Raw genomic sequence first — 56,995 nt, 5'->3', positions numbered from 1 at the left:
CGGCCCCGGACGATAGGGCCACGGCCGGCGGGCAGGGACAGCTCCAGCCGCCTGCCGAGCTCCGCGAAGTCGCTGTCGTCGAGGTCGACGTCGACGAAATCCGTCCAGCGCGGACCGTCGTCGGTCAGCAGCCGGCAGTCGTAGCGTCGGCGGACCGCGCCGGGCTGCCGGTACTCGGCCAGGTGGAACGCCGAACAGGCCTCGAACCCGACGCCCAGCAGCAGGACGTACGCCCCCTCGTCGTACAGCCGGCCGAGGGGGGACCGCTCGCCCAGCAGGCAGTCCAGGGCGTGCCCGGCGGTGATCCGGCGGGCCCGGGGTCCGAGCGCGGCGAAGGACGTCTGCGGGTGCGTGCTGCGCACGGCTCCCGGGGTGGTCCGCACCTCCTCCGCCAGCCGTCCCATGCCGTCGGAGGGGGTGGAAGCCGCGCTGAAGGGCTCCATGTTCCTACGGTAGGACAGGAGTTGACTCCATGTCAGGCCTCGCGTCATGCGGACATACGTCCGTGATGTCAGCGAATTCCCCTCGGTGAACGTGGGCACCACCAGGGTGCCGTCGGGACCGAGCGCCGCCCGCAGCGCACGTAGTACCGCGCGGCCGCCGCCGGGTACGGGGCCGACGGACCGCAAGGACGCGTGCACCAGCAGTGTCATGGCCTTCTCGACGCCGAGTGCCCGCAGGTCCGCGGTGAGGCAGGCCTCCGTGGGCATCCTCCGTCAGCCTCGTAGCCTGGCGGCCATCCGGCGTCCGTACGCGGTGAGGCCGTCGTCGGGAATCGCTGTGGCCGGGACGCGGTCCAGGTACGCGGACCGGAGGCCTTCTCTGGACACGTCGCTGCCGGCGAGATCGAACAGGTCCAACAGGGCGTTGAACTTCACCTGTTGCACTCCTTCCACGATCAGCCCGGCCAGCGCCTGGGCGGTGTCCGGCAGGGCCAGCCCCAGGGCGCCGAAGGCGTGCGGATCGGCTGCCACGGCTCCTGGTCCAGCTGCCCCGCGCACCGGGGTGCACGCGGTGAGCAGGGCGCGGACTCCCGGCGCGCGGTGGGCGTGCCGGGCGCGCAGGTGCGCGGTGGCGTCGGTGAACAGCCGGACCCACCGGATGTGGGCCGCCTCGTCCAGCCGGGGTTCGGGCTCGGCCGGGAAGCCGTCGCGGTAGGGGTCGCCGTCCTCCAGCAGGATGGTGGTCCCCCAGGCGGGGACATGGCGTGCGGGCTCCCAGCCGATGCCGAGCGGCGCGCTCTCGCTGACGGGGAGGGGCTTCCCGCCCGGGACGGCGGTCAGCAGGCCGCCTTCGTGCGCGACCAGCGCGACGGGCCCGTGGCCGGGCGTCAGGGTCAGCCGCCCGAATCCCGGCAGGTGGGCCTGGAGCACCTGCTCCGGCAGCTCGAACCGGAACCCGGTGCCCGCCCGAAGCGCCACCGCCACGGCGATCTCGCCGAGTCGCTGCCGGACCGCATCCGGTGGCACCCGCTCTTCCAGGCTCCGCACCGCCCAGGTACCGAGGTGGGGATGGCGCAGGGTCTCGGCGGTCTCACGGGGCCGATGCCGGTCCAGCCGGGTCAGGGCAGTCGCCTCGGGGCCCGGGTGGCGGGCGCACACCGCGCCGAGCAGCATCCGGCGCACGCTGGCCTCGGCGGCGACGAGGGCGCGCAGCGCGTCGCCGCTCCCGTCGCCCGCGGCGAGGGAGTCGAAGCCGTGCGCGGTCAGCGTGTGCGGGCGGCGAACCGGCCGCGGGCGCGGGGACCGCAGCACGTGTCCGATCAGCCGGAAGAGGTCCTCGCAGTAGACCGAGGGGTTGTCGAAGCCGTTGTCCGACCGGTGGCGGTGGCCGTACAGGCCGCCCCCGCAGACCCGCACCACGGAACAGTCCCGGCACTTCCGGCTCAGGGCGTCCGCTCCCCCGCTCCGCGCCAGGAAGCCGGGGTGGGAGGCCGCCTCGTCGAACGTGTGCCGCAGGACGTGGAACCCGGTGCGAGGCGCGCCGGGTCCGGCCGTCTTGAGCCAGTCGGCCTGCTCGATCTCCCCGTCGGTCTCGACGACGACCAGGTCGGGGCTGCCGAGGCCGAGCGACTCGGTGAAGGACTCCTGCCCGTCCTGCCCGGCCTCGATCGAGTCGAAGAGGCGGACCGGGAACGGCCTGCCGGCGGCACTCCAGCGGTCGTGGACGGTGATCAGCCAGCGCGCGTGGGCGGCGGGCGCGGCGGCGTCCCGCGGGGGCGGCCGGTCCCACGTGGCGTGCGGCAGCAGGAAGTCCACCCGCGGCGGGTCGAGCCCGGCCAGGGCGTCATAGACGGCGGCCGGGTCGTTGCGCACGTCGACGGTGCACAGCAGGCCGGCGAAGGCGCTGCGGTAGGGAGGGGAGCCGATGAGCCGTACGGCTGTGACGACGGCGTCGTAGGAGCCGGTGCCGTTCGCCCGCTTACGGTGGCGGTCGTTGGCGGCCTGGTCGCCGTCGAGGGAGATGCCGGTGCTGATCCGTTCCTGGACCAGCATGCGGCACAGGTCCTCGTCCAGGCGCAGGCCGTTGGTCTGCATGCGCAGGTCGAGTTCGCACACGCCGGCCAGCGCGGAACGCAGCTCCCCGGCGATCCGGGCCAGTCGCTCGCGTCCGGCGAGCAGGGGCTCGCCGCCGTGCAGGATGACGTGCACGCGCCCGAGTTCGGGGTGGGCCCTGGCGTGTTCGGCGATCCGTGACACCACGGCCGTCGCCACCTCGTCCGAAATCACCTGCGGCCGGCGCCGCCAGCTCTGGTCGGCGTGCCGGTAGACGTAGCAGTGATCGCAGGCCAGGTCGCATCTGCTGTGCACCTTGAGGACGAACTGGCGGAACGCTCTTGTCCCGGCGGTCATCGGCGCATGGTGTCCGGTCGGTCAGATGCCGGAGTTGAAGCCGGGGCCCGGCTGCCGCCCCGAGGGCAGCAGTCTGCTCAGGGCCCGGTGGTCGATTTCGCCCAGGCCGTCCAGCGGGGTGACGCCACAGTCGGGGATGCGTGTGGTGCACTGCGGCGGCTGCGGGTGCCCTGCCGGTAACCCGTCCAGAACCGCATCCGAAACCTCTCCGGCGTTCGTCATCGCGGTCTCCTTCTCCGGTTCGTGGAATCGCGTGTCGAACGGATCCCCACCGAGTGGAATCGCACTGAGCGGTCGAGAGGGGCACGTCGTCACCGCTTCACCCATCATCGGGGCCGTTTCCGCTCAGTGACAAGGGCGGCAAAGGTAGCTTACGAGCCAGCTTTCGTACGGTGACGGTCAATTCCGGTCAGAGGGCGCGGGTGGCACGTGATCCGGCCCCGCAGGCGCCGCCGAGCGGGACCTACGGGGCCGGTGGGGCATCGCGGGCGACTACGCCGTGCCGTCGTGCGGCGGCTTGGCCGCCTGGCCGGCGGCGGTCTGCTGCTGCCGCCCGAGACGGCTGTGGGAGCGGCCGTAGACGAAGTACACGACGAAGCCGACCGCCATCCAGACGGCGAACCGCAGCCAGGTCTCGGCGGGCAGGTTGAGCATCAGCCACAGCGACGCGCACACCGACAGGATCGGGATGAACGGCACCCACGGGGTGCGGAAGGCCCGGTGCAGGTCGGGACGGGACCTGCGGAGGATGATCACGCCGATCGCGACGACCACGAAGGCGAACAGCGTGCCGATGTTCACCAGCTCGGCGAGTTCGCTCAGGGGCGTGAAGCCGGCGAGGATCGCGATGAGCACGCCCAGCAGGATGGTCGGCCGGTGCGGGGTCTTGAACCGCGGGTGGACCTGGGAGAAGAAGCGCGGCAGCAGCCCGTCGCGGCTCATCGCGAAGAAGACGCGGGTCTGGCCCAGCAGCAGGATCATGCAGACGGTCGTGAGGCCGACGGCGGCGCCGAAGCTGATGAAGCCCGCGAACCAGGGGTGTCCGGTGGCCTTGAAGGCGTCGGCGAGCGGGGCGGTCACGGACAGGTCGGTGTAGTGCTGCATGCCGGTCACCACGATCGACACCAGGACGTACAGCGTGGTGCAGATGATGAGGGAGCCCAGGATGCCGCGGGGCATGTCCCGCTGCGGGTTCCTGGTCTCCTCGGCGGCCGTGGCCACGACGTCGAAGCCGATGAAGGCGAAGAAGACGACCGACGCGGCCGTGAAGATGCCCATCACGCCGAAGTTGGACGGCGCCCAGCCGAACATCAGCTGGATGAGCGGGGACTGGAGACTGTCCCCCGCCGGCACCGCCTGCGCCTTCGGGATGAACGGGTCGTAGTTGTCGCCCTTGATGAAGAAGGCGCCGGCGACGATCACCGTCAGGACGACCGTCACCTTGATGGCGACGACCAGCGAGGTGACGCGCGCGGAGAGCTTGGTGCCGAGCACGAGGATGCCGGTGAGCACCAGGACGAGCGCGGCGGCGAGGATGTCGAAGCCGAAACCTTCGGCGCCGTCTCTGACGCCGAGCGCCTCGGGCAGGTGCCAGCCGGCGTTGTCCAGCAGCGAGGCGACGTAGCCGGACCAGCCGACGGCGACCACCGCGGTGCCGAGCGCGAACTCCAGGACCAGGTCCCAGCCGATGATCCAGGCGGGCAGTTCGCCGAGTGAGGCGTACGAGAAGGTGTACGCCGAGCCGGCCACCGGGACCGTCGAGGCGAACTCGGCGTAACACAGCGCGGCGAGCGCGCAGACGACCCCGGCCACCGCGAAGGCCAGGGCGACGGCGGGACCGGCGTTGTTCTTGGCGACGGTGCCGGTCAGGACGAAGATGCCGGTGCCGATGATGACGCCGACACCGAAGACGGTCAGGTCCAGCGCGGACAAGGACTTCTTGAGCGCGTGCTCTGGTTCCTCGGTATCGAGGATGGACTGCTCGACCTTCTTCGTCCGGAAGAGGGTGCTGCTCACGGGGTACCTCCCACGCTTGTCGTCCTCGACATGATCGAGAGGGGGCGTACTGCGTATGCCCCGGCGCGGGCGGATTCACGCCAATGGGCCGGTTCCACCACCCTTCACGGTGGCGGAACCGGCCCATCCGGCCTATCTGCTGCGGCAAGGGCCTGTCCGGCGGATCATGCCGCAGACGCCGGGCGTGGCACGCCGATCTGCGGCGTTGTCGTCGGTTGCCGACTCCCCCACTCCCGACTTCGCCCGAGCGGGGCCCCCATCGCGTCGACGCTCTCCTCCGCCGTGCAGCCCGACGCACCACGCCCCGCTCACCTGCGTCGAGGGGGCGCTGCGCATTTGCTGCGACCCGATCCGCCGAACAGGCCCTAGTCCCGCGCGGGTTCCACCGCGTCGACCTCGGCCGCCGTGCTGCCGTACCGGCCGTCCAGCTTGGACACCAGTCCGGTGACCTGGCGGGCGATGTCGGGGGCGGTGAGCCCGATCTCCGCCATCACCTCGGCGCGGGAGGCGTGGTCGAGGAAGCGCGGCGGGATGCCGAAGTCCCGCAGCGGGACGTCGACGCCCGCGTCCCGCAGGGCCTGCGCGATCGTCGAACCGACACCGCCGACGCGGGAGTTGTCCTCGACGGTGACGACCACGCGGTGCCGCTCGGCGAGCGGGGCCATGGCCTCGTCGACGGGCTTGACCCAGCGCGGGTCGACGACGGTGGTGGAGATGCCCTGCTTGTCGAGGAGGCTCGCGATCTCCAGGCACATGGGTGCCAGGGCGCCCACGGAGACGAGGAGCACGTCCGGCGTGTCGGTGCCGGGCTCGCGCAGCACGTCCATGCCGCCGACCCGTCCCACGGCGGGAACGGCGGGGCCGACGGCGCCCTTGGAGAAGCGGACCACGGTCGGCGCGTCGTCGACGGTGACGGCCTCGCGCAGCTGGGCGCGGACCTGGTCCGCGTCGCGCGGGGCGGCGAGCCTGAGGCCGGGGACGACCTGGAGGATCGACATGTCCCACATGCCGTTGTGGGAGGCGCCGTCGGTGCCGGTGACACCGGCCCGGTCCAGCACGAACGTCACCCCGCACTTGTGCAGGGCCACGTCCATGAGGACCTGGTCGAAGGCGCGGTTGAGGAAGGTGGCGTACACCGCGAAGACCGGGTGCACCCCGCCCGTCGCGAGGCCCGCCGCGGAGACGGCGCCATGCTGCTCGGCGATGCCGACGTCGTAGATCCGGTCGGGGAAGGCGTCCGCGAACTTCTTCAGGCCGACCGGCTGGAGCATCGCGGCCGTGATCGCCACGATGTCCTCGCGCTCCTTGCCGAGCTGCACCATCTCGTCGCCGAAGACGGAGGTCCAGTCGGCGCCCGACGCCTTGATCGGCAGGCCGGTGTCGGGGTGGATGGGGCCGATGCCGTGGAAGCGGTCCGCCTCGTCCTGGAGGGCGGGCTGGTAGCCGCGGCCCTTCTCGGTGAGGCAGTGCACGATGACGGGCCCGCCGAAGCGCTTGGCCCGCGCCAGCGCGGACTCCAGGGCCTCGATGTCGTGGCCGTCGATCGGACCGACGTACTTCAGGCCGAGGTCCTCGAACATGCCCTGCGGCGCGATGAAGTCCTTGAGGCCCTTCTTGGCCCCGTGGAGGGTCTCGTACAGCGGCCTGCCGACGACGGGCGTCCGCTCCAGCACCTCCTTGGTACGGGCGAGGAAACGCTCGTAGCCGTCGGTGGTGCGCAGCGTCGCGAGGTGGTTGGCGAGGCCGCCGATGGTCGGCGCGTACGACCGCTCGTTGTCGTTGACGACGATGACCAGCGGGCGGTCCCTGGCGTCGGCGATGTTGTTGAGCGCCTCCCAGGCCATACCGCCCGTCAGGGCACCGTCACCGATCACGGCGACCACGTGGTCGTCGCGTTTGAGGATCTGGTTGGCCTTGGCGATGCCGTCGGCCCAGCCGAGGACCGTGGAGGCGTGGCTGTTCTCGATGACGTCGTGCTCGGACTCGGCCTGCGACGGGTAGCCGGACAGGCCGCCCTTCATCTTCAGCTTCGAGAAGTCCTGACGGCCGGTGAGCAGCTTGTGCACGTAGGACTGGTGGCCGGTGTCCCAGAGCACCTTGTCCCTGGGAGAGTCGAACACCCGGTGCATGGCGATGGTGAGCTCGACCACACCGAGGTTGGGGCCGAGGTGGCCGCCGGTCTTGGAGACGGCGTCGACGAGGAAGGTCCGGATCTCCTCGGCCAGCTGGTCCAGCTGCTCCAGGCTGAGCCGGTCCAGATCGCGCGGTCCCCTGATGCGGGTCAGCAGCGGCACCCGTGCCTCCTTGCAGTAGAGCTGTTGCCGGGCTTGTCGAGTCTAATGTTCCGCCTTCGTGGCCCGCGCCCGGGCGGTGCGTGATACGTCACGCGATCGGCTGTACCCAGGTTGTGCCGGTCCTACGACAAGACTGTGCCCGGCACCGTCATCGGTGCCGGGCACAGGCTTCCCTCAAAGGGGCGGTACCGCAACTCCCCAGGGGCGCGGGGAACTGCGCGACCGGCCACACACGGCCGGCACCCGCAACCCGAACCGAGCCCCCACGGCGAAACCGCGCTACGCGCGGCCGGCGGCCTTCTGACTCCTGCGGGAGACGGAGTCGATGACCACCGCACCCAGCAGCACCGCACCGGTGATCATGTACTGGATCGAGGTGTTCATGTTCAGCAGGTCCAGACCGGTCTGGATGGACTGGATGACCAGCATGCCCAGCAGCGCGGACCACACGGTGCCCCGCCCGCCGAAGAGGCTGGTACCGCCGATGACCGCCGCCGCGATCGCGAGCATCAGCGTGTTGCCGCCACCGGCGTTCAGCGTGGCGCTCTGCGTCTGCCCGGCGAAGAACATGCCGCCGACCGCCGCGAAGCCACCGGCGATGGCGAACACGGTGATACGGATCATGGACACGTTGATACCGGCACGGCGGGCAGCCTCGATGCCGCCGCCGACCGCGAAGACCTTGCGGCCGTACGGGGTGCGCCGCAGCACGAAGTCCACGATCACCAGCGACGCGAGGAAGATCACCAGCGCGTTGGACACACCGGCGGCCTGGTTCAGGACGTAGGCGGAGACGAACGCGGCCACCGCGAGGGCACCGACCCGCAGCGCGATCTCGCTGGTGGGCCGGAAGGGGACCCCGGCGGCACGACGGCGGCGCTGGTCGACGAGCGAGCCGTAGAGCATGGAGGCGACACCGAGGCCGGCCAGCAGGTAGGCGCCGATGACGGCCTGGTCCATGAAGAACGAGCTCTGGCCGAACAGGTGGACCGGACCCTCGTCCGGGATGTTGATGGTGCCGCTCTCACCGAGCAGCCACAGCATCAGACCGTTCCAGCCGAGGAAGCCCGCCAGGGTCACCACGAAGGCCGGAACGCCGATCCTGGCGAAGAACCAGCCGTGCAGCGCGCCGATGCCGACGCCGGTGATCACGGTCAGCACCAGGGCCAGCCACGAGTCCACCCCGTGGTCGACCACGAAGACGGCGAACACCGTGGACGCCAGGCCGCTGACGGAGCCGACGGACAGGTCGATCTCGCCCAGCAGCAGCACGAACACCAGGCCGATGGCGAGCATGCCGGTGGCCGAGAGGTAGTAGCTGATGTTGGACAGGTTGTCGGCGCTGAGGAACCGGTCGTTCTGCAGCTGGAAGATCGTCCAGATGACGATCAGACCGATGACGACCGGCAGGGAGCCGAGCTCACCGCCCTTCATCTTCCGCTTGAACTCGGTCAGGTAGCCCTTGAGGCCCTCTTCGCGGATCAGCAGACGCGGGTCGACGACGGTGACCGGCGCGGCCGTGGGGTCGTCGGCCGGCGCGACGGTGGCCTGCGAGGCCTCCGGATCCTGCTTCACGGTCTTGGACGTGTCACTCACTTTGCCGCCTCCGTGGTGCGTCGCCCGGCACGACGGGTCACGGCGTTCTCCGTGGCACCGGTGATCGCGGCGATGATCTCTTCGTGGGTGGTGTCCTTCACCGGGAAGGACCCGTTGTTCCTGCCCAGGCGCAGCACGGCGACGGTGTCCGCGACCGCCTTGACGTCGGCCATGTTGTGGCTGATGAGGATGACGCCGAGGTCGCGCTCACGCAGCCGCTCGACCAGGTCGAGGACCTGCGCGGTCTGCTCGACGCCGAGTGCCGCGGTGGGCTCGTCGAGGATGACGATCTTCGGGTCGCCGATCAGCGCGCGGGCGATGGCGACGACCTGACGCTGGCCACCGGAGAGGCTGGCGATCGGGATGCGCACGCTCGGGATGCGGATGGAGAGGGTGCTCAGCAGCTCGCGGGCGTTCTTCTCCATCGTGACCTCGTCGATGACACCGCGGTGCAGCAGCTCACGGCCGAGGTAGAGGTTGCCGACGACGTCGAGGTTGTCGCACAGCGCGAGGTCCTGGTAGACGGTCGCGACGCCGAGGCCCTGGGCGTCGTGCGGCTTGTTGATGCTGACCGGCTTGCCGCCCCACTCGATGACGCCCTCATCGATGGGGTGCACACCGGCGATCGTCTTGACCAAGGTGGACTTACCTGCGCCGTTGTCGCCCACCAGGGCGACCACTTCTCCGGCGTGGACCTCCAGCTCGACATCGGTGAGGGCCTGCACCGCACCGAATCGCTTGGAGACTCCGCGCAACGCCAGCACGGGCGTAGCGGACACGTGAACCATCTCCTTCGCCGCCTGACCGGCGGGGATGCCGCGCTTGTCAAAAGGCGCGGAGTGTTGTGCTCGAGGCACTGGTTTACAAGATGAACATGCGCGGGCCGTCGCCTCTTGGCAACGGGCGAGCGACCCGGGGAAAGTGCGGGGACGTTTCCGCGCCCGCCGCGGTGGCGGCCTGCGCCGCTGTCCGGGCGTGCTCTCGGGAGCGTGCCCGCCGGGCGGCGTGGGGGTGTTCCTGGACTTTCCCGCGGCCGCTCACGTCATGCGTCCGTCCGGCGCCCGCCCCGCAGCGGGGTGAAGGTGGGGCGAGCGCCGGACAGGCTCTGCATGCCGCGGTGCGGCTTTACTCCAGACCGGCTGCCTTGCACTTGGCGGCGTAGTCCGCGGTGCAGATGTCGGCGACGGTGTAGAGCTTGTCCTTGATCACCGTGTCCTTGATGTTGTCGACGGTGACCGAGACCGGGGTCAGCAGCTGCGAGGGCACCTTGTCGCCGGAGCCGCTGGTCAGCGTCTCGGTGGCCAGGTCGTCGATGCTCTTGCCGTCGAGCAGGTTGACCGCGAGCTGGGCGGCCGCGTCGGCCTCCGGCTTGAAGGCCTTGTAGACGGTGCTGGACTGGGTGCCGGCGACGATGCGCTGGATACCGGCGAGCTCCGCGTCCTGACCGGTCAGCGGGATGCCGCTGATGCCGGCGCCCTTGAGGGCGGTCGCGATACCACCGGCCATGCCGTCGTTGGCGGAGTAGACGCCCGCGATGTTCTTGGCGCCGAGCTGGGTGATCGCGGCCGACATCTTCTGCGCGGCGACCGTGTCCTTCCACAGACCCGACTGCTCGTAGGCGATGTCCACCTTGCCGTCGAGGGCCTTGTGGGCGCCTTCCTTGAACTGCGCGGCGTTCGGGTCGGCGTCGTCACCGTTGATCATGACGACCTTGGACTTGGGGGTCGCCTTGGAGCCGAGGGCGTCGATCAGGGCCTGGCCCTGGAGCTCGCCGACCTTGACGTTGTCGAAGGAGACGTACGCGGAGACCGGGCCCTGGGCCAGACGGTCGTACGCGATGACCTTGACGCCCTTGTCGACCGCGCTCTGGATCGAGGACTTGATCGCGGCGGAGTCCTGGGCGCTGATCACGATGACCTTGACGCCCTTGGTGATCATGCTGCTGACCTGCTGCGCCTGCTTGGCCGAGTCGGCCGCGGCGTTCGCGTACTCGACCTTGCAGTCGGAGCAGAGCTCGGCGACCTTGTCCTCGAAGTACGGCTTGTCGAACTTCTCGTAACGAGCGGTCACGTTGTCGGGAAGAAGCAGGCCGATCGACTTGCCGCCCGAGCCGCTGCCGCTGCCGCTGTCCGAGTCGTCGTCGCCGGCCTTGCCACAGGCCGCCACCGAGACGGCGAGCGCCCCGATCGCTACAGCAACGGCGGTACGACGCATTCGCGTGTTCACTTTGTAACCTCCCTGACGAGGCCGCGTCGTTGCGGCCGAGGTGGCTGGAAGTCAACTCGGCCACGCGTGCGACGTCAAGAAGTAAATACTTAACGAGATGGCAACGGCGTCCTGCGTTCTCTAAGTGAAGGCAGGCGTCGCCGCATGCAGCGTACTGTCCAAAAGGGTCGAATCACCCATCTCGCTCAGTGCGAGGGCGAGTGCTCCGAGCACCTCCGCGCGGCCTCCAAGTGCCCCTGGAAGCACGGACAGTTGGCGCGCCGCACTGGGGATCGCATAGCGGCCGACGGACTCCCTGATGGGCCCGAGCACCAGCTCACCGGCCTCGGCGAGATCACCGCCCAGGACCACCCGGCTCGGGTTCAACAGATTGCAGAGATTGGCGACTCCACTTCCGATGTGTCGGCCGACGTCGGCGATCACCCGACGGCAGCCTGGGTCTCCGTCCCGCGCCAGCCGCACGACGCCTTCCATCGTCAGGCCGGTCCCGTGGCTGGACTGGAGCAGCGGCAGCACATAGCGCGCGGCCGCGAAGGTCTCCAGGCAGCCCCGGTTTCCACAGCGGCAGACGGGGCCGGACTCGTCAAGTGTAATATGTCCGATTTCGCCCGCTGTGCCACCGGGGCCGCGGTAGATGGTCCCGTTGATCACCAGGCCGGCTCCGACACCGCTGGCGACCTTGATGTACGCCAGGTCGCGCACCCCCCGCCCGCTGCCCCACACCAGCTCACCCAGGGCGCCGAGGTTGGCGTCGTTGTCCACGTGCACGGGCACGCCGAGGCGCCCGCGCAGCTCCTCGGCGGGCTTGGTGCCGATCCAGCCCGGCAGGATGGCGGACGAGCCGAGCGTGCCGGACTCCAGGTCGATGGGGCCGGGTACGCCGAGGCCCACGCCGGCGATCTTCGACCGGTCGACACCGGTTGCTGCAATCAGGCGATTGACCAGGTGTTCCGCACGGTCGAAGCCCTGCGTCGAGGAGGCGTCCACGTCGAGCGGCTCGGACTCCTCGGCCAGCACCTGGTGCGCAAGGTTCCCGACCGCGACGCGCAAATGCGTGTGCCCGAAGTCGACCCCGATGACGATTCCGGCGTCCCCGCTCAGGGAGACGCTGCGGGCCCGGCGGCCGCCCGCGGAGGTGGGCGTGACCTCGACGGTTCCGCCGTCCTTGAGCTCGCGCACGATGTTGGAGACCGTCGCCGCGGACAGGCCCGTCGACCGCGCGATCTCGGCTTGCGTGAGCGACCCGGCCAACCGTACGGCCCGTACGACCCGCTCCAGGTTGGCTCGGTGCAGTGATGACTGCGACCCCGGAGTCTCCACGACGACCTCCTGCGCGCGGGACCGCTTCAATGAGGCCCCGTCTATGTCCAACTAGTGAACTCTAAGCTGAGCTGTTCGGGTTGCCTCCCGTCAAGAGGTTGAACCGCATCGGCGTTCATGTACACAAACACGGCCGCCGCTTCCGGAAGATCCGGAAGCGGTCGCCGTACGGGTGAGGGGGCCGCTACTTCAGCGCCCCCGCGGTCAGTCCCTGCACCACCTGCCGCTGGAAGATGATGTACGCCGCGAGCACCGGCAGCATCGCCATGACCAGGCCCGCGAACAGTCCCGACCAGTCGCCCTTGTACCCCTGGCTGACCGCCAACTGCACCAGTCCCTGAGTGAGGACGCGCTTGTCCGGGTCGGTGTTCAGCACCGTGGGCAGCATGTACTGGTTCCACTGCCCGAGGAAGTTGAAGATCCCCACGCTGATCAGGCCGGGCTTGGCCATCGGCAGCATGATCTGGAAGAACGTCCGGGTGTGCGAGGCCCCGTCCACGAAGGCCGCCTCCGCCACCGAGGTGGGCAGGGTGCGGAAGAACGCGGTGAGGAAGAACACCGTGAACGGCAGCGAGTAGGCGATGTAGACCAGGATCAGGCCGTGGATCGTGTTCAGCAGGCCCATGTTGTTCACGACGTAGAACAGCGGGACCAGTGCCAGCATGATCGGGAAACTCATGCCGCCGATGAACAGGAAGTAGATGAACCGGTTGCCCGGGAAGTCGAAGCGGGCCAGGACGTAGGCCGCCATCGAGCCGAGCACCAGGGTGCCGATGAGCGAACCTCCCACCACCAGAATGGTGTTGAGGAAGTAGTCGCTCATGTTGGCTTCGGTCCAGGCCCGCGACCAGTTGTCGAAGTGCAGCGTGTCCGGCAGCGACCAGGGCGAGCCGAAGATGGAGCTGTCGTCCTTGAAGGACGTCATCACCGCCCACAGCAGTGGCAGTACGACCATGATCGCCCAGATGACCAGGATCCCGTGCGAGAAGACGTTGAGGGCGGTGCCCTGCTTCTTCTCCTTGCGGGGCGGGCCGGCCGGGACATCGGCCTTGGCGACGGGAATGCCGGGCTCTGCCGGCAGAGGGGCGGGGGTCTCGGTCGTCTTCATCTGTTCAGTACTCCAGCCGCTCGCGTCGGCCCAGCCGCATCACGAGGGCGGCGAAGGCCAGCGTGACGACGAGAAGGGCGACGCCGATGGTGGTGGCGTAGGCGGCCTGCCCGTCGCGGAACGCCTTCTGGTACACGTACAGCACCAGGACGGTGGTCGAGTAGTCGGGACCGCCCGGCCCGGTCGTCATGATCTGTACGACCGCGAACGACTCGGCGCCGAGGGCGAGGATGCCCATGTAGACCCAGCCGGACTGCACGGTGTCCCACAGCAGGGGCAGGGTGATCCGGAAGAACGTGGTGGCGCGGCCCGCACCGTCGAGCAGCGCCGCCTCGTACAGGTCGGCCGGGATGGAGGCCATGCCCGCGGAGAAGAGGACCACGAAGAAGCCGACCGTGGACCACACGAGCACCGCCAGCACGCACCACAGGGCCAGGCTCGGGTCGCCCAGCCACAGGGGCTGGACGCTGCCGAGCCCGATCCCGCGCAGCAGCGAGTTGATGGCGCCGCTGTCCGGGTTGTACGCGAAGGCGAACAGCAGGGCCACGATGGCGATCGAGAGCACCTGCGGGAAGAAGTAGACGATCTTGTAGAAGGAAGAGCCCCGGACTCCGGAGATCACCGGGCCGCCCTTCCTTCGCCGCCCGCCGACATTGATCATGAAGGCGAAGAACAGCGCCAGACTGATCGTCAACAGCGGCAGCACGACCGCGAACATCAAGCTGTGCTGCAAGGACTTCCAGAAGATCTCGTCGTCCAGCATCCTCCGGTAATTGTCCAGGCCGACCATCTTGAATTCGGGGCTCAGGCCGGTCCAGTCCGTGAACGAGTAGTAGATGGACTGGATGAACGGCCAGATCACGAATAGCGCGTACAGACCGAGGGGCACTGCCAGAAACCCCACGATGAACCGGTACTTGCCGTGCTGCATCGCTTCTCCGGTCCGTTACTGGTGCTTGTAGTGCTTGATCGACGTGTCCTTGGCGGTCTCGTCGGCGTAGGCCTGGATCTTCTTGATCGCCTCGGCCGGAGTGAGCCGGCCGGCCATCATCTCGCCGAGTCCGGAGACCCCGATCTTCTCCTTCTGCAACTGCACGTACCAGTCCTGCAGACGCGGGTTGACCACGTTGTCGCCGGCCTTCTCCAGCGCCGCGACACCGGACTTGAGGCCGGGGGTGAGGGTGATGCCGTCGGTGCCGCCGTTGTACGCCGTCAGCGACTTGACCTTGCTGGTGAAGTTCTTCGAGGACGCCTCGCTGAGCATGATGCGCAGCTGCTCCATGCCGCCCGTGCCGTTCTTCGCCTTGGCCGGGACGATGAAGGGCTCGCCGCCGGAGGCCCAGATGGTGCCGAAGGGCATCTTGTCGGAGGAGTCGATGCCGGTGGGCGCGGAGACGGCGAGGTCGAAGTCGGCCGGGATGACGTTCGCCGACTCGTTCTCCACCCAGGAGCCGTTCGGGATGAACAGCGCCTTGCCCTTGGCCCACGCGGTCTGCGACTGGATGTGGTCCAGACCGGGTGTGCCCTTGAGGATGTAGCCCTTCTTGAAGAGCTCGTAGTAGGCCTCGAAACACGCCTTGACCGCCGGGTGCTTCCAGGCGTTCGGCTCCAGGTTGTCGATCGCGTCGAGGACTTCGACGCCGCCGACCTTGCCGATCATCGGGTACAGCGAGAAGGGGAGGTAGTACGGGTATTTGCCCGCGTACGTCCAGCCCGCGATGCCCTGCTTCTTGGCCTTCTCGCAGACCGCGAGCATCTCGTCCCAGGTCTCGGGATAGGCGGAGTCGAGGGAGTCCAGGGCCTTCTGCGAATACCACACGCCGTACACCGTGTAGGCGTAGTACATGATCCAGACCGGGTCGCCGTCCAGCTGGCCCATCTCCACGATGCCGGGGCGCAGCGTGTCGCGGACCTTCTTGGCCGGGTCGTCGTAGGACGGGGCGTCGAGGAGCGGGGTGAGGTCGGTGAGCTGGTTCTTGCCGGCCAGGACGCCCATGTCCATCTGCTCGGCGCCGGAGTTGTCGATGAGGTCGGGCGGGGTGCCCTGGTTGAAGCGGGGCTGGAGGGTGGACTGGATCTTCTGGGTGGCGGAGAACTTCACCTTGGCCCCGGGGAAGTTCTTCTCGTAGATCTTCACGGCGTCCTCGGCGTACTCCTTGCCGAATCCGCCGTCGAACAGGACGAATTCCATCCCCGCGGTGTCGTTCACACCCAAGGGGTTCTTCTCGGTCTTCTTGCCGGCTTTGGCCTTGTCCCCGCTGTCGTCGCCGCCACTGCTGGCACACGCGGACAGGAAGCTCATCGTGGGGACGGAGATCAGGCCCAGCGCGGCGGACCGCTTGATCAGATCGCGGCGGCCGACGCCACCGGTGCCGTTGTTCTCGGCGGAAGTGGATCCCATGCTCAAGTCCTCGCCTTCTCCAGGACTCAGGCGGTGTACCGGATCCTCCCGGGCACCGCGGTCAGGTCAAGCAGGTTCGTGCGGATCATGACGTGCGGATCGTGACGTGCGGATCGTGTGAATCGTCGACAGGTATAGTCCACTTCAGGTCAATGGAGCAAGATCGAATGCAAGGTTGGCTGCGGGTCTTTCCCGAGTTGAGACCTCCCGGAAATATGAGTGGCCTGTGGGCGCCTTGCCGGAAAAATCCTTGACATAGGCCCCGAATGCCACAGTGAAGATCATTGACACCACCGTCCACTGGGGCCACGGCTGATCTCTGCAGGGAGATGATGACAACGTTGTCCAGATGCCAGGAGCGTGCTCGCGTATGCGGCAGCACAGGGTTCCGCGGGCGGCGGCGCGGGCATGGAGGCCCCGCCCCGGGGCACCCGCCGCCACCGACCGGGGGTCGAGCGCGATCGAGACAGACCAGACAAGCCGGTCAAGCCGGTCAAGCCGGTCAAGCCGGTGACGCACGCGCTCGCTTCCGCGAACGACGGCGCCCCGGGTCCGCCCCGGCTCGCCGACGTCCCGTTGTCCACCGGAAAGCGTGCACTGCGCTACGGCAGACGGGCGTACGCGTATCGCGAGATCGTCGACGTCGACGTGGCGGCGGGCCGGGACACCCGGCTCTCGTACCACGACCCCCCGAACGTCTCCGCCGACCTGGCCCGGCCTGGACCGACTGCGTCCCCGGGCCGGGGGCGTTCCGGCACCATCGGCTGCCTCGTCACGCTCAACATGCCCTGGGGCAGGCGGAGTTGCTGGCCGGAATCCACCACATCCCAGCAGTCGACAGGTACCTCACGAGCGGCCGGTGCACCACAATGGCCGGGCGTCGCCGGTGAGCACCGTGCGGCACGGCATCCGGAGGGGGAGGAAGCGCGGATGAGCATCAAGAGACGGCTTGGGGGACTGCTCGCGGGGACCGGTCTGATGGTGGGGGCGCTGTGCGCGACGGCCGCACCCGCCCAGGCCTACAGCCCCAATCCCGGTGTCGCCAAGTACTACTACGACACCGACAACTGCCCCTGTAGCGGCGGCAATCTGACGGACCCGTTCGACGGCACCCACTTCGCGAACGACGCCGGTGGCCTGGCCGTCAAGATGGAACTGAACGACGACGGCTGGTTCGTCGGCAAGGTGGAGTTCCATCCCCACGACGAGAAGCTCTGGGTCTACGACACCCGCAACGACGGGGACGGCTTCTTCGTCGCCGTCGGCTACTCGTCCGGCGGCAGCCATCACGACCTCGGCACCTTCTCCGCGCCGGGCACCTCCGAGGTCGTGGACCTCACGGTGAAGGACTTCGACATCCCGGACGGCGCCATGGTCGACATCTCGGTGTACGACGAGTCGGGCCGCACCGACCTGATCGGCGCGGCGCGCGGAACCGGCGCGGCCGTTGCCTAGCGTCGACCCCGCCTGGCTGCCGCCCGGCGCCTTCCGCGCGCTCGGCACCCGGCGCACGCTGATCCGCGGTTCGGGGCCGCTGGTGGAGACGGCCCACGGGGAAGTGGCCGAGGCCTGTGCGCGGTTCGGCGGCCGTGTCGTCCGCGGCTCCGGGCCGGCCGACACCGGGGACGACCTGGTACTGGAACTGACCGGCTCCGACGGCTCCGAGGCATTCACGTACGAGCGCGAAGGGGGCCGAACGACCGTCACCGCGTCAGGACAGGCCGGGCTGCTCCACGGCCTCTTCCACGTCGTGCGGCTCGGAGAGGACGCCTTCCGCGGTGAGCGGGTGCGGGAGGCGCACCGTCCCGCGGTGGCGCTGCGGATGGTGGACCACTGGGACAACGTGGCCGTGCACCCGGTCATGGGCCAGGTGGAGCGCGGCTACGCCGGCGGGTCGCTGTTCTGGGCGGACGGGCGGGCGCGGGGCGAGACGGAGCGGGTGCGGGCGTACGGCAGGCTGCTGGCCGCGTGCGGGATCAACGCCGTGGCGGTGAACAACGTCAACGTGCACGAGACCGAGGCTCACCTGCTGACCGACCGGATCGGTGAAGTGGCCGAGATCGCGGGCGCGTTGAGGACGTACGGCATCAGGACCCACCTGTCGGTCACCTTCGCCGCGCCGGTGCTGCTCGGCGGACTGGCCACGGCCGATCCGCTGGACGCCTCGGTGCGCGCGTGGTGGGCCGAGGCGTCGGCGCGGGTGTACGAGGTGATCGAGGACTTCGGCGGGTTCGTGGTGAAGGCCGACTCGGAGGGCCGGCCGGGGCCGTTCGCCTACGGCCGCAGTCACGCGGACGGCGCGAACATGCTGGCCGCCGCACTCGCTCCGCACGGCGGCACGGTGCACTGGCGGGCGTTCGTCTACGACCACCGCCAGGACTGGCGGGACCGGACGAGCGACCGGGCGCGTGCCGCGTACGACCACTTCACCCCGCTGGACGGGGAGTTCGCGGCGAACGCGGTGCTCCAGGTCAAGCACGGGCCGCTGGACTTCCAGGTGCGGGAGCCGGTCTCACCGCTGATCGGCGCGATGCCGGGGACCCGGCTCGCGGTGGAGGTGCAGGCCACGCAGGAGTACACCGGTCAGCAGCGGCATGTGTGCTGGCTCGGACCGATGTGGAGCGAGGTGCTGCGGTTCCGGCCGGAGGGTGAAGAGGGTGCGTGTGTCGGGGAGTTGGGACGCGGCGGACTGGTGGCGGTGTCCAACGCCGGCGACGACCCGTTCTGGACGGGGCACCCGCTGGCGCAGGCCAACCTGTACACCTTCGGGCGGCTGGCCTGGCAGCCTGACGTGGATCCGGACGGCGTCCTCGACGAGTGGATCCGGCTCACCTTCGGACCGGCACAGACCTCGGACCCCGTACGGCTGCGGGACGGGCTGCACGCCGTGCTCGACGGGTCCTGGCGGACGTACGAGAAGTACACCGCTCCGCTCGGGGTCGGCTTCATGGTGCAGCCGGGGCACCACTACGGGCCGAGCGTGGACGGCTACGAGTACAGCCCCTGGGGCACGTACCACTTCGCCGACCGGAACGGCATCGGCGTCGACCGGAGCGCGGCGACCGGCACCGGGTTCGCGGCGCAGTACCTCAAGCCCTGGGCGCAGGTGTACGAGTCACCGGACACCTGCCCCGACGAGCTGCTGCTGTTCTTCCACCACGTGTCGTACGACCACGTACTGCACAGCGGCAAGACGGTGATCCAGCACATCTACGACACCCACTTCGAGGGCGTGACGGAGGTGGAGCAGGCCCGGGAGGTGTGGGCCTCACTCGCGGACCTCGTCGACCCGGAACGCCACGCTCGGGTGGCGGAGCGGTACGAGGAACAGCTCCGCAGTGCCCGCGAGTGGCGCGATCAGGTCAACAGCTACTTCTTCCGGAAGTCGGGTGTGCCCGACGCACATGGGCGGCGCATCCATTGATCCGCTCTACCGCAGGCGCAGGATCGCCGTGCCGAGCGGGTCGAGGGCCAGCGGGTCACCCTGCTCGACCTGCTTGCCGGTCAGCAGGTCGGTGGCGGTGGCGTGGGCCGTCAGGTCGACCGTTTCGGGGGCGTGGTTGAGGAGGAAGACGAGGCGGGTTCCGTCCGGGGCGACACGGGTGGCGGTCTCCACGGTCGCGTGGTCGGCGTACGGGCCGATCAGGTCGTGGCGGGTGAGGACACGGCGTACGACCTCATTCACGCCCGGCTGGTCGAGGGCGGTGGCGACGTACCAGGCCTCGCCCCCGTTCTCGCCGAACCGGTTCCGGGTCACCGCCGGGGTGTCCGCGTAGAAGTCGGCGCCGTAGGTGGCGACCGCCTCGGCGCCGCGTGGCTGCACGATCTCGAAGACGAGGCGCGCTTCGCTCTTCAACTCCCCCAGCCTCACTGGTTGTACGAAGTCCCGTGCGCGGGAGTCCCATTCGTCGACGCGGATGCCCATGAGGGCGGCGAGCGGGCCGGGGACGTCGGCGAGGAAGGCGCGGTCGTGTTCGTCGACGCGGCCGGAGAGGAACGTGGACACCACCGTGCCGCCGCGGGCCGCCACCCCTTCCAGGCGGTCCGCCAGGTCGCCCTTGATCATGTGCAGGACCGGGGCGAGGACCACGTCGTACGGGGTGAGGTCGGCGCTCGGGGGGATCACGTCCACGTCGGCGCCGGCCTCGCGGGCGGCCCGGTAGTAGGCGTGGACGGTGTCCTGGTAGCGGACCAGGCGGGAGGGGCCGTCGGAGATCTCCAGGGCCCACCAGCTGTCCCAGTCGAAGAGCAGGGCGGTGCGGGCCGGGGTGCGGGCGCCCAGGCTCACGTCTCCCAGCATCTCCAACTCCCGCCCCAGGTCGGCTACTTCGCCGAAGACGCGGGTGTCGTCGCGGCTCGCGTGGCCGATGACCGCGCCGTGGTACTTCTCGCAGGCGCCGCGGGAGGCGCGCATCTGGAAGTACAGGGCCGCGTCTGCGCCGTGGGCGACGGCCTGGAAGGTGGCGAGGCGGAGTTCGCCGGGCCGCCGGAGCGGGTTGACGTCGCGGCACGCCGTGGTGGACGGGGTCTGTTCCATCAGCCAGAAGGGGGCGCCGTCCTTGAGGCCGCGCATCAGGTCGTGGGCGAGGGCGGGCCAGGTCGGCGGGGCGTCGAGGGGCGGGTAGCTGTCCCAGGAGGCGAAGTCGAGGTGGGGCGCCCAGCGGTGGTAGTCGAGAGGGCGGAACATGCCCATGAAGTTGGTGGTGACGGGCGTGTCCGGGTCGTGTCGCCGGATCGCCTCCTTCTCGGCGAGGAAGCAGCCGAGGAGGGCGTCGGTGGTGAAGCGGAAGTAGTCGAGGGTGGTGCCCTGGAAGGCGGTGTGGTCGGGGCCGCGCCAGTGCTCGGTGAGGGCGTTCGGGGGCTCGATCTCGGCCCAGTCGGTGTAGCGGTGCGACCAGAAGGTCGTGCACCAGGCGTCGTTGAGGGCGTCCAGGGTGGCGTACTTCTCGCGCAGCCAGTCCCTGAAGGCGTCGGCGCACAGGTCGCAGTGACAAACGCCGCCGTACTCGTTGTTGATGTGCCAGGCGAGCAACGCCGGGTGTCCTGTGAACCGTTCGGCGAGCCGGGCCGCCATGGCCGTGGCCTGACGGCGGTACGCCGGTGCGCTGGGGCAGAAGTTGTGGCGCTGGCCGTAGCGGTGCCGGCGGCCCTCGAAGTCGGTGCGGTTGACCTCGGGGTACTTCTTCGCGAGCCAGGGCGGGAGGGCGGCGGTGCCGGTGGCGAGGCAGACCTGGCGGCCCTCGGCGGCGGCCCGGTCGAGGATGCGGTCGAGGACCGTGAAGTCGTGGGTGTCCTCGGCGGGTTGGGTGAGCGACCAGGAGAAGACGCCGACGGTGAGGGTGTCGATGCCGGCCCGGGTGAACAGCCGGTGGTCCTCGTCCCAGACGGGCTCCGGCCACTGCTCGGGGTTGTAGTCGCCGCCGTACGCGATCTTGGGGGTACCGGGCACGGTCATGCGGTGAAGTCCTCCTGGGTCTCGGCGATCACCGGTCGGCCGCTGTGCAGCAGGGACAGCAGGAGCGGGGCGGCGAGCAGGGCGGGCAGGGCCTCGGTCAGCAGGGCGGTCAGTCCGGCGGTCAGCACGAGCAGCGAGGCGGCGCCGAGGGTGGCCCGGCCGTGCCGGAACAGGAAGTACGCGGCGAGGCGGGCCGTGTCGCGGGCGCGGAACGCGAAGAGCGAGGTCAGGACCAGTGCGTGCGCGCCCCACAGGAGGGAGCCGGCGCCGATGGCCGCGAGGAGCACCGCCCACCAGCCGGGCAGGCCGGTGGCGGCGAAGTGGGTGAGGGTGAAGGCGACGACGGTCAGCCAGGCGAGCAGCGGCGTCCACAGCTTCAGGGCCGGGAGCGCGTTGAGCCGCCAGCCCCGCCAGTAGGTGCGGGCCGGGTGCAGGTCGGTGAGGTCGCGGTCGCGGTGGTGGAGGGCGTACAGAGCGGCGGACAGGGCCGGGCCGAGGGGCAGGAGGCATACCGCTGCCAGCGGGAGGTTGGCCGCGTCGGGGCCCACCAGCAGCAGTCCGGCCAGGCCCGGCGCGGCGGCGAGGAGCAGCAGTGCCTCGACGGTGACGAGGGTGTGGATCAGGGCGGCGGCGCGGGAGAGGGTGCCCTCCCCGAAGGTGACGGACGTGTTCGTGCTCACTGCGGCTCCCTTCCGGGCGGCCGCCGCTCGTCCGGCCACGGCGGTGCCTCGTCCCCGACGGGCGGCACCTCGGGGAACGGGACCTCGGGAAACCGGCCGGTCGGCTCGGCGGGCACCCGGATCACCCGTTCTCCTTCTGGTAGCGGTCGTACGCCTTGTTGTGCACGTCGACCAGTTGGTCCATGTTCTTCGCCTTCAACTCGGTGACGTAGTCGTCCCATTCGGACAGGGGGCGCTTGCCGAGGGCGAACTTGAGCGTGTTCTGCGTGACGTGGTCGCGCAGCGGGGTGTCCCAGAGCGTCGCCTGCTCCTGCTCGACGGACTGGAGCGGGTGGGCCGGGTCGACGGGCAGCTGGGTGCGCTGGGCCATGGCTTCCTGGAGCCTCTTCTCGTCCGGGCTGAACGAGGAGGAGACCAGGGCCCAGCTGCCGCCGTAGGTGAAGACGCCGTTGAAGAAGCCGTAGTCCTTCTGCAGGTCCTTCGGGGCGTCCGGGTCGGAGCCCATGAGGCTGATGCCGGGCTTCAGCTCGTACTGGTCGCCGGACGCGGTGTAGGTGACGTCCTGGACGCCCCACTTGCAGAACTTCTGGCCCTCGTCCGAGTACCACAGCCAGTCCACGAACTGCATCATCGCGACGAAGCTGTCGCTCTTGAGCGCCTTGCCGGCGATCATGACGCCGTTCTCCAGGCGGCTGCCGCCGATGAGGACCGGCCCCGCCGGGCCGAGCGGCACCGGCACCATCTCGATCTTCGCGCCCTTGACCTGCTTCTCCAGGTTGTAGCGGTAGTTCTGCACCAGCTCCTGCGGGTTGGCGCTGATCGCGAACGACTTCTCGCCCAGCAGCTTCTGCACGGCGGCGTCGTCGGTCTGGGTGAAGCTCTCGGGGTCCATCAGCTTCTCGGCGACCAGTTTTCTCACGAACTCGACCATCCGGCGGTAGCCGTCCTGCGCGCCGGTGAACACGAACTTCTCTGCCTTGGAGTCGAAGCTGATGTTGTCGTACGTCCAGCCGGCCCGGACGCCGTACGCCTGGCCGAGATAGCTGAGCAGGGCCGCGACGGGGTACGGCGTGTTGGTGCTCCAGCGGTCCGTGAAGGGGTAGCGGTCGGGGTACTCCGCCTTGAGCGCCCTGAAGACGTCGTACACCTCGACCCAGCTGGTGGGCAGGCTCAGACCGAGCCTGTCGAGGACGTCCGTGCGGAAGGACAGCGAGTAGCCGGACTTGGCCTTCTCGTGCAGGCCGGGCAGCAGGTAGTACTTGCCGTCGGACTGGCGGATGGAGTCGAGCTCGGGCTCCAGACGCCACTTCTTGACCTTGGCCTGGAAGTTGGGCATCAGGTGCACGTAGTCGCTGACCGGCAGGATCGCGCCGGAGGACACGAAGGCGACCTCCGCCGGGTGGTACGTCTTGGGGATCAGGAACGGGGCGTCGCCCGCGCCGATGAGGACGCTGCGCTTCTTCTCGTAGTCGGCCAGGGGGACGTCGACGGGCTTCAGGGTGACACCGGTGCGCCTGGTGACCTCCTTCCAGAACAGCCAGCTGTCCTTCATCGGGTAGACCGGGTTGTTGTTGTGCAGGACCGAGAAGGACAGCGGCTCGGCGGCCTTGAACTGCTGGCCGGCGCGGTACTCCTTCATCGCGCCGTTCTGCTTCTTGGACAGGTCCTTGGAGTCCCCACCGTCGTCACCGCTGCCGCAGCCGGTGAGGGCCGCGAGGCCCATGAAGCCGGCGGCGGACAGGATCTGACGCCGGGACAGCTCGCCTGCGTTCGTCACGGATACTCCTTTGTTCCGTAGGTGATGTGTTCCGTAGGTGAGTCGAGGTGCTGTCAGCCCTTGACCGCGCCGAGCATCACGCCCGAGACGAAGTAGCGCTGGACGAACGGGTACACGCACAGGATCGGCAGCGCGGTGAGCACGATGGTGACCGACTGGATGTTCGCCCCGACCTGGCTGAGCTGCTCGGTGGCGGCGCCCGCGTTGCCGCCGCCGGTGGCACCCGAGATGAGGTTGCGCAGATAGACGGTGGCCGGCATCAGCTCGGTGCTGTCCATGTACAGGAACGCCGCGAACCAGGAGTTCCAGAACGCCACCGAGTAGAACAGGAGCATCGTCGCGACGACGGCCTTGGACAGCGGCAGCACGATGCGCAGCAGGATGCCGTAGGTGCTCAGTCCGTCGATCTGCGCGGCCTCCTCCAGGTCGGTCGGCAGGCTCTCGAAGAAGGCCTTCATCACCAGGAGGTTGAAGACGCTGATCGCGTTCGGGAGCGCCAGCGCCCAGATGGTGTTCTTCATGCCGAGGCTGCTGATCAGCACGTAGTTGGGGATCAGGCCGCCGGTGAAGAACATGGTGAAGACGGCGATGCCGACGAGCAGGCCCCGCCCGCGCAGTTGCTTCTTGGACAGGACGTAGGCGTAACAGGTCGTCAGGACCATGGCGACGACGGTGGACACGACCGTGTAGAGCACGGTGTTGCCGTAGTTCCGCCAGAACATCGCGTCCTGGAACACGATCTTGTACGTGGTGAGGTTGAAGCCCCTGGGCCACAACGTCACCTCACCGGCCCGGATCTGGCGCTCCCCGCTGAAGGACCGGGCGACGATGTTGACGAACGGGTACAGGGTCACGACCACGACCAGGGTGAGGATCACTCCGTTGACGCCCTGGAAGACGCGGTGGCCACGCGTGGGCCGGTGGACGCTCACCACAGGCTCGTCCCCACCGTGCGGCGCGAGAGCTGGTTGGCGGAGGTGATCAGCACCAGGCCGATGATCGCCTCGAACAGGCCGATGGCGGCGGCGTAACTGAAGCTGTTGGACTCGACACCCGTCCGGTAGAGGTACGTGGAGATCACGTCGGCCTTCGGATACGTCAGCGGGTTGTAGAGCAGCAGGACCTTCTCGAAGCCGACCGCCATGAACGTGCCGATGTTGAGGATCAGCAGCGTGATCATCGTGGGCCGGATGCCGGGCAGGGTGACGTGCCAGATCTGCTGCCAGCGGTTGGCGCCGTCGATGCGGGCGGCCTCGTACAGTTCCTCGTCGATCGTGGTGAGCGCGGCGAGGTAGAGGATCGTGCCCCAGCCGGCGGTCTGCCAGATCTCCGAGCCGACGTAGATCGTGCGGAACCACTCCGGTTCCTGGATGAACCGGATCGGCTCGTGCCCGAACCAGCCGAGCGCGTGGTTGACCGGGCCGTCCGTGGCGAGCATCTGCATCGTGATGCCCGCGACGATCACGATCGACAGGAAGTGCGGAAGGTACGACACCGACTGCACGAACCGCTTCAGCGACCGTCTGCGCACCTCGTTGAGCAGCAGGGCGAGCACGATCGGGATCGGGAAGCAGAAGACCAGCGTGAGCCCGCCGAGCCAGAGGGTGTTTCGGAACACCTGCCAGAAGGTGGGATCGGTGAGGAACATGCGCACGTAGCGCAGCCCCACCCACTGCTCGCCGAAGATCGAGCCGCCCGGCTCGAAGCGCCGGAAGGCGATGACGTTGCCGATCATCGGCAGATAGCGGAAGACCAGGAAGAACAGCAGCGGCAGGACCGCCAGCGAGTACAGCTGCCAGTCCCGGCGCAGGGACCGCCGCCATCCGGGGCGCGCGGGTCCGCGCGGACGACGACGGGGTGCGGCCCTGGCCGGAGGCGGGTCCTGAGTGCCCGGCGGTGGGGCCGACGTGGTGGACGTGCTCATGCTCGGGCCTCCCGGGGCATAGGACGGGGAACCGAAACTTTCGAGCTCTTACCGGTAACTTCGCGGCAACTTAGGGGCAGCAGAAAGCGCTGTCAATGGGGGCTGCACACGGGGACGTTGGGTCGCGAGGCGACCGCGTCGCACGGGATTCACCTCGTGGTGAGGGTGGAAGAGATGAAGAGATCGGCGGGCCACGTCGGAACTTTCTGCCGCTGGACCGCAACGATCGGACCGAGCCGCGTCGTTGAAGTCTGTGAGGTGCAGCCGTGCCCGCGTTCGACCTGCCCCGGAGAGAGCTCGAGCGGTACCGGCCGGATCCCGAGGAGCCCGCCGACTTCGACGAGTTCTGGCTCGGCACCCTCAAGGAGGCCGGACAGAGCGACCCGGTGGTGTCGGCCCGGCCCGTGGACAGCGGCCTGCGGCTGACGCAGACCTGGGACGTCACCTTCCGCGGCTTCGCCGGTGACCCGGTCCGCGCCTGGTACAGCAGGCCCGCCGGGGTGCGCGAGCCGCTGCCTGCCGTCGTCGAGTACGCCGGGTACGGCCGTGGGCGCGGCCTCCCCCACGAGCGGCTGACCTGGGTGAACGCCGGGTACGCCCACCTGCTCATGGACAACCGGGGCCAGGGCGACCAGTACGGCTGCGGCGGCGACACCCCCGACCCGCACGCGGGCGCGCCCGGCGGCCCCGGCCCCGCGGTACGCGGCCTGCTCGCCGCGCGGGACCACCACTACCGCCGCCTGATCACGGACGCGGTGCGCGCGGTCGCCGCGGTGCGGGAGCTGCCCGGGGTCGACGGGGGGCGCGTCGCGGCCGTCGGCAACAGCCAGGGCGGCGGCCTCGCCCTGGCCGTCGCGGGCCTGCTGCCGGACCTGGCGGCCGCCCTGGTCACCGCCCCCTTCCTGTGCGGCATCCGGCGCGCCCTCGACCTCACCGACGCGGCCCCCTACGGCGAGATCACCGCGTACCTGTCCGTGCACCGGGGCGCCGAACAGGCCGCGTACCGCACCCTGTCCTACCTGGAGGGCATCTCCTTCGCGCGGCGCGCACACGCCCCGGCGCACTTCGGGGTGGGCCTGCGCGACACGGTGTGCCCGCCGAGCGGGGCGTACGCCGCCTTCAACCGCTACGGGGAGTCGACCGGCACGGATCCCGGCAAGGAGATCCACGCCTATCCCTACAACGGCCACGAAGGCGGCGACGCCGTACACGTGCGCCGCCAACTCGGTTGGCTGGCAGGAGTCTTGCGTCACAAGTCGGAGTGAGCACGTACAGGTCCGCAGGGTCGGGCGGCGACTTCACGCCCGCGACGGTCCACCTCTCCCCCGCCCGTCCGGTGCCGTGAACGGCTTCGTCGCGCGGATCCACGGAGCGACCGGGTCCCGGGAGGGCGGGTTCGACCAGGTCCTTGCCGCCGTCGGCGCAGGCGGCCTTTGCCCGGGGGCTCGAAGCGGGCCCGGCGGCACAGCGCCACCGGGCCCGCTTCGAGCGAAGGTTCAGTACGGCGATTCAGGTGATCGTGGGCAGGGCCGCAGTTCAGCCCACCCGGCAGGGAAGTGTCGTCGCCGGGTCACCGCCGGAGCCGGAGACGACGTAGCCGAACGTCGTACTCTTCCCCGGATCCAGCGAGCCGTTCCAGTTGGCGTTGTGGACCATCACCGCCTGGCCGTTGTACGTCGCGTTGCCGCTCCACAGGCTTTCGACCTTCTGGCCGCCCGGCAGCGTCCAGTCGACCATCCAGCCCAGCATCGGCACGTCGCCGGAGTTGGTGACGGTCACCTCGGACTGGTAGCCGCCGTTCCAACTGCCCGTGGTCTTCCGGGTTGCCGTGCAGGTACCCGGGACCGGTTCGGTCGGGTTGCCCGGCTCGTGGATACCGGTGACCTCGCCGTTGCCGCCGTCGAAGACGACGTCGGAGCAGGAGTAGAAGGTCTCGGCGCTGTCCGAGCGCTGCCAGACCATGTAGATGATGTGCCGTCCCGACTTGCCGTCGGGGAGCTTGCCGTTCCAGGAGTAGTTGGCCTCGACGTTGCCCGGGCTGCCGTTGAGCGGCGGGTGGTCGACGGAGAGGAAGGGCTGCGCCTCCATGTCGTCCCAGGTGAGGGCCCGCTTCGGGTCGAATCCGTCCTTGGTGACGTAGACGTAGAACCAACCCGGGTGAGCGGCCCACGCGTTGTACGAGAAGTCGACGGTCGCACCCGAGGTGAGGTGGGTGAGCGGCCAGTCGTCGCGGGCCGCGTTGAAGCCCGTGAAGTTGGTGTTGCCGCCGCTGCACAGCTCGCCGTCCGGCACGAAGCCGCGGGTGCGGCCGGCGCCGTCCGAACGCAGCACCGAGAACCAGTTGTAGAACGGCGTGGTGCCGCTGACCTGTTGGGCGTTCTTGCAGGCCGGGTTGACCGGCTTGATCTCTCCGGTGTCCGTGAGGCCGTCCTGCCAGCACAGGAAGGTACGGCTGCCGGGCTTCATCGGAGTGCCATGGGCCTCCGCCTCGCCGCCGGCCGTGACGACCAGGCTGAGCGCCGGGATCGTCGCGAACAGGGCCACGAGGACGAGGAACAGGGCTCTGGCGCGGGTGGGGAACGTCAACCGGCGTGGGGAGTCGGGGAACTCGGTCCTTGATTTTGTCATGATCATGACAGTTCAGTCCGTTCCTTGAGGTACGGGCCGTGTGGGTGCGTGCGTGCGTGAATGCGTGTGCGGATGCGTGCGTGAATGCGCGTGTGCGGTTGCCTGTGCGGAAGCGTGGGGTGGGGGCGACCACGGGGGCGGGTTCCGGTCCACCCGTATGGGAGCGCTCCCACCCCACCTGTTGTGGAAGCTAGCGCCGAGTGGCCGACTTGTAAACGCATGGCGCACAAGGGCCGCACTCCAGTGGGTGCGGCCCTTGGCGTCTGCCGTGCTCGCAGGGGCGGGACGGGGTCAGGCCGGATACGACGCCTGGAAGGCCAGCCGCCCCTCCGCTCCCTCGCCGATCGCCGTGAGGAGGTCGTCGAAGGACAGGAACTCCTCCCAGACCGGGCGGCCACTGGCCAGGGTCAGCCGTCCGACGACCAGGTCCTCGAGCTCCGGAACGCGCCTGTTCTTCCAGATCTTGTCGGCCACGCTCACGAGCAGGTCCTCGAGGCCGAGGCCCGGCACGTTCCAGGTGGCGTGCGTGCCCGCGAAGCGGGCCCGTTCGGGGCTGACGCCCCGGTCCAGCAGGAGTGCGCGTCCCGCCTCCTCGTGCGCCGAGCCCGGGCCGGAGAGTTCGCTGACGTGGATCGTCTTGCCGATGTCGTGAGTGGCCGCGCCGAAGAGCACGGCGGCACGGTCGACGGCCACCGCCGGGTACCGCCGCCCCACCCCGTCGACGAGCTGCTGCGCGACATCGTGCACGGCCCGGAGATGGGCCGCGAGCCGGGGCGGCGCGTCGAGGTCGGTCAGGAGGCGGGCCACGTCGTCCGGGAGGAGGCGCAGGGGTGGGACTCCGGGGCCGGGGTCATGGAGGGCTCGGTGGAGGAGATCGGGGGGCTTCACGCCGCAAGGGTAGGCAATCGGGCGGGAGTTGGGGTGATCGCAACAAGTGCATGCATGCCGGTAGACCCTCCAGGGACATACCCGGAGCATTTCCGCCGCGTACGCTTTCCGACGTCTTCTTACTCGTGATCACCAGTGATGGAGCCCCCATGACCATGGCCCCCTCGTCCGCAGCAACTTGGAGCCTCTCGGTCGTGGCCGTCGGCACGCTGCTCGTCGGCTGCTCGGCTTCGGTCAACGTGGGTACGTCCACGCCGAAGATGTCATCGGACAAGCTGGCCACCACTCTCTCCGAAAAGCTCGCCGCCACGACGGGCCAGCCGAAGCCGGACATCACCTGCCCCGAGGACCTCGCCGGGAAGGTCGGCACCACCACACGTTGCACGCTCACCGCGGACGACGGCAGCACCTTGGGCGTGACGGTCAAGGTGACCTCTGTCGACGGAGACCAGATCAACTTCGACTTCCAGGCCGACGGCACTGCTTCCCCTGCACCGAACTGACGGCAGGACGTTCCGACTTATCCCTACGTGAGTGAGATCGTTTACGCGTGACTGCGAAGCAGGCAAGCCGAGCACGCCGGCGATGCGGTTCTCCCCTCCCCCGCGGGCCCGATCGCGTGGCCCAGCGCGCCCACGGTGTGGATCATCGGCGCCCGGCCTCTGTCGATCTCGCGGCCCAGGCGGTGCTCCGGCACCTCGCCGGCGGTGAGCATGAGGGCGGGCGGCTTCGGCCGTTCCCGCCGCAGCACCTGCCGTCCGTCGAGCTCGGGCAGCATCCCGTCGAGCACGACGGCGTGCGGGGCGCGGCGGCGGGCGACCCGCAGCACGCCGTGCCCGTCCGCGGCGGGGTGAGGCCGTCGGCCCGACTCGGTGACGGCCGCGGACAACGCCCGGATGTGCGTGGGCTCGTCATCGCCGATGCGCGCGCGGACGCGGACGCGGACACGGCCGGTTCGGGAGGCGGCGGAGGGCCGGTCATGTACCGATCGTGTCCTCGCCCGCTGAGGGAACCCTGTGCTCCACCTGAGGGTGGGTGATGACCTGGGACCTCCCCGTTCCGGGCACGGCGGAGGGCCGCACCCCCGTCGCCGGGGATGCGGCCCTCAACTGCGTGCCGGATCGCTTACTTGCGGATCAGGCTGCGCAGCACGTACTGCATGATGCCGCCGTTGCGGTAGTAGTCCGCCTCGCCGGGGGTGTCGATGCGGACGACCGCGTCGAACTCGACACCGGTGTCGGTGGTGACCTTCACCGTGCGCGGGGTGGTGCCGTTGTTGAGCTCCTCGACGCCGGTGAAGGAGAAGGTCTCCTCGCCGGTCAGGCCGAGGGAGGCGGCCGAGGCGCCCTCCGGGAACTGGAGCGGGAGGACGCCCATGCCGATGAGGTTCGAGCGGTGGATGCGCTCGTACGACTCGGCGATGACGGCCTTGACGCCGAGGAGCGCGGTGCCCTTGGCGGCCCAGTCGCGGGACGAGCCGGAGCCGTACTCCTTGCCGGCCAGGATGGCCAGCGGGGTGCCCTGCTCGATGTAGTTGCGGGAGGCGTCGTAGATGAACGACACCGGCCCGCCGTCCTGCGTGAAGTCGCGGGTGTAGCCGCCCTCGGTGCCCGGCGCGATCTGGTTGCGCAGGCGGATGTTGGCGAACGTGCCGCGGATCATGACCTCGTGGTTGCCGCGGCGCGAGCCGTAGCTGTTGAAGTCACGACGCTCCACACCGTGCTCGGTGAGGTACTTGCCGGCCGGGGTGTCGGCCTTGATGGCGCCGGCCGGGGAGATGTGGTCGGTGGTGACCGAGTCGCCCAGCTTGGCGAGGACGCGGGCGCCCGTGATGTCGGAGACCGGGGTGGTCTCCATCGTCATGCCCTCGAAGTACGGGGGCTTGCGGACGTACGTCGACTGCGGGTCCCACTCGAAGGTGTTGCCGGTCGGGATGGGCAGCGCCTGCCACTGGGCGTCGCCCGCGAAGACGTCCTGGTAGGACTTGTTGAACATGTCCTCGCCGATGGCGTTCGCCACGACGTCGTTGACCTCGGCCTCGGTGGGCCAGATGTCCTTCAGGTAGACCGGGTTGCCGTCCTGGTCGATGCCCAGGGCGTCCTTGGTGACGTCCACCTTCATGGAGCCGGCGAGGGCGTACGCGACGACCAGCGGCGGGGACGCCAGGTAGTTCATCTTGACGTCGGGGTTGATCCGGCCCTCGAAGTTCCGGTTGCCGGAGAGGACCGAGGTGACCGCGAGGTCGTGGTCGTTGACGGCCTTGGAGACCTCCTCCGGCAGCGGGCCGGAGTTGCCGATGCAGGTGGTGCAGCCGTAGCCGACGAGGTTGAAGCCGACCTTGTCGAGGTAGGGGGTGAGCCCGGCCTTGTCGAAGTAGTCGGTGACGACCTTCGAGCCCGGGGCGAGGGTGGTCTTGACCCACGGCTTGCGGGTCAGGCCCTTTTCCACGGCCTTCTTCGCGACGAGCGCGGCGGCGACCATGACGTACGGGTTCGAGGTGTTGGTGCAGGAGGTGATGGCCGCGACCGTCACCGCACCGTGGTCGATCTCGTACGTCGAGCCGTCGGGGGCGGTCACGGTGACCGGGTTGGACGGGGCGCCGTTCGGGGCGACGGCCGGGGCGTCGGAGGCCGGGAAGGACTCCTGGCCCGCCTCGTCCACGGAGTCGACGTAGTTGCGTACGTCGACCTTGAACTGCTCGGCGGCGTTCGCGAGGACGATGCGGTCCTGCGGACGCTTCGGGCCGGCGATCGACGGGACGACCGTCGACAGGTCCAGCTCCAGCTTCTCGGAGAAGTCCGGCTCGGCCTTCGGGTCCAGCCACAGACCCTGCGCCTTGGCGTACGCCTCGACGAGCGCCAGCTGCTGCTCGGAGCGGCCGGTCAGCTTCAGGTACTTGATGGTCTCGTCGTCGATCGGGAAGATCGCGGCGGTGGAGCCGAACTCCGGCGACATGTTGCCGATGGTGGCGCGGTTGGCGAGGGAGGTGGCGGAGACGCCCTCTCCGTAGAACTCGACGAACTTGCCGACGACGCCGTGCTTGCGCAGCATCTCGGTGATCGTGAGCACCAGGTCGGTGGCGGTGGTGCCGGGGGTGAGCTCACCGGTCAGCTTGAAGCCGACCACGCGCGGGATGAGCATGGAGACCGGCTGGCCGAGCATCGCGGCCTCGGCCTCGATGCCGCCGACGCCCCAGCCGAGGACGCCGAGGCCGTTGACCATGGTGGTGTGCGAGTCGGTGCCGACGAGGGTGTCGGGGTAGGCCTGGCCGTTGCGGACCATGACCGTGCGCGCCAGGTGCTCGATGTTCACCTGGTGGACGATGCCGGTGCCGGGGGGTACGACCTTGAAGTCGTCGAAGGCGGTCTGGCCCCAGCGCAGGAACTGGTAGCGCTCGCGGTTGCGGCCGTACTCCAGCTCGACGTTCTGCGCGAAGGCCTCGTTGGTGCCGAACTTGTCGGCGATGACGGAGTGGTCGATGACCAGCTCGGCCGGGGAGAGCGGGTTGACCTTCGCCGCGTCGCCGCCGAGCTCCTTCACGGCCTCACGCATGGTGGCGAGGTCCACGACACACGGCACACCGGTGAAGTCCTGCATGATCACGCGGGCCGGCGTGAACTGGATCTCCTGGGAGGGCTGGCCCTGCGAGTCCCAGCCGCCGATGGCGCGGATGTGGTCGGCGGTGATGTTCGCGCCGTCCTCCGTGCGGAGCAGGTTCTCGAGCAGGACCTTGAGGCTGTACGGCAGTCGGGCCGAGCCCTCCACCTTGTCCAGCCGGAAGATCTCGTACGACTCGTCGCCCACCTGCAGCGTGCTGCGGGCGTCGAAGCTGTTCGCCGACACGACAGTCTCCTTCATTTTTGTGCGCTTACCACCGCATCCTGCCGCCACGCCCTCTTGGCCGATCCGCTAAGGTAAGGCTAAGTTAGGCATGCCTTACTGTCGGACTGATGACGACGTGCGACCGCGGCGCGCCTCGGCAGATATCTCGATGTCGAGATAACTCTAGTACATGGGGCCCGGTTGGTCATGCCCGGCCTCCCTGTGATGTCCTCCTGCGACCATGGACCGAGCCGATTTCTCCTGGGACGACTTCGCCTGGACGACACGGGTGCCACTGCCGCCGGACACCTGGGCGGCCACGGCAGGGACGCTCGTACCCCTGTACTACGCCCCCGAGGGCCGAGAGCACCACCCGCTGGACGACGCCGAGATCGCGACGGCCGCGTGGGCGGCCGGCCGGCTGCCCGCCCTGCTCGCCGGGGCGCGGCCCGCGCTCGGCGCCCACGCCGTGCACACCCTGAAGCCGGACGACCTGGCCACCGCCTCCGGCCTGACCGGCCTCGTGCGCGTCAGCACGCTCTACGTCCACCCGGTCTCCCGGGACGGCATCCCGTACGTGGGCATCGAGTTCTCCTGCCCCTGGGACGAGGAGCACGGCCTGGGCGTTCTCCTGCACGGCACGCGCGTCGTCGACGTCGGCGGGGCCGACACCGCCTTCCTGCTCTGGATCGCCGAGCGGGACGCCCGGAACGCGCGGGCGGGCCTTGACGAGTCACTGATCGGCCACTGGGACAGCGGCCCCTTCGATCACGGCGCGATGGAGTCGTCCGCGCTGGAGCTCCGCGCCGACGGGCGGGGATGGAGCAGTCTGGCCAACCTCGGCGGGGAGTACGTCACGCTCCTGACGTGGAGCTGCCCGGAGCCGGGCGTTCTCGAACTGCGGGACGAGGACGGGCGGGTCACACGTCACCGGTACGGCATCGGGCCCGTCGTCCCGCCGTACGGCACCGGAGCGGTGACGTCGGTCACCTTCGAGGAGACGGTGGAGTACTGCCATCAGTTCGCCAAGTGGGGGTATCCGACAGGAGTTGGGAGCGACTGACCGACCCCGAAGGGAGGCCCACATGCCCCTCACGTTCCGCAAGAGCTTCCGGATCCTGCCCGGCGTGCGCCTGAACATCAACCGGCGTTCCTGGTCCATCACCACCGGCGGCGGCAGCCACGGACCCCGGCACACGAGCAGCAGCACGGGACGCCGTACGACATCGGTGGATTTGCCCGGACCTTTCGGATGGCGCCGTACTCGCACCGCGAAGCGCCGTTGACGAACCCTCAGGTTCCTCACGCCGCTCACCCGAACGGACCCCCTCAAGAGGCGCCATCTCATATCTGAGATAGCCTCAACCCCATGGCAGACGACTACCTCGTACGCATCGGCAAGCTCATCCGTGACGCCCGGCAGCACCGGGGCTGGACACAGTCGCAGCTCGCCGAGGCGCTCGGCACCAGTCAGAGCGCCGTCAACCGCATCGAGCGCGGCAACCAAAACATCAGCCTTGAGATGATCGCTAGAATCGGTGAAGCACTGGACAGCGAAATTGTCTCTCTGGGCTACGCGGGCCCGATGCACCTGCGCGTGGTCGGCGGCCGTCGGCTGTCCGGCGCCATCGACGTGAAGACCAGCAAGAACGCGTGCGTGGCACTGCTGTGCGCCTCGCTGCTCAACCAGGGGCGCACGGTGCTGCGCCGGGTCGCCCGCATCGAGGAGGTGTACCGCCTTCTGGAGGTGCTCAACTCCATCGGCGTACGCACCCGCTGGATCAACGACGGCGTCGACCTGGAGCTGGTGCCGCCGGCCGAGCTGAACATGGCGTCGATCGACGCGGCGGCCGCCGTACGGACGCGGTCCATCATCATGTTCCTCGGCCCGCTGCTGCACCGCATGGACCGCTTCATGCTGCCGTACGCCGGCGGCTGCGACCTCGGCACGCGGACCATCGAGCCGCACATGATCGCGCTGCGCCGGTTCGGGCTGGACATCGCGGCGACCGAGGGCCAGTACCACGCGGCGGTCGACCGGTCCGTACGGCCCGACCGGCCGATCGTGCTGACCGAGCGCGGGGACACCGTCACCGAGAACGCGCTGCTCGCCGCCGCCCGGCACGACGGTGTCACCGTCATCCGCAACGCCTCCTCGAACTACATGGTCCAGGACCTGTGCTTCTTCCTGGAGGCCCTGGGCGTCAGGGTGGAGGGCATCGGCACCACCACACTCACCGTGCACGGCGTGCCGAACATCGACGTGGACGTCGACTACTCCCCCTCCGAGGACCCGGTCGAGGCGATGAGCCTGCTGGCCGCCGCGGTCGTCACCCAGTCGGAACTGACGGTTCGCCGGGTCCCCATCGAGTTCCTGGAGATCGAGCTCGCGGTCCTGGAGGAGATGGGCCTCGACCACGACCGCACCCCGGAGTACCCCGCCGACAACGGCCGCACCCGCCTGGTGGACCTCACCGTCCGGCCCTCCAAGCTGGAGGCACCGATCGACAAGATCCACCCGATGCCGTTCCCCGGCCTGAACATCGACAACGTCCCGTTCTTCGCGGCCATCGCGGCCGCCGCCTCGGGCAAGACACTGATCCACGACTGGGTCTACGACAACCGGGCGATCTACCTGACGGACCTCAACCGCCTCGGCGGGCGGCTGCAGCTGCTGGACCCGCACCGGGTACTGGTCGAGGGCCCGACCCGCTGGCGCGCCGCCGAGATGATGTGCCCGCCCGCCCTGCGGCCCGCCGTGGTCGTCCTGCTGGCGATGATGGCGGCGGAGGGCACGTCCGTACTGCGCAACGTCTACGTCATCAACCGGGGGTACGAGGACCTGGCCGAGCGGCTCAACTCGGTCGGGGCGCAGATCGAGACGTTCCGGGACATCTGAACGGGTCACCGCTGGGGCTGTGCGAGCAGCCGGCGCGTGGGATCCGATCCGCTCCGTGATCCGGGCCGGGAGGACGCGGGACAGCGGCGTGAACACGATCGGCCTGGTCTGCGCCGCGCGTCCGGCGTACGGCAGCGGGTGTTGGGCATGTTCGCGCCGCCTTCGGTCGCGCAGTGCTGTTCCGTGCCGCCGAAGCCGGCGAAGCCGAACGGGTCGACCCAGCGGGCGATGTCGGCGGGCGTCACGGGGATGACGCTGCGGGACCGGACCAGTGTCTTCACGTGCCTCCTTGTCGGGGGCGGGCGGTTCACCCAAGGTCGGCATGGTGCTCGGCGGCAGGTGGTCCTGCGCCCACACGGTCGGGGTGGCCAGCGGGACGAGGCAGGCGTTGCCGTGGGGGGTGAGGGTGTAGCGGGTGCGCGGTGGAGGGCCGGGGCGACGGTCAGCGTGATCAGGTCCAGGTCGGCGTCGGTCCGCCGAAGGCCGGCGCGTAGGAGTTGACGATCCAGGCCGGGTTGGCGTCGGAGACGCCGAGGTGGGTCTGGACGGCGGGCAGGGCGATGTAGGTGATCGTGGCGTCGGGGAGCACCATCGGCTGGGCCGCGACGATAACGAAGAGCCAGGCCGAGATGCCGCCCGCCCGGGGAGGCCCCGGACGCCTCGGCACCCGGCTGCCCGGGATCGTGGTGGTGCTGTCGGCAGACAAGAAAGCACGATGGAAAGGAGGCGGGCTCCGTCAGCGACCGGCCGGACCGCCTCCGTTTGCGGCTCTCGGCGCCCGCACGGCAGGGTGCGGGGGTGGCTACTTTGCTGATCGTGCATCACACGCCCTCGCCGAACTGCCAGGCGATGCTCGAGGCCGTCGTCGCCGGTGCGACGGACCCGGAGATCGAGGGCGTGCGCGTCGTGCGGCGGGCCGCGCTGGCCGCCACGGCGTCGGACGTGCTCGCCGCCGACGGGTTCGTGCTGGGTACGCCGGCGAACCTCGGCTACATGTCCGGCGCCCTCAAGCACTTCTTCGACCAGGTCTACTACCCCTGCCTCGACGCGACGCAGGGCCGCCCCTTCGGCTACTACGTGCACGGTGGCAACGACGTGACCGGAGCGGTCCGCGGCATCGAGGCGATCACGACGGGCCTCGGCTGGCGACGGGCCGCCGAGGCCGTGACCGTGACGGGCGAGCCCCGAAAAGCGGACACCGAGGCCTGCTGGGAACTGGGTGCCACGGTCGCCGCGGGACTGATGGACTGACGCCGCGATCAGCCCGCGATCGGTCCGCGATCCGCCCCCGATCAGCCCGCGATCAGGGTGATCTCCTGCCGCTGGGCCGCGTGGAAGCGGGGCAGCGGCAGGCCGCCCTGCGGACGCAGCTCCATGAGGGTGGCCTCGACATACGCGGCGCCGGTCTGGAGGGAACGCGGCGACGGACTGCCGACGTTCGCCCAGGGGTGCACCAGCCCGTCGCACACCGCGCGGGTGCCGCCGATGCCGTGGCGGACGGACAGGGAGCGCTGGCCGACGGACGAACTGACGAACACCGGGCCCGTGGCGCCCGTGCAGCGGTAGGTGCCGGAGAGGGTGACCGTGCCGTCGGGCGCGATACGGCCCGTCGGGTCGACCGTCACCGTCTCGTACGGCTCGGCGGTGGCCGGGGTGGCAAAAGCGGCGGGGGCGGCCGGCAGGAGCAGCGCGGCGGCGGTGGCGAACACGGTCGCGGCGAGGGCGGGACGCAAGGACATGGAAGACCTCCTGGAGTGGGGGGCTCCACTGGTACCGGGCGCGAGCGTCCTCGGCGGTGATCGTCACCCCTTCGGTGGCGAGTCCGCACAGCGGTCGTGGAAGGGTCCGGGTGTTGTCCGCGTGTTGTCCGCGTGTTGTCACGCTTCGCGGCAGACCGTTCCGATGAGTTAGCCGCCGGAGGATGGTCTGTCATAGGGACCCGATCCGAAGGTCCTACGCCGTGGAGGTGCGCCATGTGTTCCCACCAGCCCTCGTGCCCCGCAACCGACAACCACGCCCCGCACATCGTCGCCGCCCACCCCGAGCAGGGCTGGAACCTGCTGTGCACGGGCGCGATCGTGTTCGACGACACCGGCGAGCTGCTGCCGGACGGCCGGGTCGTCGCCCCCCACCGGGTGGCCGCGGGGCGGCTGACGATCGCCGCCTGATCACGTTCCTGCGACGCGGGGCTCTAGGGCAGCACCGCGAAGCCGTCGAGCTCCACCTTCGCCTGGTCGTCCCACAGGCGTACGACCTCCACGACCGCCATGGCCGGGTAGTCGCGTCCCGCCAACTCGCGCCAGATACGGCCGAGTTCAAGAGCATGGGTGCGGTACGCGGTGATGTCCGTGGCGTAGACGGTGACGCGGGCGAGGTCGGCGGGGGTACCGCCGGTGGCGGTCAGGGCAGCCAGGAGATTGGTGAGGGCTCGCTCGAACTGCTCGGGGAGGGTGTCGCCGACGACCTTGCCGTCGGTGTCCAGAGCGGTCTGGCCGGCGAGGAAGACGATCCGGGTGCCGGTGGCGATGACGGCGTGGGAGAAGCCGGTGGGCGGGGAGAGTCCGGGCGGGTTCACACGCTCGGCGGTCACGCGTCGGCCTCCAGGGCATTCCCGGAACCCACGGCCTGCACGGCGTCCACGGCGTCCGTGGCATCCAGGGCATCCAGGTTCGCGTACAACTCCTTGGCGATGATGCCGCGTTGGACCTCGCTCGCGCCCTCGTAGATGCGCGGGGCGCGTACCTCGCGGTAGAGGTGTTCGAGGAGGTGGCCGCGGCGCAGGGCGCGGGCGCCGTGGAGCTGGACGGCCGCGTCGACGACGTACTGCGCGGTCTCGGTGGCGAGCAGCTTCGCCATCGCCGCGCGTCCCGGCACGTCCGGGGCGCCCTCGTCGTACGCCGTCGCCGCCGCGTACACCATGAGGCGGGCCGCCTCGGTGCGCAGGGCCATCTCGGCGACCTGGTGGGCGACCGTCTGCAGGTCCCTCAGCTTGCCGCCGAACGCGTCCCGTCGGGCGGTGTGGGCGAGGGTCGCGTCGAGCGCCGCACGGGCCATGCCGACCGCGAAGGCGCCGACGCTGGGCCGGAAGAGGTTGAGGGTGTCCATCGCGACCCGGAAGCCGCGGTCACTCTGGCCGAGCAGGTCGTCGGCGGTCACCGGTACGGCGTCGAAGCGGAGGCTGCCGAGGGGGTGCGGCGAGAGCATGTCGAGGGCCGTTCCGGTCAGGCCCTGGCGGTCGGCGGGCACGAGGAAGGCGGTGACGCCCCGGGCGCCCGCGCCGGGGGTGGTTCGCGCGAAGACGGTGTAGAAGTCGGCCTCGGGTGCGTTGGAGATCCAGCACTTCTCCCCGGTGAGCCGCCAGCGGGCGGGGCCGTCGGACGCCGCGGCGAGGGGGGCGCCCGCACCCGGCGTCCCCGCCCCTCCCGAGGCCTCCCGTTCCGCCCGCAGTGTCAGTGCCGCCGCGTCCGATCCCGCCCCCGGCTCGCTCAGCGCGAAGGCCGCCACCGCGGTGCCCTCGGCCACCCGGGGCAGCCAGCGTTCCCGCTGGGCGGGGGTGCCGTGGGTGTGGACCGGGTGGGCGCCCAGGCCCTGGAGGGCGAGGGCGGTCTCGGCCTCGGTGCAGGCGTACGCGAGGGACTCCCGCATCAGGCAGAGGTCGAGGGCGCCGGAGGTGAACAGGCGGGACAGCAGGCCGAGCCGGCCGAGTTCCGCGACGAGCGGGCGGTTGACGTGGCCCGGTTCGCCCTTCTCCGCGAGGGGGCTCAGCCGGTCCGCGGCCAGGGCACGCAGTTCCGCCGCCCAGGCGATCTGTGATGGTTCGAGTGAGAATGCGGGCATGGCCGGTCCTCTCTCCCCGCAGCCCTGCAGCCACTCCCCCGACGGTATCGCGCACCGTTGACTGCCGTCACCAACACGATACGCTCGATGCGCGAACCCACCCGGGGATGCCGACCCGACGCCCACCACCGACGCCCACAAGGCAAGGGGGCGAACCGCGATGAACCCCTCGGCCCACGTCGACACCTTCGCCCGCGACCATCTGCCGCCCCCCGACCAGTGGCCCGAGCTCCACTTCGACCTGCCGGAGCTGCGTTACCCCGATCGGCTGAACTGCGCCGTCGAGCTGCTCGCCGGGCCGGCCGTGGACCGACCGGTGTTCCACACGCCGACGGGCGGAACATGGACGTACGGCGAACTCCGCACCCGCGTCGACCGCATCGCGCACGCCCTCACCCGTGACCTCGGGGTCGTGCCCGGCAACCGGGTCCTGCTGCGCGGCCCCACCACCCCCTGGCTGGCGGCCTGCTGGCTGGCGGTGCTGAAGGCGGGGGCGGTCGCCGTCACCGTGCTGGCCCAGCAGCGCCCGCACGAGCTGGCCACGATGTGCGAGATCGCCCGCGTGGAACACGCCCTGTGCGACGTCCGGGCCGTCGACGACCTCGCCAAGGCCTCGATACCGGGGCTCAGCATCACGACGTACGGCGGCGACGCCCCCGGTGACCTGCTGAACCGGGCGACGACGCCCGAGGAGCCGTACACCGCCGTGGACACCGCGTCCGACGACGTCGCGCTGATCGCGTTCACCTCCGGGACCACCGGCCGCCCGAAGGGCTGCATGCACTTCCACCGGGACGTGCTGGCGATCGCCGACACCTTCGCCCGCCATGTGCTCGGGCCACATCCCGACGACGTCTTCACCGGCAGTCCCCCGCTGGGCTTCACCTTCGGTCTCGGCGGGCTGGTGGTCTTCCCGATGCGTGCCGGCGCCAGCGCCCTGCTGCTCGAACAGGCCGGTCCCCGGCAGCTGTTGCCGGCGATCGCCGAGCACCGGGTGTCGGTCCTGTTCACCGCGCCGACCGCCTACCGCGCGATGCTCGACGAGCTCGACGGGTACGACGTGTCCTCCCTGCGCCGCTGTGTCTCCGCCGGCGAGAACCTCCCCGCCGCCACCTGGCGGGCCTGGCACGAGCGGACCGGACTGCGTGTCATCAACGGCATCGGCGCCACCGAGCTGCTGCACATCTTCATCTCGGCGGCCGACGACCGCATCAGGCCCGGGACGACGGGGGTGCCCGTACCGGGGTGGCACGCGCGCGTGCAGGACGAGAGCGGCGCGCCGGTGCCCGACGGCGAGCCCGGTCTGCTGGCCGTGCGCGGGCCGGTCGGCTGCCGGTATCTCGCCGATCCGCGGCAGCGGGAGTACGTGCAAGGCGGCTGGAACGTCACCGGCGACACCTACGTCCGTGAGCCCGACGGCTACTTCCGGTACGTCGCCCGCGCCGACGACATGATCATCTCGGCCGGGTACAACATCGCCGGGCCGGAGGTCGAGGACGCGCTGCTGCGCCACCCGGACGTGCTGGAAGCGGCGGTGGTGGGACGGCCCGACGAGGCGCGCGGGCAGGTCGTGGTGGCCTTCGTCGTGCTGAAGGAGGGCGCCGAACGCGACACCGGGGCACTGCGCGCCCATGTCCTGTCCGAACTGGCGCCCTACAAATGCCCGCGCGAGATCGTCCTGCTGGACGCCCTGCCGCGCACCGCGACCGGCAAGCTGCAGCGGTTCAGGCTGCGCGCCGCCGCCTGCGACGCAGGTGACACCGATGGTGACCAGCAGTGATGCCGACGACCTAAGATGATCAACGTGTCCGACCAGCATGCACCACGGTCTCTCATCGTCACGCTCTACGGCGCGTACGGCCGCTTCATGCCCGGCCCGCTGCCCGTGGCCGAGCTGATCCGGCTGCTGGCCGCGGTGGGCGTCGACGCCCCGTCCGTCCGCTCCTCCGTGTCCCGGCTCAAACGCCGCGGGCTGCTGCTGCCGGCCCGTACGGCGCAGGGCGCCGCGGGCTACGAACTGTCGCCGGACGCCCGCCAGTTGCTCGACGACGGCGACCGGCGCATCTACGCCACGACACCGCCGGACGACGAGGGCTGGGTGCTCGCGGTGTTCTCCGTGCCGGAGTCCGAGCGGCAGAAGCGGCACGTGCTGCGCTCCCGGCTGGCCGGGCTCGGCTTCGGAACCGCCGCGCCCGGCGTGTGGATCGCTCCGGCACGGCTGTACGAGGAGAGCCGGCACACCCTCCAGCGGCTGCGGCTCGACCCGTACGTCGACTTCTTCCGCGGCGAGCACCTCGGCTTCGCGCCGACGGTGGAGGCGGTCGCCCGCTGGTGGGACCTGGCGGCGATCGCCAAGGAGCACGAGGCGTTCCTGGACCGCCACGCGCGCGTGCTGCACGACTGGGAGCGGCGCACGGACACCCCGGCCGAGGAGGCCTACCGCGACTACCTCCTCGCCCTGGACACCTGGCGCCATCTCCCCTACGCCGACCCCGGGCTGCCCGCCGGGCTGCTCCCGTCCAACTGGCCGGGCGCGCGTTCGGCCGCGGTGTTCCGGGGGCTGCACGAGCGGCTGCGGGACGCGGGAGCCGCCTTCGCGGGCGCATGACCCGCTTCGCGGCGTGAGCGCACCGGCAGTGCGGACCGACGCGCTCAGCTGCTCAGCGTCAGGCGGGGCCTGGGGGCGTCCGTGCGTCCCGTCTGCGGGCGTCGGCTGCCTGCCCGGTACGGCGCCGGCCAGACGACGCCGGGCCCGTCGTAGCCCTGCTCGGCCGCCGCGTGCAGGGTCCAGTGCGGGTCGTAGAGGTGAGGGCGGGCCAGCGCGCACAGGTCCGTACGCCCGGCCAGGATCAGGGAGTTGACGTCGTCCCAGGAGGAGATCGCACCGACCGTGATCACCGGGATCCTTGCCGAGTTACGGATCCGGTCGGCGAACGGCGTCTGGTACGACCGCCCGAACTCCGGCCGTTCGTCGGCGACGACCTGCCCACTCGACACGTCGATCGCGTCGGCGCCGTGCGCGGCGAAGGCGCGGGCGATCTCGACGGCGTCCTCGGCCGTGTTCCCGCCCTCGGCCCAGTCGGTGGCCGAGATGCGGACGGTCAGGGGTTTCTCCTCCGGCCACACGCCGCGTACGGCGTCGAAGACCTCCAGCGGGAAGCGCAGCCGCCTCGTGAACGAACCGCCGTAGGCGTCGGTGCGGCGGTTGGTCAGCGGGGAGAGGAATCCGGAGAGCAGGTAGCCGTGGGCGCAGTGCAGTTCGAGAAGGTCGAACCCGGCACGGGAGGCGCGACCGGCGGCGGACGCGAACTGCTCTCGGATGTCGGTGAGTTGGGCGCGGGACAGCTCCCGCGGGGTCTGGCTGTACGGCTTGTACGGGATCGGGGACGCGGCCACCAGCGGCCAGTTGCCGTCCTCCAGGGGCTCGTCGATGCCCTCCCACATCAGTTTCGTGGAGCCCTTGCGCCCGCTGTGGCCGAGCTGCACGCCGATCGCGGTGCCCGGCGCCCGCGCGTGCACGAAGGCGGTGATCCGTTTCCAGGCCTCGGCCTGCCTGCCGGTGTAGAGGCCGGTGCAGCCGGGCGTGATCCGGCCCTCGGGGGAGACGCACACCATCTCCGTCATCACCAGGCCGGCGCCACCGAGGGCCCGTGCGCCCAGGTGGACGAGGTGGAAGTCGCCGGGCACCCCGTCGGTGGCGGAGTACATGTCCATGGGCGAGACGACGACCCGGTTGCGCAGGGTCAGGCCGCGCAGCCGGAACGGCGTGAACATCGGGGGTGTGCCGGGCGGACAGCCGAACTCGCGCTCCACGGCCTCGGTGAAGCGGGCGTCGCGCAGCCGCAGGTTGTCATGGGTGACGCGGCGGCTGCGGGTGAGCAGGTTGAAGGCGAACCGGCGGGGCGGCTGGTCGAGGTACAGCCCCAGGTTCTCGAACCACTCCAGGCTGGCGCGGGCGGCCCGCTGGGTGGAGGCGACGACGGGCCTGCGCTCGGCCTCGTACGCCGTCAACGCCCCCTCCAGACAGTCCTGTTCCTCGAGACAGGCGGCCAGGGCGAGCGCGTCCTCGACGGCGAGCTTGGTGCCGGAGCCGATGGAGAAGTGGGCGGTGTGGGCGGCGTCGCCCAGCAGGACCACGTTGCCGTGCGACCAACGCTCGTTGACCACCGTGCGGAAGGTGGTCCAGGCGGACCTGTTGGAGGTGAGCGGCCGGCCTCCCAGCGCGTCCGCGAAGATCTTGGCGCAGCGCTCGACGGACGCCTGCTCGTCCAGTTCCTCGAAGCCCGCCGCCCGCCAGACCTCCTCCCGCATCTCGACGATCACGGTGGAGGCGTCGGCCGCGTACGGGTAGCCGTGCAGCTGCATCACACCGTGGGCGGTCTCGGCGATCTCGAAGCGGAAGGCGTCCAGGGCGAAGTCGGCGGCGAGCCAGATGTAACGGCAGTGGTGGGTGGCCACATGGGGCCGGAACACAGGGGCGTACGCCTCACGGGTGGTGCTGTGCACACCGTCGGCGGCGATGACGAGGTCGTACGCCTCCGCCAGATGGGCCGGGTGGGGCGCCTCGGAGTGGAAGCGGAGGTCGACGCCGAGGGCGCGGCAGCGGTCGTGCAGGACCTCCAGGAGGCGTTTTCTGCCCAGGGCGGCGAATCCGTGTCCGGTGGAGGTGTGGCGGGTGCCCCGGTGGACGATGTCGATGGTGTCCCAGCGGACGAAGTGCTGCTGGAGGGCCGCGTAGACGGTCGGGTCGGCGTGTTCGATGCCGCCGAGGGTTTCGTCGGAGAGGACCACTCCGAAGCCGAAGGTGTCGTCGGGGGCGTTGCGTTCCCAGACGGTGACTTCGCGGTCGGGGCTCAGACGTTTCAGCAGGGCTGCGGCGTAGAGGCCGCCGGGGCCGCCGCCGGTGATCGCGATGCGGTGGGAGTGGCCGGTCTCGTTGCGCGAGTGCGGGCCGGTGGGGGCCGGTCGCGCCCCGCGGCGGAGCCGCATGTCGACACAGCCCCGCGCCCCTGAGGTAGGTGTGCTCACCGTCCGCTCCATTTGGGAGGGCGCTTTTCCTTGAACGCTGCGTGGAACTCCGCGTAGTCCTCGCCGTTCATGAGGAGGGCCTGGGTGGCGGCGTCCAGCTCGACGGCCGCGGCGAGCGGCATGTCCAGTTCCGCCGTGAGCAGCGCCTTCGTCTGGGCGTACGCCAGGGCCGGGCCCTCGGCCAGGCGGCGGGCCAGGGACTGGGCGGCCTCGTCGGCGCGGCCCTCGGCGGTCAGTTCGCTGATCAGGCCGATCCGCTCGGCCTCGGGGGCGTGGACCGGCTCGCCGAGCATGAGCAGCCGGGTGGCGTGGCCGAGGCCGACGATCCGGGGCAGCAGGTAGGCGGCGCCCATGTCGCCGCCGGACAGGCCGACGCGGGTGAAGAGGAAGGCGAAGCGGGCGCTCGGATCCGCGACCCGGAAGTCCGCCGCCAGGGCCAGCACCGCGCCCGCGCCGGCCGCCACCCCGTGCACCGCCGCGATCACGGGGAAGGGGCACTCCCGTACGGCACGCACCACCTGCCCGGTCATCCGGTTGAAGTCGAGGAGCTGGGCGGTGTCCATGGCCAGGGTGGCGCCGATGATCTCGTCGACGTCACCGCCGGAGCAGAAGCCGCGCCCCTCCCCCGCCAGGACCAGGGCGCGCACGGACCGTTCACGGGACAGCTCGGCGAGCAGGTCGCGCAGGTCGGCGTAGGCGCCGAAGGTGAGCGCGTTGAGCTTGTCGGGGCGGGCGAGGGTGACGGTGGCGACGCCGTCGGTGAGATCGACGCGCAGGTGGTGCCAGTGGGGGGTGCGGGCGGCGGAGCCGGTGAAGGGACTCACGAGGTGCGGCCTCCTCGTTCGGTGGCGGGCACTGCCTCACGGAGCTCTGTCCTTCGAAGCTATCACTCATCCGTGACCGTCGTCACGAGTGCGCGATACGTCGGCGGTGGGGACATCCCCCGGACATCACCGCGGATCTGACCCGGCCCCGTCACATCCGTCACGGCTCGTCGACACCCCCGTAACGGCGGGAGCAACCGCGCGAGGCCCGCCGTTCAACCGGGTAAGCCGCCCGCAGCGGGGCCGAAGGTCCCGCACGGTGCCCGTCGGATGCCTCCGCCGGGCGCGCCGTACCATTCATCGGGTTGAAAGCAGGACAGCCTGCTCATGAACGGAACCGCCTTGTACGAACGCCCCGCAGCCTTCGCCTCCTGGCGCATCGCGCTGCCGCACTCCGCCGCGGCCGTGCCGGTGGCCCGGGCTCTGGTGCGCACGGCGCTGGCCGAGCTGGAGCACGGGGCCGACAGCGACACCGCGGAACTGCTGACGGCGGAGCTGGTGGCGAACGCCGTGGAGCACACCACCGGGGACGCGCCGATCGAGCTGGTGGTGGAGCTGCTGCCGAACGGCTGCCAGGTCGAGGTGCACGACCCGGATCCGGCACCGCCCGGCAACCTCACGCGGCCGGTGGACACCGAGCCCGACCCCTGGCAGGAGCACGGCCGCGGACTGCTGCTGATCCGCGCCCTCAGCTCGTCCTGCGGCCACCGCCCCACCGGCTCGGGCAAGGCGGTGTGGTTCAGGCTGCCGACGGTGCCGCCTCAGCGTCGTCCGGTGTGACCGCGCGACCGGCGTGACCGCGTGACCGGCGTTCAGGCCAGGGTGGCCACCATGACCGCCTTGATGGTGTGCATACGGTTCTCCGCCTCGTCGAAGACGACCGAGTGGGCCGACTCGAAGACCTCGTCCGTCACCTCCAGCGACTCCAGGCCGTGGGCCTCGAAGATCTCGCGGCCGACCTTGGTCCCGAGGTCGTGGAAGGCCGGCAGACAGTGCAGGAACCGCACGTCGGGGTTGCCGGTGGCGCGCAGGACGTCCATGGTCACGGCGTACGGGACGAGGGCGGCGATCCGCTCGTCCCAGACCTCCTTGGGCTCCCCCATGGAGACCCAGACGTCGGTGGCCACGAAGTCGGCGCCGCGGACGCCCTCCGCCAGGGACTCGGTGAGGGTGATGCGGGCCCCGCTGGTCTCGGCGAGCTCCTGGGCCCGTTCGACGACGTCCTGGGCGGGCCAGTAGGACTTCGGGGCGACGATGCGCACGTCCATGCCGAGCAGGGCCCCGGTGACCAGGTAGGAGTTGCCCATGTTGAAACGGGCGTCGCCGAGGTAGGCGAAGGCGATCTCCCGGACCGGCTTGCTGCTGTGCTCGGTCATCGTCAGCACGTCGGCGAGCATCTGGGTGGGGTGCCACTCGTCGGTGAGGCCGTTGTAGACGGGCACGCCGGCGTACGCGGCGAGCTCCTCGACCTTGGCCTGGCTGTCCCCCCGGTACTCGATCGCGTCGTACATCCGGCCCAGCACCCGGGCGGTGTCCTTGACGGATTCCTTGTGGCCGATCTGCGAACCCGAGGGGTCGAGGTACGTCGTCGAGGCGCCCTGGTCGGCGGCGGCGACCTCGAACGCGCAACGCGTGCGCGTCGAGGTCTTCTCGAAGATCAGCGCGATGTTCCTGCCGCGCAGGTGCCGCGTCTCGGTCCCGGCCTTCTTGGCGGCCTTCAGCTCGGCGGCCAGCTCGATCAGGCCGAGGAACTCCTGCTCGGTGAGGTCGAGCTCCTTGAGGAAGTGGCGGCCGCCGAGGGCGGTCGGGACTGTCGCCATGGCGGGCGCTCCAGGGATACGAGAACAATGACCGTGGAAGTCTATACGACCTGCGGCATTTCTATACGACCCGTCGTTCGACCGCTCCGGGCCTATACGCGCTCCCGTTCGACCGGACAGCTCATGCACCGCGGCCCGCCCCGCCCGCGCCCCAGTTCGCTCCCCGGGATCTCGATCACCTCGATGCCCTGCTTGCGCAGATGCGTGTTCGTCGTGGCGTTGCGTTCGTAGGCGACGACGACACCCGGCTCGACGGCCAGCACGTTGCAGCCGTCGTCCCACTGCTCGCGCTCGGCCGCGTGCACGTCCTGGGTGGCGGTCAGGACACGGATCTCGTTGAGTCCGAGCGCTGCGGCGATCGCGCGGTGCATGTGCTCCGGCGGATGGTCGGTGACCTTGAGCTCCTTGTCGCCGACACCCGGCTCGATGGTGTAGGAGCGGAGCATGCCGAGCCCGGCGTACTGGGTGAAGGTGTCACCGTCGACCATCGTCATCACGGTGTCGAGGTGCATGAAGGCGCGCCCCTTGGGCATGTCGAGGGCCACGATCGACTCGGCGGAGCCGGCGTCGAACAGCTTGTGCGCGAGCATCTCGACGGCCTGTGGCGTGGTCCGCTCGCTCATGCCGATGAGCACGGCGCCGTTGCCGATCACGAGCACGTCCCCGCCCTCGATGGTCGACGGATAGTCGACCTGCCCCTCCGACCAGATCCGGAACGTTTCGTCACGGAACAGCGGGTGGTGCCGGTAGATCGCCTCGAAGTGCACGGTCTCGCGCTGCCGGGCGGGCCAGCGCATCGCGTTGATGGAGACGCCGTCGTAGATCCAGGCGGAGGTGTCGCGGGTGAAGAGGTGGTTGGGCAGCGGACCGAGCAGGAAGTCGTCGAGCTCCATGACATGGAAGCGCACGGAGGTCGGCTCCTCGTGCATCTCCAGGAACTCCCGCTTGGTCATGCCGCCGACCAGCACCTCGGCCAGGTCCCGGCCGGACAGCGCCTCGAAGGCGGCCCGGAGGTGGTCGGTGGCGAGCACCCCGTACTCCTTCTCGTCGAAGACCCGGTCCAGGACGAGCGTCCGGGCCGCCGGGATCTCCAGGGCCTCGGTGAGCAGGTCCCCGAAGAGGTGCACGGCGACACCGCGGTCGCGCAGCACGTCGGCGAACCCGTCGTGCTCGGCACGCGCCCGGCGCACCCAGAGCACGTCGTCGAAGAGGAGCGCGTCCTTGTTGCTGGGGGTGAGCCTTTTGAGCTCGAGATCCGGCCGGTGCAGGATGACGCGGCGCAGGCGCCCGGCCTCGGAGTCGACATGGAATCCCATGCCTCCATCCTGACCATTGGGGGGCGGGTTGACCCGTCGCTCACGTGTTTCCGTGACCACTTGTTTTCGTCCTCTTGACGATAATCACCTCGTCCGGTTATCGTCGCTCAGACGAAAAGCGAGGGGATCCCATGGCTGACATCACCCGGCGCCTCGGCCTGCGCCACCTGCGCGGCGCACCGACGGCTCACATCCGGCACCACCGCGCGGGCCGCCTGCTGCACGACGGGCCGGGGCTGAGCTTCTGGTTCCGGTCGCTGACCGCCGCGCTGTCGGAGATACCGGTCGACGACCGGGAACTGGCGATGACGTTCCACGCCCGTACCGCCGACTTCCAGGACGTGGCGGTGCAGGCGACGGTCACCTACCGCATCGACGACCCGGGCGTCGCCGCCGCCCGCCTCGACTTCTCCATCGACCCGGACACCGGCGTGTGGCGGGGCGCGCCGCTGGAGCAGCTCGCCACACTGCTCACCGAGACGGCCCAGCAGCACGCGCTGGACGTCCTGGCGCGTACGCCGCTGGCGGCCGCGCTGGTCGACGGCGTCAGCTCGGTGCGCGAGCGGATCACGGCCGGTCTGGGAGCCGAACCGCGGCTGCCCGCGACCGGCATCGAGGTCGTCGCCGTACGCGTGGTGGCGCTGCGGCCGGAGCCCGAGGTGGAGCGCGCGCTGCGCACCCCGGCCCGTGAGCAGATCCAGCAGGAGGCCGACCGGGCGACGTACGGACGGCGGGCCCTCGCGGTGGAACGGGAACGGGCCATCGCGGAGAACGAGCTGGCCAGCAAGATCGAACTCGCCCGCCGCGAGGAGCAGTTGGTCGACCAGCGCGGCACGAACGCCCGGCGGGAGGCCGAGGAGCACGCGGCGGCGGACGCCGTACGGGCGCAGGCCGAGGCGGCACGCACGGTGCGGCTCGCCGAGGCCGAGGCGGCCCGTGCCGTACGGCTGTCCCGTGCGGAGGCGGAAGGGGCGCGCGAGCTCGGCGAGGCGCGGGCCCAGGCGCAGGCCGCCTGGCTGCGGGTCCACGCGGAGGTGGACGTGGCGACGCTGCACGCGCTCACCGGGACACGGCTCGCGGAGAACCTGCCGCGCATCGAGAGCGTGACGGTGTCACCGGACGTGCTGACCGGACTGCTGGCCAGGCTGGGCGCGCGGGAGCAGGAGTGAGCCTCGCACCCCGGGTCGTCGTCGTCCATCGCACCACGGAGTACGAGGAGCTGGTGGCCCGGCACGGCACGCACGGGCAGGCCGCCTTCTTCCTGTCCTCCCGGGGCCGGGACATCGCGGAGCTCGCCGAGCGGTACCGCCGGACGCGGCAGGCGCTGACCGAGGTCGGCTCGGCGGTTCCGCTGACCTGGCGTCAGGCACGGGTGGAGCGGGCCGACCTGGACCGTTTCCTCTTCGCGCCCGAGGACGTGGTGGTCGTGGTCGGGCAGGACGGGCTGGTGGCGAACGTCGCCAAGTACCTCGGGGGGCAGCCGGTGGTGGGCATCGACACCGACCCCGGACGCAACCCCGGGGTGCTGGTCCGGCACCGCCCGCGCGACGCGGCCGCGCTGCTTCCGGCGGTCCTCACCCGCTCCGCCGGCGTCGAGGAACGCACCATGGTCGAGGCCGTCGCCGACGACACCCAGCGGGTCGTCGCGCTCAACGAGATCTGCCTGGCAGCCGTCGGACATCAGACGGCCAGATACCGCCTGGGCCTGGAGGGCGACGGGGGTGTCGTCGAGGCCCAGGCCTCTTCCGGGGTGCTCGTGGGCACGGGCACCGGGGCGACCGGGTGGATCCGGTCGGTGTGGCAGGAGCGCGGCGGCCGCTGGCGCCTGCCCTCGCCCACCGAGCCGCGCCTGCTGTGGTTCGTCCGCGAGGCCTGGCCGTCCCCGGCCACCGGCACGTCGTCGGTGGCCGGGGAACTCACCGCGCCGTCCGGTCTGCACCTCACCGTCGAGTCGGAGCGGCTCATCGCCTTCGGGGACGGGATGGAGACGGATGCGGTGGAGCTGACCTGGGGGCAGTCGGTGCGGATCGGCGTGTGCGGGGAGCGGCTGCGGTTGGTGGGGTGAGGCGACGCCGGGCGCCGGGTCAGCCGCTGGGCTGGGGCTGGAGCAGTTCGGGGCGGGCCAGCATGCGGCGGGCCGTGCGGCCGGGGTCCAGGGTGGCACGGGCGACGATCCAGCCGGCGAGGGCATGCGGTTCGGCGGGGTCGGCGGCCAGTTCGTCGGCGTACCGGGCGAGCGCGGCGGCCGGGTCACCGGCGGCGAGGTGCTCGTCGGCTGTTCGCGGGGCGGCGGGACGCGTCGCGAAGACGTGGGTGCGCAGGTCCGGCCAGGAGGTGCGGTCGGGGCGAAGACGCGGAGTGCCCGCCGGGTACGCCGAGTCGTCCGCCGGAGCCACGTTGCGCAGCCGCCACTCGGTGCGGTGCAGCGCGGCCGCCGTACGGGCGCGGGCGAGGGCGGCGGCGGAGACGGGCTCGCGCAGCCAGCCGTCCAGCGTGCGGGCCAGGCCGGACACCAGGGCGCGGCCCTGGACGGTGAGACGGCCCTCGGCCAGCAGGGTCCGCACGACGAGCCGGCTCTGCAGGCGTCGCAGCGCGAAGTGGTACCCGGCCTCGTCCTCGGCGGCCGCCCGGCCGTCCCGCGCGGCGGCCATGCGGTCCCGCCAGAAGCCCGCGACGCCGGTGAAGGCGTACGCCCCGTGGAGCAGGCCGGTGAGGTGGCGCGGGTCGGGGCGCCACGGGGCGTAGTACCGCTCTTTCCGGTCGTCGTCGAGCAGGGGGAAGAGGTGGAGGAGGGCGGCCAGCTTGCTGTGCTGGAACTCGTGGACCAGCGTCTCGGCCAGGGCGAGCGCGGCGGAGGGGCGGGCGATCACCATCGCGCCGAAGGAGTCCCCGCTGGAGGCAGAGACCTGAACGGTCGGCGGGGCGGGAGGGTCCGTACGCGTACGGCCCCAGGGCACGATCGACCGGATCCAGGCCGGGTCGAGCCGCCCGGGCCCGGCCCCGCCCGGCACCGCGAGCACGGCGACGGCCTCCTCGAACACCCGCTGCCACGCCACCGCCTCCGCGGCGTCGAGCCGGGCGGGCGGCAGGGGGTCGTCCAGGTCGCGGTAGGGGTCGAGGTCGTCGAGGGGTATGGCGAGAGTCCCGGCGGGCGTCGGGTGGGTGAGCCCGCGCAGGGGGAGCCAGGAGGAGGTTCCGACTCCGGCCGCCGCAGGCGTCTCGCGCGTCGGATCCCCGTGCGAGGCGCCGGCCTCCCCGCTCCGCTCTCGCCCGCTCCCCCACCGCACCGCCACCGGCCGGACCGTCACGGACGTCGTCCCCCCGTCGCGCCCCGGCACCGAGAGCGTCAGCTCTCCCCCGCTCGTACGGGCCCGCCCGACCGTCAGTCCCCGTTCCCCGTCGGGCAGTCGGGCCAGCCCCAGCCCGGGCAGGGGCAGCGCCCCGTCCACCACGGCGACCCGGAGTTCCGCGTCCGTACCGGCGTACAGGGACGCCGTGACCGCCAGGGCGCACAGATGGCCGGCCTCCGCCCACAGGGGCGGTCCCGACGCGGTGCCGTGGGTCCGGCGCAGGACGTGGGCGATCCAGCCGCCGGTCGCGGGGGCGAGCAGCAGCCGGTCGACCGGCTCGGGGGTTCGCTCGGCCGCGTCCTTCAGGACGTGCCAGGCCTCGGCGGCCGGGGTCAGCGGTGTGGGGAGGCTGTCGAGGCGGTCCAGCAGGGTGCGCAGGAGCAGTAGCCGGCGGGCCCGTTCGCCTCGTTCGAGGAAGGCGACGGCCGCCGCGGAGCCACCGCCCGCGGCCAGTTCCGCGAACAGCCGCTCGGGCATGCGGAACGGGTCGGGGCGCTGCTCACTGCTCATGGTCGGAGGACCTCCGGTCGCGGGTGCGGGCATGCGGGGACCCCGACGGGCGCGCAGGGCCTCGTCAGGGTTCTGCCGTCGGGGCGGAGCCGCCTATTCGGCCCGGGCTCCCCCGTTCCCCTCACCTCCGCCCCGGATGCTGCTGCGGGCGCGCAGAACCTCCTCGAGAAGGCGGGCGTTCGGATGGAGCGGGGCGAGACCGTCCACGGCGGTCAAGGGCAGCGCCGCGAGGTCCGCCAGATCCGACTCCCAGATGTCGGCATGCCGAGCGGCGGCCGACGCGCGAGCGGTGGCTGCGGGGTGGTGCAGTGCGGGCGGCTGGTCCAAGGTGCTCCCCCTTCTCGCACGGTGGCACGCGATGCCCCGTGCCCGTGTCCTTTTCCATCATGGCCATACATGCCCGGGTCGAAAACCGTACGATCACGCCACTCGATCATTTCCGATCGTTTCGGCGTCTCACCGAGGCCTCGAATTCTCGGAGTGCCGCGTCGAGTTCGGCCGCGCGCTCGGGGTCGTCGTCGAGCGAGACCACGGCGTCGAACAGCTCCCGCAGGGCTTCCGGGTGATGCCGGGCGAGCCCGTTGAGTATGCCGGTGGCATCCGTGCGGGCCTTCGTGTGACGGGGCAGTGTCGCCGTGACCCGCGGGGTCAACGCGCCGACCACCGTCTGCCGTTCGGTGGGGTCGTACATCAACGGGTAGGCGAGCAGCGCCTCCACGGCCCGCAGCAGCGGCGAGACCGGGCGCGGGCCGGGGCCCTGGCCTGCCACGGGAACGATCTCGGTGCGTTCGGGGCTCTGCAGCCGGATCTCGGGATACTGCAGAGTACGGCCCGCTTCCCTGAGGGCCGCGATACGTGTTCGTACGGCCGGAAACAGTTCCTCCGGATCGGGCGGGGCGGGCAGAGCGGACGCGCGGTCGGCCAGCAGAGCGAGCAGCACCTCGGAGAACAGGCCCGTGGCGCGCCCGGGGTCGTTGGCGGCGGCCCGGCCGCGCCCGGCGGCCCGCAGCAGGGTCTGCCGGTGGGCGAGGTTGCGCCGCCCCACGGGCAGCGCGTCGGGCGGCAGGGCCTCCCGGAAGCCGAGGGTCTCCTCGAAGGTCTCGCAGGCGTCCACGATCCACATTTGCTCGGTGAAGGCGGGCACGGCGTCACCGGCGTACCGGGCGAGCGCGGAGTCCAGGTCGATGCCCAGCTTGTCGGCGGTGGTCGCGTCCGCGCAGAACAGCCGCAGGTGACCGGCCCGGTCGAGGACTCCGTGCCCGCCCCACCACACCCACAGGACGTCCCCCTGGGCCAGGGGGAGTTCCCGGACGAGGGCGCGGCGCAGGGTCGCGTGGTCGGCCGGCCGGTACGGGAGGTCCGGGACGTACGGCGGCAAAGGGGCGAGGTGGAGCCGGAGCCGGTCCTGCGGCACCCCGGCGTCGCGCAGCAGCCGGTGGAAGGCGACCGCGTCCCGGGCGGGCCCGGGCAGGTCCCAGCCGGATCCGGCGTCGTACCTCTCGACGCCGACGATCAGGGCGTGCACCCGGGTGGGATCCATGACCGGCTCGCGCCCCGTCACGGCAGGCGGTCCACGATGTGCCGGTACACCGCGGGGTTGGTCCAGTAGGCGCTGTGGGCGGCGGGGAACGGCTGGCGGCTGTCGACGGCGATGTCGGTGACGCGGCCCGGGAACAGTGCGGCGCCGAGGTAGGAGAGCAGGTCGCGGGGGTCGTACAGGTTCAGCCAGTCCGGGACGTGCGGCGGCAGCGGGGCCGGGTGGGTGAGCGTGGGCAGGGCGCCGGACTCGTACAGGAAGGGCCCCTGGGAGCCGGCGGTCACCAGGAGGCGGACCTGGGGCAGCGGGGCGGCGATCAGCGTGTCCAGGGCGATGATCCCGCCGAGGCTGTGGCAGACCAGCGCCACGGGTGGCTCCAGGCCCGCGACGAGCGTGCGCAGGTCCGCGCGGACCGCCTCACCGCGGCTGAGATAGCGCAGGATGTCCGCGGCGGCGGGGTGCGCGGCCTCGGTGAGGGCGCGCCGACGGCGTACGACGGCATGGGACGCGGCGGATCCGGCGGCCCGCAGCAGCAGGGAGCGCAGGCCGCGTTCCGTGCCCCGGGGCGGTGCGCCGAGGGCTTCGGCGAGCCGGTCGACCACGGCGTCCCGGGTGTCGCCGACCGGGACGAGCGGCGTGTCGGCGTCCAGGGCGTCGGCGATGACCCGGGCGGCCAGGCTGCGGGCGGCGAGCGGGGCGAGGTCGTCGGCGCCGAGGGCGTCGGCGGCGGGGCCGAGCAGCGGATGGGCGGCGAGGCCGGTGGCCGCGCGGGCCAGCCCGGGGCCCAACTCGGCGGCGAGGGCGTCCCCTTGGGCGGCGAGCGCGGTCAGCCGGGCCTGGAGCTCCACTTCCGGCGGTACGGAACCGGGCGGGCGCTCCACGACCAGGCCACCGCCGGCCGCGGCGAGGCCGAGCTCGGCGTACGGGTCGGTGTAGAGGGCGGCCCAGGCGGCCGCGGTGTCGTCATCGACGGCGGCCGGCGTTTCGGCGAGGCCGATGCCCCGGGCCGTACCCCCCGCCTGCGCGGGCAGACTCGCCCCGCCGGCGGCGAGCGTGGCGCCGTGCGTGCCTCCCCAGTAGTACGGCACGACGCGCAGTCCGTCGCGCAGGGCGGTCAGCCCGGCCGCCACGCGCCCCGCGAGCTTCGAGAAGCCGGGTTCGCGCACTCCTGTGCCGTGAATGAAGACGACCGCCGTCATGTGCCCCCCGTGACACCCGTGCAGCGTTGTGTACGACTTCCGTTGCGACGTCAACTTACCAGTATCATAAGGAGGTTGGGGTCGAGCACACATGCGAAGACCCTCGAGCGGCCGGAGACGGCCCCGACAACTGGACACCAGGGGGACACCGTGAGCCCTGACGCGATGATCACGCACTTCGTGGGGGCCTCGGCCCTGATCCTGGTGGCCGCACACGCCGCCGGCTGGCTGGCACGGAAGCTGAAACAGCCCTACATCGTCGGCCAGTTGACCGCGGGCATAGCGCTCGGCCCCTCACTGCTCGGCAGCCTGGCACCGGACACCTACGACAAGCTGTTCCCCGACGGCATCGGTCCGGCCCTGACCGGGTTCGCGCAGTTCGCCCTGGTGGTGTTCCTGTTCGCGGTGGGCTACGAACTGGACCTGAAGGTCCTGGGCGCACGGGTGCGCACGGCGGTCACGGTGGCGCTGGCGGCCTTCGTGGTGCCGATGGCCGTGGGCAGCGGCTGTGCGCTGCTGTTCCAGGCGCAGTTGCGGGACCTGGGCATGCCTCGGGACCTCTCCCCCGCCATGGTGGTGTTCGCCGGGGTCGCCCTGTCGATAACGGCGGTGCCGGTGCTGACGGCCATAGTGCGGGAGAACGGCCTGGCCCGTACGGTGCCCGGCGTGGTGGCCGTGTCGGCGGCCGGACTGCTCGACGTGATCGGGTGGACCGTGCTGGCCGGGACGCTGATGGACGGCGACAGCGGCGAGCACGCGCTGGGGTGGCCGTGGCGGGCGCTGCTCGCGGTCGGCTTCACCGCCCTGATGCTGGTGTGTGCCCCGCCGCTGCTGCGGCGGCTGCTGTGGGGGCCGCGGACGCGGATGGAGCCCTCGCTGCGACTGGCGTTGCTGATCGGTTTCGCCCTCGGGTCGGCCTGGGTCACGCACTCCCTCGGACTGCATGTCATCTTCGGCGCGCTGCTCGCCGGGGTCGTGGTGCCCCGGGAGGAGGGCGGAACCCTCGATCCGGAACTGGTGCGGCCGCTGCACGACGTCAGCTCGCTGCTCCTGCCCTTCTTCTTCGTGGTCTCCGGGCAGTCCGTCGCCCTGAACACCATGGACGGCACGGGATGGGTCGCCCTGCTCGTGGTGACCGTCCTGGCGATCACGACGAAGGTCGGCAGCGGGACGGTGGCCGCGCGGCTGGGCGGGCTGGACCGGGACGACGCGCGGACCGTCGGGGTCCTGCTGAGCGCCCGCGGCCTCACCGAACTGATCGCCCTGAACGCGGGTCTCCAGGCGAATCTGTTGAGCAAGCCGCTCTACACGGTCCTGGTCTTCATGGCCCTGGCCACGACCCTCCTCACCCAGCCCCTGCTCCTCCTGGTCCGCCGCCTGGCCGAACGCCCCCACACGGTCCATGCGGACCCCGTCCCCGCAGCAGACCTGGGCTGACGCCCCAGGCGCACGGGGAACTGCGCGACCGGCCCCCACCGGCCCGCACCGTCGCCACAACCCCACGCCACCCCACGACAGACATGCACTGACACCCCACCACGGGCAGGCTTGACACACCAGGGGCGCGGGGAACTGCGCCACCGGCCCCCACCAGCCCGCACCGTCGCCACAACCCCACGCCACCCCACGACAGACATGCACTGACACCCCACCACAGGCAGGCTTCACACCCCAGGGGCGCGGGGAAC

General features: G+C 70.7%; 50 protein-coding genes (1 of these 50 running past the window's edge). 15 read left to right on the top strand and 35 right to left on the bottom strand.

The window, feature by feature from the left end; all coding sequences use genetic code 11:
- From ACZ5XS_RS04145 to ngcE, 12 genes are all read right to left on the bottom strand, one after another.
- Positions 1-710: the 5' portion of an AAC(3) family N-acetyltransferase gene (locus ACZ5XS_RS04145; RefSeq protein WP_468647647.1), read on the bottom strand. The gene continues 121 nt to the left of window position 1, outside the view; only the first 710 of its 831 coding nucleotides appear in the window; it begins with the start codon at positions 708-710; its stop codon lies beyond the left edge, outside the window.
- Between the two features lie 6 nt (positions 711-716).
- Positions 717-2,852, bottom strand: a complete 2,136-nt coding sequence (locus tag ACZ5XS_RS04140) for an FxsB family cyclophane-forming radical SAM/SPASM peptide maturase (protein WP_468647646.1) — start codon at positions 2,850-2,852, stop codon at positions 717-719.
- Between the two features lie 21 nt (positions 2,853-2,873).
- Complete coding sequence (locus ACZ5XS_RS04135; protein WP_468647645.1) at positions 2,874-3,074, bottom strand: hypothetical protein; 201 nt, start codon at positions 3,072-3,074, stop codon at positions 2,874-2,876.
- 270 nt (positions 3,075-3,344) lie between these two features.
- Positions 3,345-4,868, bottom strand: coding sequence for an amino acid permease (locus tag ACZ5XS_RS04130; RefSeq protein ID WP_468647644.1), 1,524 nt, complete (start codon positions 4,866-4,868; stop codon positions 3,345-3,347).
- A 365-nt stretch (positions 4,869-5,233) separates the two neighbouring features.
- Positions 5,234-7,162: a 1-deoxy-D-xylulose-5-phosphate synthase gene (gene dxs / locus ACZ5XS_RS04125; protein ID WP_468647643.1), complete on the bottom strand. Its 1,929-nt coding sequence runs from the start codon at positions 7,160-7,162 to the stop codon at positions 5,234-5,236.
- 279 nt (positions 7,163-7,441) lie between these two features.
- Positions 7,442-8,758, bottom strand: coding sequence for a sugar ABC transporter permease (locus ACZ5XS_RS04120; protein WP_468647642.1), 1,317 nt, complete (start codon positions 8,756-8,758; stop codon positions 7,442-7,444).
- Entirely contained in the window at positions 8,755-9,546 is a 792-nt protein-coding gene (locus ACZ5XS_RS04115) for an ATP-binding cassette domain-containing protein (RefSeq protein ID WP_468647641.1), read from the bottom strand. The genes ACZ5XS_RS04120 and ACZ5XS_RS04115 overlap by 4 nt, the downstream gene beginning before the upstream one ends.
- 337 nt (positions 9,547-9,883) lie before the next feature.
- Positions 9,884-10,972, bottom strand: coding sequence for a sugar ABC transporter substrate-binding protein (locus ACZ5XS_RS04110; RefSeq protein WP_468647949.1), 1,089 nt, complete (start codon positions 10,970-10,972; stop codon positions 9,884-9,886).
- 132 nt (positions 10,973-11,104) lie between these two features.
- A complete protein-coding gene (locus ACZ5XS_RS04105) occupies positions 11,105-12,304 on the bottom strand; it encodes an ROK family transcriptional regulator (RefSeq protein WP_468647640.1) in 1,200 nt (399 codons plus the stop codon).
- Positions 12,305-12,488: 184 nt separating this feature from the next.
- Positions 12,489-13,412 (bottom strand): carbohydrate ABC transporter permease, encoded by a 924-nt coding sequence (locus ACZ5XS_RS04100; RefSeq protein ID WP_468647639.1) that lies wholly within the window; start codon positions 13,410-13,412, stop codon positions 12,489-12,491.
- Between the two features lie 4 nt (positions 13,413-13,416).
- The gene (locus ACZ5XS_RS04095; protein ID WP_468647638.1) at positions 13,417-14,343 is read right to left on the bottom strand and encodes a carbohydrate ABC transporter permease; all 927 of its coding nucleotides are present in this window, start codon (positions 14,341-14,343) and stop codon (positions 13,417-13,419) included.
- A gap of 15 nt (positions 14,344-14,358) precedes the next feature.
- Complete coding sequence (gene ngcE / locus ACZ5XS_RS04090; protein WP_468647637.1) at positions 14,359-15,813, bottom strand: N-acetylglucosamine/diacetylchitobiose ABC transporter substrate-binding protein; 1,455 nt, start codon at positions 15,811-15,813, stop codon at positions 14,359-14,361.
- Between the two features lie 360 nt (positions 15,814-16,173).
- Here ngcE and ACZ5XS_RS04085 point away from each other — a divergent pair, with 360 nt between their 5' ends.
- Together ACZ5XS_RS04085 and ACZ5XS_RS04080 are read left to right on the top strand one after the other, a co-directional pair.
- Positions 16,174-17,268 (top strand): hypothetical protein, encoded by a 1,095-nt coding sequence (locus ACZ5XS_RS04085; protein ID WP_468647636.1) that lies wholly within the window; start codon positions 16,174-16,176, stop codon positions 17,266-17,268.
- Entirely contained in the window at positions 17,261-19,237 is a 1,977-nt protein-coding gene (locus ACZ5XS_RS04080; RefSeq protein WP_468647635.1) for an alpha-glucuronidase, read from the top strand. Before ACZ5XS_RS04085 ends, ACZ5XS_RS04080 begins: the two co-directional genes overlap by 8 nt.
- A gap of 6 nt (positions 19,238-19,243) precedes the next feature.
- Here the strand turns inward: ACZ5XS_RS04080 and ACZ5XS_RS04075 are convergent, their stop codons facing one another.
- Genes ACZ5XS_RS04075 through ACZ5XS_RS04050 form a run of 6 tightly spaced genes read right to left on the bottom strand, consistent with a single transcriptional unit; the run spans position 19,244 to position 25,649 of the window.
- A complete protein-coding gene (locus ACZ5XS_RS04075) occupies positions 19,244-21,268 on the bottom strand; it encodes a beta-galactosidase (RefSeq protein WP_468647634.1) in 2,025 nt (674 codons plus the stop codon).
- Positions 21,265-21,948: a YesL family protein gene (locus ACZ5XS_RS04070; RefSeq protein ID WP_468647633.1), complete on the bottom strand. Its 684-nt coding sequence runs from the start codon at positions 21,946-21,948 to the stop codon at positions 21,265-21,267. Before ACZ5XS_RS04070 ends, ACZ5XS_RS04075 begins: the two co-directional genes overlap by 4 nt.
- Positions 21,945-22,073, bottom strand: coding sequence for a hypothetical protein (locus tag ACZ5XS_RS04065; protein WP_468647632.1), 129 nt, complete (start codon positions 22,071-22,073; stop codon positions 21,945-21,947). Before ACZ5XS_RS04065 ends, ACZ5XS_RS04070 begins: the two co-directional genes overlap by 4 nt.
- The gene (locus ACZ5XS_RS04060; RefSeq protein ID WP_468647631.1) at positions 22,070-23,725 is read right to left on the bottom strand and encodes an ABC transporter substrate-binding protein; all 1,656 of its coding nucleotides are present in this window, start codon (positions 23,723-23,725) and stop codon (positions 22,070-22,072) included. The genes ACZ5XS_RS04065 and ACZ5XS_RS04060 overlap by 4 nt, the downstream gene beginning before the upstream one ends.
- A gap of 53 nt (positions 23,726-23,778) precedes the next feature.
- Entirely contained in the window at positions 23,779-24,660 is an 882-nt protein-coding gene (locus ACZ5XS_RS04055) for a carbohydrate ABC transporter permease (RefSeq protein ID WP_468647630.1), read from the bottom strand.
- Positions 24,654-25,649, bottom strand: a complete 996-nt coding sequence (locus ACZ5XS_RS04050; RefSeq protein WP_468647629.1) for an ABC transporter permease — start codon at positions 25,647-25,649, stop codon at positions 24,654-24,656. The genes ACZ5XS_RS04055 and ACZ5XS_RS04050 overlap by 7 nt, the downstream gene beginning before the upstream one ends.
- Before the next feature lie 266 nt (positions 25,650-25,915).
- On the opposite strand from ACZ5XS_RS04050, the gene ACZ5XS_RS04045 reads away from it, so the two are divergent.
- Positions 25,916-26,914, top strand: coding sequence for an acetylxylan esterase (locus ACZ5XS_RS04045; protein ID WP_468647628.1), 999 nt, complete (start codon positions 25,916-25,918; stop codon positions 26,912-26,914).
- A gap of 271 nt (positions 26,915-27,185) precedes the next feature.
- On the opposite strand, the gene ACZ5XS_RS04040 is transcribed toward ACZ5XS_RS04045, so the two are convergent.
- Positions 27,186-28,277 carry a lytic polysaccharide monooxygenase auxiliary activity family 9 protein gene (locus tag ACZ5XS_RS04040; protein WP_468647627.1) on the bottom strand — a complete coding sequence of 364 codons (1,092 nt, stop codon included), beginning with the start codon at positions 28,275-28,277 and terminating at the stop codon, positions 27,186-27,188.
- Positions 28,278-28,568: 291 nt separating this feature from the next.
- Positions 28,569-29,165 (bottom strand): HD domain-containing protein, encoded by a 597-nt coding sequence (locus tag ACZ5XS_RS04035; RefSeq protein WP_468647626.1) that lies wholly within the window; start codon positions 29,163-29,165, stop codon positions 28,569-28,571.
- 149 nt (positions 29,166-29,314) lie between these two features.
- Here ACZ5XS_RS04035 and ACZ5XS_RS04030 point away from each other — a divergent pair, with 149 nt between their 5' ends.
- Positions 29,315-29,668, top strand: coding sequence for a DUF4333 domain-containing protein (locus ACZ5XS_RS04030; protein ID WP_468647625.1), 354 nt, complete (start codon positions 29,315-29,317; stop codon positions 29,666-29,668).
- Positions 29,669-29,709: 41 nt separating this feature from the next.
- Here the strand turns inward: ACZ5XS_RS04030 and ACZ5XS_RS04025 are convergent, their stop codons facing one another.
- Positions 29,710-30,054, bottom strand: a complete 345-nt coding sequence (locus ACZ5XS_RS04025; RefSeq protein WP_468647624.1) for a response regulator — start codon at positions 30,052-30,054, stop codon at positions 29,710-29,712.
- A 236-nt stretch (positions 30,055-30,290) separates the two neighbouring features.
- The gene (acnA, locus tag ACZ5XS_RS04020) at positions 30,291-33,008 is read right to left on the bottom strand and encodes an aconitate hydratase AcnA (protein ID WP_468647623.1); all 2,718 of its coding nucleotides are present in this window, start codon (positions 33,006-33,008) and stop codon (positions 30,291-30,293) included.
- Between the two features lie 220 nt (positions 33,009-33,228).
- On the opposite strand from acnA, the gene ACZ5XS_RS04015 reads away from it, so the two are divergent.
- The 3 genes from ACZ5XS_RS04015 to ACZ5XS_RS04005 all read left to right on the top strand — a co-directional run bounded on the left by ACZ5XS_RS04015 (position 33,229) and on the right by ACZ5XS_RS04005 (position 35,886).
- Positions 33,229-34,050 (top strand): DUF6985 domain-containing protein, encoded by an 822-nt coding sequence (locus ACZ5XS_RS04015; RefSeq protein ID WP_468647622.1) that lies wholly within the window; start codon positions 33,229-33,231, stop codon positions 34,048-34,050.
- Between the two features lie 22 nt (positions 34,051-34,072).
- Positions 34,073-34,273 (top strand): DUF4236 domain-containing protein, encoded by a 201-nt coding sequence (locus ACZ5XS_RS04010; RefSeq protein ID WP_053751607.1) that lies wholly within the window; start codon positions 34,073-34,075, stop codon positions 34,271-34,273.
- Between the two features lie 83 nt (positions 34,274-34,356).
- Entirely contained in the window at positions 34,357-35,886 is a 1,530-nt protein-coding gene (locus ACZ5XS_RS04005) for a helix-turn-helix domain-containing protein (RefSeq protein ID WP_468647621.1), read from the top strand.
- Positions 35,887-35,891: 5 nt separating this feature from the next.
- On the opposite strand, the gene ACZ5XS_RS04000 is transcribed toward ACZ5XS_RS04005, so the two are convergent.
- Both ACZ5XS_RS04000 and ACZ5XS_RS03995 read right to left on the bottom strand, forming a co-directional pair.
- Positions 35,892-36,167, bottom strand: coding sequence for a hypothetical protein (locus tag ACZ5XS_RS04000; protein ID WP_468647620.1), 276 nt, complete (start codon positions 36,165-36,167; stop codon positions 35,892-35,894).
- Between the two features lie 170 nt (positions 36,168-36,337).
- Positions 36,338-36,592, bottom strand: a complete 255-nt coding sequence (locus tag ACZ5XS_RS03995; protein ID WP_468647619.1) for a hypothetical protein — start codon at positions 36,590-36,592, stop codon at positions 36,338-36,340.
- Positions 36,593-36,684: 92 nt separating this feature from the next.
- On the opposite strand from ACZ5XS_RS03995, the gene ACZ5XS_RS03990 reads away from it, so the two are divergent.
- On the top strand, positions 36,685-37,137 hold the full coding sequence (locus ACZ5XS_RS03990) for a flavodoxin family protein (RefSeq protein WP_468647618.1): 453 nt from the start codon (positions 36,685-36,687) through the stop codon (positions 37,135-37,137).
- A 41-nt stretch (positions 37,138-37,178) separates the two neighbouring features.
- On the opposite strand, the gene ACZ5XS_RS03985 is transcribed toward ACZ5XS_RS03990, so the two are convergent.
- Positions 37,179-37,625: a DUF6299 family protein gene (locus ACZ5XS_RS03985; protein ID WP_468647617.1), complete on the bottom strand. Its 447-nt coding sequence runs from the start codon at positions 37,623-37,625 to the stop codon at positions 37,179-37,181.
- Between the two features lie 234 nt (positions 37,626-37,859).
- Between ACZ5XS_RS03985 and ACZ5XS_RS03980 the strand changes: the two genes are divergently transcribed.
- Positions 37,860-38,054: a DUF5999 family protein gene (locus ACZ5XS_RS03980; protein WP_468647616.1), complete on the top strand. Its 195-nt coding sequence runs from the start codon at positions 37,860-37,862 to the stop codon at positions 38,052-38,054.
- A gap of 23 nt (positions 38,055-38,077) precedes the next feature.
- Here ACZ5XS_RS03980 and ACZ5XS_RS03975 read toward each other — a convergent pair whose 3' ends face one another.
- A complete protein-coding gene (locus ACZ5XS_RS03975; RefSeq protein ID WP_468647615.1) occupies positions 38,078-38,476 on the bottom strand; it encodes a RidA family protein in 399 nt (132 codons plus the stop codon).
- Positions 38,473-39,723, bottom strand: a complete 1,251-nt coding sequence (locus tag ACZ5XS_RS03970; RefSeq protein WP_468647614.1) for an acyl-CoA dehydrogenase family protein — start codon at positions 39,721-39,723, stop codon at positions 38,473-38,475. The genes ACZ5XS_RS03975 and ACZ5XS_RS03970 overlap by 4 nt, the downstream gene beginning before the upstream one ends.
- Before the next feature lie 61 nt (positions 39,724-39,784).
- Here ACZ5XS_RS03970 and ACZ5XS_RS03965 point away from each other — a divergent pair, with 61 nt between their 5' ends.
- A complete protein-coding gene (locus ACZ5XS_RS03965) occupies positions 39,785-41,503 on the top strand; it encodes an AMP-binding protein (RefSeq protein WP_468647947.1) in 1,719 nt (572 codons plus the stop codon).
- A 15-nt stretch (positions 41,504-41,518) separates the two neighbouring features.
- Positions 41,519-42,331, top strand: a complete 813-nt coding sequence (locus tag ACZ5XS_RS03960) for a PaaX family transcriptional regulator (RefSeq protein WP_468647613.1) — start codon at positions 41,519-41,521, stop codon at positions 42,329-42,331.
- Positions 42,332-42,375: 44 nt separating this feature from the next.
- On the opposite strand, the gene ACZ5XS_RS03955 is transcribed toward ACZ5XS_RS03960, so the two are convergent.
- Positions 42,376-44,763: a bifunctional salicylyl-CoA 5-hydroxylase/oxidoreductase gene (locus ACZ5XS_RS03955; RefSeq protein ID WP_468647612.1), complete on the bottom strand. Its 2,388-nt coding sequence runs from the start codon at positions 44,761-44,763 to the stop codon at positions 42,376-42,378.
- The gene (locus ACZ5XS_RS03950) at positions 44,748-45,575 is read right to left on the bottom strand and encodes an enoyl-CoA hydratase family protein (protein WP_468647611.1); all 828 of its coding nucleotides are present in this window, start codon (positions 45,573-45,575) and stop codon (positions 44,748-44,750) included. The genes ACZ5XS_RS03955 and ACZ5XS_RS03950 overlap by 16 nt, the downstream gene beginning before the upstream one ends.
- A 327-nt stretch (positions 45,576-45,902) precedes the next feature.
- On the opposite strand from ACZ5XS_RS03950, the gene ACZ5XS_RS03945 reads away from it, so the two are divergent.
- Entirely contained in the window at positions 45,903-46,355 is a 453-nt protein-coding gene (locus ACZ5XS_RS03945; RefSeq protein WP_468647610.1) for an ATP-binding protein, read from the top strand.
- Between the two features lie 32 nt (positions 46,356-46,387).
- Here ACZ5XS_RS03945 and argF read toward each other — a convergent pair whose 3' ends face one another.
- Entirely contained in the window at positions 46,388-47,395 is a 1,008-nt protein-coding gene (gene argF / locus ACZ5XS_RS03940; protein ID WP_468647609.1) for an ornithine carbamoyltransferase, read from the bottom strand.
- Positions 47,396-47,487: 92 nt separating this feature from the next.
- On the bottom strand, positions 47,488-48,711 hold the full coding sequence (locus ACZ5XS_RS03935; protein ID WP_468647608.1) for an arginine deiminase: 1,224 nt from the start codon (positions 48,709-48,711) through the stop codon (positions 47,488-47,490).
- A gap of 131 nt (positions 48,712-48,842) precedes the next feature.
- Here ACZ5XS_RS03935 and ACZ5XS_RS03930 point away from each other — a divergent pair, with 131 nt between their 5' ends.
- Positions 48,843-49,880 carry an SPFH domain-containing protein gene (locus ACZ5XS_RS03930; RefSeq protein WP_468647607.1) on the top strand — a complete coding sequence of 346 codons (1,038 nt, stop codon included), beginning with the start codon at positions 48,843-48,845 and terminating at the stop codon, positions 49,878-49,880.
- Entirely contained in the window at positions 49,877-50,776 is a 900-nt protein-coding gene (locus ACZ5XS_RS03925) for an NAD(+)/NADH kinase (RefSeq protein WP_468647606.1), read from the top strand. Before ACZ5XS_RS03930 ends, ACZ5XS_RS03925 begins: the two co-directional genes overlap by 4 nt.
- Before the next feature lie 19 nt (positions 50,777-50,795).
- Here the strand turns inward: ACZ5XS_RS03925 and ACZ5XS_RS03920 are convergent, their stop codons facing one another.
- The 4 genes from ACZ5XS_RS03920 to ACZ5XS_RS03905 all read right to left on the bottom strand — a co-directional run bounded on the left by ACZ5XS_RS03920 (position 50,796) and on the right by ACZ5XS_RS03905 (position 55,307).
- On the bottom strand, positions 50,796-52,571 hold the full coding sequence (locus ACZ5XS_RS03920) for an HEXXH motif domain-containing protein (protein WP_468647605.1): 1,776 nt from the start codon (positions 52,569-52,571) through the stop codon (positions 50,796-50,798).
- Between the two features lie 93 nt (positions 52,572-52,664).
- Entirely contained in the window at positions 52,665-52,898 is a 234-nt protein-coding gene (locus tag ACZ5XS_RS03915; protein ID WP_468647604.1) for a hypothetical protein, read from the bottom strand.
- A gap of 106 nt (positions 52,899-53,004) precedes the next feature.
- Positions 53,005-54,132, bottom strand: a complete 1,128-nt coding sequence (locus tag ACZ5XS_RS03910) for an effector-associated domain 2-containing protein (protein WP_468647603.1) — start codon at positions 54,130-54,132, stop codon at positions 53,005-53,007.
- Entirely contained in the window at positions 54,129-55,307 is a 1,179-nt protein-coding gene (locus ACZ5XS_RS03905; protein WP_468647602.1) for a hypothetical protein, read from the bottom strand. The genes ACZ5XS_RS03910 and ACZ5XS_RS03905 overlap by 4 nt, the downstream gene beginning before the upstream one ends.
- 150 nt (positions 55,308-55,457) lie before the next feature.
- On the opposite strand from ACZ5XS_RS03905, the gene ACZ5XS_RS03900 reads away from it, so the two are divergent.
- Entirely contained in the window at positions 55,458-56,744 is a 1,287-nt protein-coding gene (locus ACZ5XS_RS03900; protein ID WP_468647601.1) for a cation:proton antiporter, read from the top strand.
- Positions 56,745-56,995: the final 251 nt, after the last annotated feature.

The organism is Streptomyces sp. NPDC033131, assembly GCF_055578365.1.
The sequence above is the reverse complement of the archived record's forward strand: the minus strand, read 5'-3'. Positions and strand labels throughout refer to the sequence as shown.

Excerpts from the sequence above, each read along its gene's own strand:
- ACZ5XS_RS04095 (WP_468647638.1), bottom strand. The coding sequence starts at position 14,343 with ATGCAGCACGGCAAGTACCGGTTCATCGTGGGGTTTCTGGCAGTGCCC.
- ACZ5XS_RS03970 (WP_468647614.1), bottom strand. The coding sequence starts at position 39,723 with ATGCCCGCATTCTCACTCGAACCATCACAGATCGCCTGGGCGGCGGAA.
- ACZ5XS_RS04010 (WP_053751607.1), top strand. The coding sequence starts at position 34,073 with ATGCCCCTCACGTTCCGCAAGAGCTTCCGGATCCTGCCCGGCGTGCGC.
- argF (WP_468647609.1), bottom strand. The coding sequence starts at position 47,395 with ATGGCGACAGTCCCGACCGCCCTCGGCGGCCGCCACTTCCTCAAGGAG.
- ACZ5XS_RS04030 (WP_468647625.1), top strand. The coding sequence starts at position 29,315 with ATGACCATGGCCCCCTCGTCCGCAGCAACTTGGAGCCTCTCGGTCGTG.
- ACZ5XS_RS04135 (WP_468647645.1), bottom strand. The coding sequence starts at position 3,074 with ATGACGAACGCCGGAGAGGTTTCGGATGCGGTTCTGGACGGGTTACCG.
- ACZ5XS_RS03905 (WP_468647602.1), bottom strand. The coding sequence starts at position 55,307 with ATGACGGCGGTCGTCTTCATTCACGGCACAGGAGTGCGCGAACCCGGC.
- ACZ5XS_RS03985 (WP_468647617.1), bottom strand. The coding sequence starts at position 37,625 with ATGTCCTTGCGTCCCGCCCTCGCCGCGACCGTGTTCGCCACCGCCGCC.
- ACZ5XS_RS04115 (WP_468647641.1), bottom strand. The coding sequence starts at position 9,546 with ATGGTTCACGTGTCCGCTACGCCCGTGCTGGCGTTGCGCGGAGTCTCC.
- ACZ5XS_RS04140 (WP_468647646.1), bottom strand. The coding sequence starts at position 2,852 with ATGACCGCCGGGACAAGAGCGTTCCGCCAGTTCGTCCTCAAGGTGCAC.
- ACZ5XS_RS04075 (WP_468647634.1), bottom strand. The coding sequence starts at position 21,268 with ATGACCGTGCCCGGTACCCCCAAGATCGCGTACGGCGGCGACTACAAC.
- ACZ5XS_RS04005 (WP_468647621.1), top strand. The coding sequence starts at position 34,357 with ATGGCAGACGACTACCTCGTACGCATCGGCAAGCTCATCCGTGACGCC.
- ACZ5XS_RS04040 (WP_468647627.1), bottom strand. The coding sequence starts at position 28,277 with ATGACAAAATCAAGGACCGAGTTCCCCGACTCCCCACGCCGGTTGACG.
- ACZ5XS_RS03980 (WP_468647616.1), top strand. The coding sequence starts at position 37,860 with ATGTGTTCCCACCAGCCCTCGTGCCCCGCAACCGACAACCACGCCCCG.
- ACZ5XS_RS03945 (WP_468647610.1), top strand. The coding sequence starts at position 45,903 with ATGAACGGAACCGCCTTGTACGAACGCCCCGCAGCCTTCGCCTCCTGG.
- ACZ5XS_RS04110 (WP_468647949.1), bottom strand. The coding sequence starts at position 10,972 with ATGCGTCGTACCGCCGTTGCTGTAGCGATCGGGGCGCTCGCCGTCTCG.
- ACZ5XS_RS03920 (WP_468647605.1), bottom strand. The coding sequence starts at position 52,571 with ATGAGCAGTGAGCAGCGCCCCGACCCGTTCCGCATGCCCGAGCGGCTG.
- ACZ5XS_RS04100 (WP_468647639.1), bottom strand. The coding sequence starts at position 13,412 with ATGAAGACGACCGAGACCCCCGCCCCTCTGCCGGCAGAGCCCGGCATT.
- ACZ5XS_RS03935 (WP_468647608.1), bottom strand. The coding sequence starts at position 48,711 with ATGGGATTCCATGTCGACTCCGAGGCCGGGCGCCTGCGCCGCGTCATC.
- ACZ5XS_RS04050 (WP_468647629.1), bottom strand. The coding sequence starts at position 25,649 with ATGAGCACGTCCACCACGTCGGCCCCACCGCCGGGCACTCAGGACCCG.
- ACZ5XS_RS03930 (WP_468647607.1), top strand. The coding sequence starts at position 48,843 with ATGGCTGACATCACCCGGCGCCTCGGCCTGCGCCACCTGCGCGGCGCA.
- ngcE (WP_468647637.1), bottom strand. The coding sequence starts at position 15,813 with ATGGGATCCACTTCCGCCGAGAACAACGGCACCGGTGGCGTCGGCCGC.
- ACZ5XS_RS03955 (WP_468647612.1), bottom strand. The coding sequence starts at position 44,763 with ATGGAGCGGACGGTGAGCACACCTACCTCAGGGGCGCGGGGCTGTGTC.
- ACZ5XS_RS03960 (WP_468647613.1), top strand. The coding sequence starts at position 41,519 with ATGATCAACGTGTCCGACCAGCATGCACCACGGTCTCTCATCGTCACG.
- ACZ5XS_RS04015 (WP_468647622.1), top strand. The coding sequence starts at position 33,229 with ATGGACCGAGCCGATTTCTCCTGGGACGACTTCGCCTGGACGACACGG.